Below are 56,114 nucleotides of genomic sequence, written 5' to 3'. Positions count from 1 at the left end.
GCGGTGCCGAGTGCGGCGGTCACCACGCAGAGCACCGCCGCCCACTGGGCCCAGGAGAGCCGCTCGCCGAGGAGGGCGAGTCCCACCAGGGCGGCGATGACCGGCTCCACCGTGGACAGCACGGCGAAGACCCGGGGCGTCATGCGCCGCAGGGCGACGAACTCCAGCGAGAACGGCACCACGGTCGTCAGCACCGCCACCGCGAGGGCCACCCCGAGCACGCCGGGTGCCAGCAGGTCGCCCAGGGAGGGCAGGCCGAGCGCAGGGGCGGTGGGCAGTGCGAGGACGGCGGCGACGGCGAGGCCGAGCGCGAGGCCGGAGCCGCCGGGCACGGCCCGGCCGACCCGGGCGCCGAGCAGGATGTAGCCGGTCAGGGCGGCGCCGGTGAGCAGGGCGGCGGCGAGGCCGACCGGATCGTCCATGCCCCGGGTGCCGCCGAGCACGAGCAGGCCGATGCCCGCGAGCCCCACCCAGAGCCGGTCCGACGCACGCCGCGAGGTGAGCGCCGCGAGCAGCAGCGGCCCGCTGAACTCCAGCGTGACGACGACGCCCAGCGGCAGCCGGGAGGTCGCCTCGTAGAAGGAGAACTGCATGACGGCGAAGACGGCTCCGTAGGGGAGGAGCAGCCGCCAGTGGGTGCGCAGCAGCCTCGGCGCCGGCCGCGAGAGGAGGACCAGCAGGGTGGCGGCGATGAGCAGCCGGAGCAGGGTCGCACCGGCCGGTCCGGTCTGTTCGAAGAGCCGCTTCGCGAAGGCGGACCCGAACTGCAGGCTGACCATGCCGGCCAGCAGGAGCAGCGGCGCGGGTGTGGCCGCCCCCAGGGCGTACGGACGCATGACGGTTCCCCCTCCCGGAAGTGACAGGCCGCCGGACACGTTCCGCCGACTCTATACCCCTAGGGGGTATATGGCGACGGTGGTCCGACGCGAACCGGACGGGAACCGGACACGAACGGCGCGGAAGAGGTGTCGTGAGTGTGACGTCCGTCAAAGCGGGCGTGACGCGCATTACTTAGCGGTCACATGGGGGCTCACGCCCGCTAATCTCCGCCGGAGAGCCAGAAGTGAACAGGTGTTGAGGGGTGGAAGACGTGGCCAGGAAGCTCGCCGTCATCGGAGCCGGACTCATGGGGTCCGGAATCGCGCAGGTCTCGGCCCAGGCGGGCTGGGAGGTCGTCCTGCGTGACGTCACCGACGCCGCCCTCACCCGCGGCACCGACGGCATCAAGGCGTCGTACGACCGCTTCGTCGCCAAGGGCAAGCTGGACGCCGCCGACGCCGAGGCCGCCCTCGGGCGGATCACCGCCACCACCGAACTCGACGCCGTCGCCGACGCCGACATCGTCGTCGAGGCCGTCTTCGAGAAGCTGGAGGTGAAGCACGAGATCTTCCGCTCCCTCGACAAGGTCGCCAAGGACGGGGCCGTGCTCGCCTCCAACACCTCCGCCATCCCGATCACCAAGATCGCCGCGGTGACGGAGCGCCCGGAGGCCGTCGTCGGCACCCACTTCTTCTCGCCGGTCCCGATGATGCAGCTCTGCGAGCTGGTCCGCGGCTACAAGACCAGTGACGAAACCCTCGCCACCGCGCGGGAGTTCGCCGAGTCGGTCGGCAAGACCTGCATTGTCGTCAACCGCGACGTGGCAGGCTTCGTCACCACCCGCCTCATCTCCGCCCTGGTCGTCGAGGCTGCCAAGCTCCACGAGTCCGGCGTGGCGACCGCCGAGGACATCGACATCGCCTGCAAGCTTGGGTTCGGCCACGCCATGGGCCCGCTCGCCACCGCCGACCTCACCGGGATCGACATCCTGGTGAACGCCACCGGCAACATCTACACCGAGACGCAGGACGAGAAGTTCGCGCCGCCGGAGCTGATGCGCCGGATGGTTGACGCCGGTGACATCGGCCGCAAGAGCGGGCAGGGCTTCTACAAGTACTGAGGCCCTGCGGCCGTTCGCCATCACCCCACAGGGTGAATTCGGTATCAGTTCGCTTACAAGGCGCAACGCTTCTGCGCCGACGGCAGTCAGTTGTTGCAAAGACGGAGCACTCCCGGGGAGCGCATATGCACATCAGGGGCGACCACGTCGAGCTGGTCGTCGGGGGCCGCCTCGACGTTCGCAGCGCGGCGGACGCCCGCACGGTCCTGCACTCGGCCGTCGACGACGGAGTCGGCGACCTCGTACTGGACCTGACCGGTCTCGACTCCTGGGACGCCACCGGTCTCGGGGTCATCATGGGCGCACACCGCCGGGCCGGCCGCTGCGGCCGCCGGCTGGTGCTGCGCGGGGTGCCGCCCCAGATGCAGCGCCTCCTCGTGGCGACCCGGCTGCACCGCATCCTCGCCATCGAGGGCGGCCTCGCGGCGGAGTCGCTGCCCCGCGTGTGAAGCTGCTGTGCGAACCCGGCGTCACGCCCCAATCCTCACGAGACCGTGACGTCTGGGGCGGGGCGGCACCCCGGCTGTTCCAGGATTCCCGAAGAAGGTCTAGGGTTCGGTCGCCTGCCCATTGACGGACCCACCCGGCGGGCACCGGACCAGAAGCGACAGCGAACGTGCAGATCGGCCGGAGGGATTTCGGCACGCACCGCTTTTGGGGGGCTTGGACCATGGACCCGATGAACCGGGGGCCGGAAGAGTACGGCCACGACCACGAGGGCGACGACGCCCGCGAGGGACGCGGTGCGTCCGCGCCCGAGCGCGGACCCGCGACGCCCACCCGCGTGCGCACCGCCCGCGTCGTCGCGGGCGATCTGCTGCTCACCGTCAACCCCGTCGACGGCAGCGAGATCGAGGCCTGCCCGCCCGGAGCGCAGCCCGCGCCGCCGCGCCGCCGCACCGCCCAGGAGCGGGCCGAGGCGGCCCGCGCGGCCACCCCGCCCGTACCGCCCGGCCCCGCGAGCCCCCGCCTGCCGCTGGTCGAACGCCAGGAGGAGCACGAGCGGCTCGTCCAGCTCCTCGCCCGCGGCCGCTCCGTCCGCGTCACCGGCCCCGCCGGCTCCGGCCGCACCGCCCTGCTCGACGCCGTCGCCGCCGACTGCGCGGACATCGCCCCCGACGGCGTCGTCCGCCTCTCCGGCCACCACCGCACGCCCACCGAGCTGCTGTACGAACTCTTCGCCACCGTCCAGCACGCCCCGGACCACCGTCCCGACCGCCCGGCACTCCTGGAGCTGGTCCGCGACATCGGCGCGGTCGTCGTCGTCGACGACCTGGAGATCGGCGGCGCCACCCTCGACGAGCTGCTCACCGCCGCCCCCGAGTGCGCCTTCCTGCTCGCCGCCGGCCCCGACGTCCCGGCCCCCTCGCCCGACGCCCACATCGAGGAGATCGCCCTCGCCGGCCTCGGCCGGGCCGCCACCCTCGAACTCCTGGCGAACGCCGTCGACCGGCCGCTCACCGAGGACGAGGCCAACTGGGCCGGTGACCTCTGGTTCGAGTCCGAGGGCCTGCCGCTGCGCTTCGTCCAGGCCGGCGCCCTGCTCCGCCAGCGCGACCGGCTCCGGGCCACCCCCGCCGAGTTCGACGCCTTCGGCGCCCAGGAGGACGCCACTCCCGCCGAGCTCGCCGCGTCCGCCGAGTTCGACGCCTTCGGCGCCCTCGACGACGCCTTCGGTCCCGCCCCGACCCCCGCGACCGGGGCAGCGCCCGACCCGGCCGACGTCGACCTGCGCGAGGTCCCGCTGCCGAGCCTCGGTGAGGGCGCGGCGCCCGCCGCCCTGCTCGCCTCCCGGCTCAGCCGCTCCGCGCAGGAGACCCTGCGCTTCGCGGTCGCCCTCGGCGGCGAGGTGCCGCACCAGGCCCACCTGCCCGCCCTCGTCGGCGACACCCACGCGGACGCCGCCGTCGGCGAACTCATGGCCTGCGGACTGCTCACCCCCGTCGGCACGCGCTACCGCCTCGCCGTCGGCGTCCTCACCCAGCTCCTCGCCCACGGCTACGGCGAGGACGCGGCGGACCGGGCCCACACCGTCGCCCAGCACTACACCTGGTGGGCCGGACACCCCTCCGTCACCCCCGCCCGCGCCGTCGCCGAGTCCGACGCCGTGCTCGCCACGCTGACCGCGCTCCTGCCCGGACCGGACGCCGAGCACCCCGGCACCGCCGTCCTCCTCGCCCGCAGCGCGGCGCCCGCGTTCGCCGCCGGACTGCACTGGGGCGCCTGGGAGCGCACCCTGCGCGCCGGACAGGAGGCCGCCCGCCTCGCCGGAGAGGTGGCCGAAGAGGCCTATTTCCAGCACGAGTTGGGCATTCTCGCGCTCTGCTCCGGAAACCTGGAGCGGGCCCGCGCCGCACTGGAGGCGTCCATCGGCATGCGTGGCGCGCTCGCCGACAAGCGCGGCACCGTCGCCGGCCGCCGCGCCCTCGCCCTGGTCGCCGACCGCACCGGAGGCGCCCTGCCCGGCGACCCGACGCCCGGTCGGGGCACGCCCGCCCTCCTCCGCAAGGAGGAGCCCCTCTCCCCTCCGCGTGGCACCCCGGCCGCGCTCATGCCTCCGGCCGCCGCCTCGGCGTCGCCGGTCACCGCTCGCTCCCCGTTCCCGGACTTCGCCGACGACGGTCCGACGCTCATCTCCCGGCCCGACACCTCCGGGGTCGGCAACGGAAGCGGAAGCGGAAGCGGCGGTACGACGTGGGGCGGCCGCCTCGGCGTCGTCGCAGGGGCCCGGCGCAACCTCGTCGCGGTCGGCACCGGCGTGCTCCTGGCCGCCGTCCTCGGCACCGTCGTGACCATCGGGGCCACCTCCGGCAGCGCGGAGGACCCGGCGAACAACCGGGTGACCTCCGACCGCACGGCGAGCGAGGACGCCGGCGACGACGGCTTCGACGCCGAAGAGCCGGCCGCGGACGAGTCGCCCCGTCCCTCGGACTCCGGCTCCCCGAGCAGTCCCGGCCCCTCCGGCTCGGCGAGGACTCCGGGCACCGGCGCGACGAACGCCCCGGGCGGCTCCCAGTCCCCGGACGCCACCCCCACCGGCACTCCGACGACCGGGGGACCGGCGCCGTCGACGGGGGCGCCGCGCCCGACGACGAGCCCGACGACGAAGCCGAAGCCGACGCCGTCGTCGCCCAAGCCGTCCACGACGTCTCCGACGCCCTCCGATCCGCCGTCGTCGTCACCGCCGCCGTCCCCCACCGAGTCGACGGCCCCGCCGAGCTCCGCCTCCGCCACCCTCAGCAGCGGTCCCACCTCGGGCGACCCCACCACCGGCACCTCCGCCTGACAGCACGGCGACGGCCCCGGGCGCGTTCACCGCACCCGGGGCCGTTGCCGTACCCGTACTCGTACTCGTAAAGCCGTGCCCGCCCGCTAGAACAGCCGCAGCTTGTCGTCCTCGATACCGCGCATCGCGTCGTAGTCCAGCACCACGCACTCGATCCCGCGGTCCGTCGCGAGGACCCGGGCCTGCGGCTTGATCTCCTGTGCGGCGAAGACGCCCTTCACCGGTGCGAGGTGCGGATCGCGGTTCAGCAGCTCCAGGTACCGGGTGAGCTGCTCCACGCCGTCGATCTCGCCGCGCCGCTTGATCTCCACGGCGACCGTCGCCCCGTCCGCGTTCCGGCACAGGATGTCCACCGGACCGATCGCCGTCGGGTACTCGCGGCGGATCAGCGTGTGGCCCTCGCCGAGTGTCTCGATGCGGTCGGCGAGCAGCTCCTGGAGGTGTGCTTCCACGCCGTCCTTGATGAGACCGGGGTCCACACCCAGCTCGTGCGAGGAGTCGTGGAGGATCTCCTCCATCGTGATGATCAGTTTCTCGCCCGCTTTGTTGACCACGGTCCAGACGCCCGCCTCGCCGTCGGCACCCTCCTTGAGGGTGCACGGCGGGGACATCCAGTTGAGCGGTTTGTACGCCCGGTCGTCGGCGTGGATGGAGACGCTGCCGTCTGCCTTGACCAGGATCAGACGGGGAGCGGAGGGCAGGTGGGCGGTGAGCCGGCCGGCGTAGTCCACGGAGCAGCGGGCGATGACGAGACGCATGGTCGGCAACGCTACAAGACACACGCTCTTCCGCGCGATTCGGCTCTTAACGCCCGCCCAACACCCGTCGGTTATTGGCCGGTTGTGGTCCCAATCTCCTGGTGCGCTCCGGACGGCGCGCTTACCGTGGAAGCAGGAGGTCGCCGTCCGTGCACGCTGCGTGTCGCACGGGGGGTCTCCATCCCTGCCCGTAAGACCCCGCCCGTCGGGGTCGCGAGAGGAGAACCCATGTCGCTCGACGTCTCACCGGCGCTGTTGGAACAGGCCGAGCGAGGCGAGGTCGACGAAGCCGACTTCGTCGACTGCGTCCGGACCTCCCTGCCCTACGCATGGGAGATGATCAGTTCTCTGGTGGCTCAGCTGAAGGTCGACGGCGGAGAGTTCGCCGACAACCAGACGCCGCCGCCGAACGAGCAGGCACGTGGTCAGCTGTTGCGTGCACTCGCGAGTGATGCGATCCGTGGTGCGCTGCAGCGGCACTTCGGTGTGCGTCTGGCCTTCCAGAATTGCCACCGCGTGGCGGTGTTCCCGCTGGACCCGGCGGTCGACGAGCGGCTCGCCCGCTTCACGTCCGTACGGGGTCAGCTGCTCAATCAGTCGCCGGAACTGCGCGACTGCTGAGGCATGGTGCTGCCGCTCCGCATCGTGCGAGACGCGAACGATGCGAGAGGTGTCGGAGCGGCGGCATCCCGCACTCATCCTCGACGAACGATGAGCCACGACACCTCACACCAGGCACCCCGGGCACACGAGGCGGACCAGGCACCTCGGGCACCCCGGGCACAGCGGTCACACCAGCAGCGGCAGAACCTCCGCGCCCAGCCGCCGTACGTTCTCCTCGGTGGCCGCGAGATCGCCCGTGCCCTCGGCGAGCAGCGCGAAGCGCGTGATGCCCGTACGCTCCGAGGTCGCCGCCAGCCGGTCCGCCGCGAGCCGTGGCGTGCCCACCGGATGCAGAGCGCAGAGCAGCTCCGTGTACGCGACGGGGTCCCGCATCGAGCGGTGCCGGCCGTCCACGGTCACATGGGCGTCAAGACCCTGCTTCAGCCAGCCGGGCATCGCCTTCACCAGTGCCTCGGCCGCGTCCGCCCGCCGGTCCGCGAGCTGGGCGACACCCGCCGAGACATGGCCGGCGCTGATCCGGGCGATCTCGTCCGGGGTGTGCCCTGCCTCCCGCGCGAAGCGTCGCCAGGCCGCCACCATCTCGGCCTTGTCCTCGTCGCCGCAGTGCATCCCGAGCAGCATCGGCAGCCCCCGCTCGGCGGCCAGCCGGACGCTGTTCGGCGAGGTGCAGGCGACGACCACCTCGGGCGACGGGGCGCCGCCGATCAGCTCACCGGGCCGGGGCACGACCGCCACCTCGCGGAAGGCGAATCGTTCTCCCTCGGCCGCGACGCGGGGCTCGCTCAGCCAGCGCAGCAGCAGGTCCAGCGATTCGGGGAAGCCTTTCTCGTACGCCTCAAGACCCGCGCCGAACACCTCCAGGTCCACCCACGGCCCGCCCCTGCCCACCCCGAGGGTGAACCGGCCTCCGGAGGTCAGGTGCAGCAGCGCGGCCTGCTCGCCCAGCGCGACCGGGTGGACCGTGGGGAGCACGCTCACCGCCGTGCCGACCCGGAGCCGCCGCGTGCGGCCGAGCAGCAGCGCCGCCAGGGTCACGGCGGACGGACAGACGCCGTACGGAACGAAGTGGTGCTCGGCGAGCCAGACGGAGTCGAGCCCCGACTCCTCGGCGACTTCGGCGGTCCGCACCGCTCGGTGCAGCGCCTCCCCCTGACCTTGGCCCGGGAACTGGGCGGCCAGAACAAATGTGCCTACGCGCATCGCCTTCTGCCTCCTTGCGGCCGACGCGTTCTCTCCCCCTCGTACCGGCAACAACGTCTGACACGTGCCAAAGGCAACGGCCCATCCCGAAGATCTTGCGATTGTCCGCTAACTCGGCCTGGAGGGTGGGGCGGGCCACCATGTCGCGGCCCGTAGGCTTGTCGGCACCATTCGTGTTCCCGGCCCCCGTGAGGTGAATCGTGTCCCCGCGTCGCAACCGCCCCCCGGGCGGCGAGAGGCCCGATCCCCAGGCCGCGTCGGGCGACCGGTACGGCGGATCGCAGCGCACCGAGTTCTGGCAGGGCGAGGAGTGGCTCGTCCGGCACGTGGCCGGCGCCAGCGCCCCCGGCAAGCGCTACCGCTGCCCCGGCTGCGACCAGGAGATCCTCGGGGGCGCCCCGCACGTCGTGGCCTGGCCGGAGTACGGCGGGGTGGACGACCGGCGGCACTGGCACAAGGCGTGCTGGAACGCGAAGGACCGCCGCACCTCCAGGGTGCAGCGGTCCCGTAACGCGCCGAGATACTGAGCCCCGGCCCCGGTACGACAGAGAGGCTCCGGCCTTCCTCAGACGTCCCGGCTGTTCAGCAGGGCGTACGCGCCCGCGCCCGCCGCGGCCGTGATAACCAGCAGGATCCACACCGGGTCCCAGCCCGAGGGCCCCGACTGCCCCATGGCCGACCTGCCCGCGTACAGCGCGATGAGCTGGCTCGGGATCGCGTAGTCCAGGAGCCACTCCTGCACCTTGGCCAGCGACTCCGAGAACATGAACATGGCCGCCACCAGCGGCAGCAGCAGCACGCCGATCATGATGGTGATGGCGCCCGCCGAGTGCCGGACGACCGCGCCGACGGCGAGCGCGAGCAGCCCCAGCTCGGCCATGAAGAGACCGACGCCGACCGTGGCCCGCAGCCACTCCCCGGAGGTCGGCTCCACGGCGCTGTCCACCATCGACACCTGCGCCAGGGCGACCAGGGTCGCCGTGACCGTGGTGATCGTGAACACGAGCAGGAAGAAGACGATCGCCTTCGCCGTCAGGACCCGCGCCCGGCTCGGGCAGGCGGTCAGCGTGGTGCGGATCATGCCCGTGCCGTACTCGGAGGCGATGGTGAGCACCCCGAGCGTGATCACACAGATGGAGCCGAGCAGCACACCGAAGAAGCCCAGCCCCAGCGGCGACTCGTTCTCGGTCGACGCGTTCGACGAGGACACCACCGCGGCCACGGCCAGCCCGATGCCCAGCATCAGGAGCACCATCACGCCCAGCGTCCACATCGTGGAGCGCAGGGAACGGATCTTCGTCCACTCCGACGCGAGCGCGTCACCGAGGTGGGCCTTGCGGACCGGAATGGGGGAGACGTACGAGTAGGGGGTGGGGGTGGTCATCGGGGATCCTCGGGCTTCTGGACGGGCTCGCTCTGCGCTTGCGCGGCGTACGGGTTCTGTCCGGGCGGCGGCGGGGCGTACCAGCCCTGCTGCGGCACGTCGGGGACCACCGGCTGCGGCGGCGGCGTTCCGTACCCCGCCTGGTGCGGCTGCGGCTGCTGGAGATGGGCCAGCTGGTCCTCGGTGGAGCGGTAGTCCACGGCGCCCTGCGTCATCCGCATGTACGCCTCCTCCAGCGACGCCTGGTGCGGCGACAGCTCCCAGAGCCGTACGTCCGCGTCGTGCGCCAGATCGCTGATCCGGGGGAGCGGCAGGCCGGTCACCCGCAGCGCCCCGTCCGGCTCGGACATCACCCGGCCGCCGGCCTCGGTGAGGACGGCCGTCAGCTTCTCCCGCTGCTGCGGCTCCGTCTGCGGGGTCCGCACCCGCGCGAAGTCCGCGGAGTTCGCCGAGATGAAGTCGGTGACGCTCATGTCGGCGAGCAGCTGGCCGCGGCCGATCACGATCAGATGGTCGGCGGTCAGCGCCATCTCGCTCATGAGGTGGCTGGAGACGAAGACGGTCCGGCCCTCGGCCGCGAGCTTCTTCATCAGGTTCCGGACCCAGAGGATGCCCTCGGGGTCGAGGCCGTTGACCGGCTCGTCGAAGAGCAGCACCTGCGGGTCGCCGAGCAGCGCCGCCGCGATGCCCAGGCGCTGCCCCATGCCGAGCGAGAAGCCCTTGGAGCGGCGCTTGGCGACGTCCTGGAGGCCGACGACCCCGAGGACCTCGTCGACCCGCTGCGCCGGGATGCCGGCGAGCTGGGCGAGCGACAGCAGATGGCTGCGGGCGCTGCGGCCGCCGTGCACCGCCTTGGCGTCGAGCAGCGCACCGACCTGGCGGGGCGCGTTCGGCAGCTGCCGGAAGGGGTGGCCGCCGATCGTGACATGTCCGGAGGTCGGCCGGTCGAGACCGAGGATCATGCGCATGGTCGTCGACTTGCCGGAGCCGTTGGGCCCGAGGAAACCGGTGACGGTCCCGGGCCGCACGTGGAAGGAAAGGTTGTACACGGCCGTCTTGGCGCCGTAGCGCTTCGTCAGGCCGACTGCCTCGATCATTCTCCAGAGCCCCATCGACAGGTCAGGTCGTCGTCGGGGCCGAGGCCGAGCCGGCCGGAGCCCCCCGTATGAGCTAGGAGCTTATCGAGCCGTTGACGGTTCCCGCGAAGCATGAAAGATGAACGACACCCGCCAGGGCCGCCCGGCTACGCGTCCCGCCGCTTCAGGACCAGGTACCCGCCGAGGAGCGAGGCCGCCACCCAGATCAGCATGATCCCGAGCCCGCCCCACGGGCCGTACGGAGCCCGCTCGGAGTTCAGCGCGTCGGGAACGACCTGCATGATCTTGGACCCGGCCTGGTCGGGGAAGTACCGGGCCACCTCCTTGGCCTTCGGGACCGCCGCCAGGATCTGCGAGACCAGGAAGAAGAACGGCACCAAGATGCCGAGGGAGAGCATCGAGGAGCGCAGCATCGCCGCCACGCCCATGGAGAAGATCGCGATCAGACCCATGTAGAGCCCGCCGCCGACCACCGCCCGCAGGACGTTGTCCGCGCCGAGCGAGGTGCGGTGCTCGCCGAGCAGCGCCTGCCCCAGGAAGAACGACAGGAAGCTCGTCGCGAGACCCACCACGAGGGCGAGCACCCCGGCCACCGCGATCTTGGAGAAGAGGAAGGTGGCGCGCTGCGGAACGGCCGCGAGCGAGGTACGGATCATGCCGGAGGAGTACTCGGTGCCGACCACGAGGACCCCGAAGACCACCATCGCCAGCTGGCCGAGCACCATTCCGGAGAAGCTGACGAAGGTCGGGTCGAACGTCGCCCGCTCCACCTCGCTGAGATCGTCGAACGTGGAACTCAGCAGCGCGCACAGCGCCGCGCCCATCGCCACCGTCACGAGCAGCGCGCTCGCCAGGGTCCAGATCGTCGAGGAGACCGTCCGGATCTTGGTCCACTCCGACTGGAGAACCGCGGATACCGCTGCCATCGTTCAGGCTCCCTTGGTCGTGTCGCCCCACCGGGGGCCGGCTGCGGACGCCGCGTGGACGTCCGTGCCGTGCGCGTGGTACTCCACCGCGCCGGCCGTCATCCGCATGAACGCCTCCTCCAAGGAGGCGCGCTGCGCACTCAGTTCGTGCAGCACCAAGCCGTTCTCCGCGGCCAGTTCACCGAGCTTCTCGGTGGTCGCCCCGTCCACCTCCAGCGTGCCGCCGCCCACCTCGACGGGGGTGAAACCATTGGCGTGGAGGACGTCGAGAAGCTGCTCCCGCTGGGGCGAGCGGAGCCGTACGTAACTCCGCGAATTCTGCTGGATGAAATCCGCCATGGACGTGTCCGCCAGCAGCTTTCCCTGGCCGATCACGATGAGGTGATCAGCCGTCAGGGCCATTTCACTCATCAGATGACTGGAAACGAAGATCGTCCGGCCCTCGGCCGCGAGCGCCTTCATCAGATTGCGGATCCAGTGAATTCCCTCGGGGTCCAGACCATTGACGGGTTCGTCGAACATCAGGATCTCGGGATCACCGAGGAGCGCCGAAGCGATTCCCAGGCGTTGCCCCATGCCCAGGGAGAAGCCCTTCGACTTCTTCCGCGCGACCGCCGTCAGGCCGACCAGATCGAGGACCTCGCCGACCCGGCTCGCCGGAATGCGGTTGGACTGGGCGAGGCAGAGCAGGTTGTTGTACGCGGAGCGGCCGCCGTGCATCGCCTTGGCGTCGAGCAGCGCCCCGATGTACTTCAGCGGCTCCCGCAGCTCGCGGTAGTGCCTGCCGTCGATCCGGACCGTGCCGCTCGTCGGGTTGTCCAGGTCGAGCATCATGCGCATGGTCGTCGACTTCCCGGCCCCGTTGGGCCCGAGGAAGCCGGTGACCACGCCCGGCCGGACCTGGAAGGAGAGATGGTCGACCGCCGTCTTCGTACCGAAGCGCTTGGTGAGGCCCTCGAGCTCGATCATGCGTACCAACCTACGGGCGCGAAAAACCCCCCGCCACCGGAATGACGGAGGGCCTTTGGCCGAACTTCTTACCGCGTCTGCTGGGCCGGGACGCCGCGGGGGGCCGGCTCGTCGTCGATCGGGGAGCCGGCCGCCGCGACCGCGGCACCGGTCAGCGTGGCCAGCATCTCGCGGACGTTGGTCAGCTGGGCGTTGATCGAGTCGCGACGGTTCGTCAGCGCCGCCAGCTCGCGCTCCGATTCCGAGCGGATCCGGTCGGCCTTGGCGTTCGCGTCGGCCACGATGTCCTCGGCCTGGCGCTGCGCCGTCTCCACGGTCTGGCGCGCCCGGCGCTCCGCGTCCGTACGCAGCTTCTCGGCCTCCAGGCGGAGCTGCTCCGCGCGGTGCTCGATCTCCGCGAGGCGCTTCTCGGCCTTGGCCTGACGCGAGGCCAGGTCGCGCTCCGACTGCTCGCGGCGCTTGGCCAGGTTGGTCTCGAAGTCCGCGGCGGCCTGGGCGGCCTTCGCGCGGGTCTCCTCGAAGAGGGCGTCCGCCTCCTCACGCTTGGACTGCGCGTCCTTCTGCGCCTCGGCGCGCAGCGAGTTGGCCTCGCCCTGCGCCTTCTCGACGATCCGGACGCCCTCGTCCTCGGCCTTCGCCTTGCGCTCCGCCGCGAACGACTCGGCGTCGTTGCGCACCTGCTGGGCGGCCGACTCGGCCAGCTCACGGTGCTGCTCGGCGGCGCGACGGGCCTCCTCGCGCAGGTCCTTCGCCTCCTCCTCGGCGAGGCGGAGGATCTTCTCGACGCGCGCGCCGAGACCGGCGTACGACGGCTCGGCGTCGCTGACCTGGGCCTGGGCGTTCTGCGTCTCGAGGTGGAGCTCCTCGATGCGCTTTTCCAGAGAGGTGATTCGGGCCAGAGCACTGTCACGGTCGGCGACGAGCTTGGTAATGCGGTCGTCCACCTGACCGCGGTCGTAACCACGCCGCACGAGCTCGAAGCCGAAGGGGGAGGAAGTGTCGCTCATGGGGTTCCTGTCGAATGAGACCGGTGAGGTGTTAGGGGGAATCCTAGGGGCCGAAGCGGCGTGTCATCGAGCGGATGTCCGTTTGATCTGGAGAATGTCCAGCCTTTTGAGTGGCTAGCCATCGGAAGACTTGCCACTCGAACGTGTAGTCCCCGCCGAAGCGCCCGCCTTCACCCCGTCCTTCGTACCCGCGGACGGAGCCTCGAAAGACTCCAACGCTTCGAGAACGTCCTGGACACGGGAGATCTCGGCATTGATGTCCTCCCGACGGCGTACCAGCACATCCAGTTCCCGCTTGCCCTCGGAGATCATCTTCTCGGACTCGCGCTCGGCCTCCGCCTTGATCTTCTCGGCCTCGGCGATGAGGGACGCCTTCTTCTGCTCGGCCTCCTTCAGGAGCGCCTCGGCCTTCTTCACCGCGGCGATCCGGACCTTGCTCGCCTCCGAACTCGCCTCCGAGAGCATCTCCTTGGCCTTCTCCTCGGCCTCCGCACGCTGCTCGGTCGCGGCCTTGACCAGCTTGTCGACGCGCTCCCCCGCCGTCTTCATCTGCTCGGCCGTCTCACGCCGCGCCCGCTCGTGCAGCTCCTCGATCTCGCCCTCGATCCGGGCGCGGAGCTCCTCGGCCCGCTCCCTTATGGCCGTCGCGTCGCTGCGCGCGCCCACCAGGAGCTCGTCCGCGTCGGTACGCGCCTTCTCCACCAGCGAATTGCCCTCGACGGTCGCCTCGGCGACGATCCGCTCGGCCTCCTGACGGGCCGCGCCCACCATCGTGTCCGCCTGCGACTCCGCCTCGGTGGTGGCGCGCAGCGCCTCCTCCTGGGCCTTCGCCATCAGCTGGTCCGCCTGCTCGGCCGCGTCCGAGCGGCGCTTGGCACCGGCCTCGCGCGCCTCGTCGAGCGTACGGTCGGCCTCGGCACGCGCCTCGGCGCGCATCTGCTCCGCCGCCGCCTCCGCGTCCGCCCGTACCCGCTCCGACTCGGCCCGGATCCGCTCCGCGGCCTGCTGGGCCGCGCCGACCGTCTCCGCCGCCTCCGCGCGCAGCCGCTCCGCCTCGTCCGAGGCCCGCCCGACCGTCCGCTCCGCCTGCTGCGTCGCCTCGCTCGTCAACGACTCGGCCAGCTCCGCCGCCTCGGCGGTGATCCGCTCGGCCTCCCGCGTCGCCTCGCCGATGAGCTGGTCCGCCTGCTCGGCCGCGTCCGAGCGACGCTTGTCCGCCGCCTTGCGGGCCTCGTCCAGGACCTGCTCGCTGTCGGCCAGCGCCGCGTTGCGCAGCGCCTCGGCGTGCGCCTCGCCGTCCCGCTTGACCTGCTCGGCCTCGGTCCGCAGCCGCAGCGCGTCCTGCTCCGTCGTCTCAAGCAGCTCCGCCGCCTCGGCGGTGATCCGCTCCGCCTCGCTCGTCGCCTCGCCGATGAGCTGGTCCGCCTGCTCGGCCGCGTCCGAACGGCGCTTGTCCGCCGCCTTGCGGGCCTCGTCCAGGACCTGCTCGCCGTCGGCGCGGGCGGCCGCCCGCAGCGCCTCGGCCTCGGCGACACCCTCCGCCTTGACCTGCTCCGCCTCGGTGAGCAGCCGCTCCACCTCGGCCGTGATCCGCTCCGCCTCCGCGCGCGCCTCGCCCACCAGCGCGTCCGCCTGGGCCGCGGCCTCGGAACGGATCCGGTTGGCGTCCTCACGGGCGTCGGCACGGGTGCGGGCCGCGTCCTGCTCGGCCGCGGCGAGCGAGTCCGTCGCCTCCGTCCGCAGCCGCTGGGCGTACTCGGCGGTGTCCGTGCGCAGTTTCTCCGACTCGGAGATCGCGTCCGCGACCGTCCGCTCGGCCAGCGCCTTCGCCGCCTCCGACTCCTCCTGGGCGCGCTGCCGTGTGCGGCCCGCGTCCTCGGCCGCCCGCTCCCGCTCCTCGTACGCGTCGGCGCGGACCCGGTCCGCCTCCTCCTGCGCCTCGGTCCTGGTGCGCTCCGCCGCGTGCTCGGCGGCGCTGCGCAGCCCCGCGATCTCCTCGTCGGCCTGCTCGCGCAGCCCGGCGACCGAGTCCCGTACCTCCTGCGCGGTCTGTTCGGCGGCGGACACCATCTCCGTGGCCCGCCGGTCCGCCTCCTCGACCAGGCGCTGGGCCTCGGCCTGCGCCTCCTCCACCCGCTTGCGGGCGGAGGCGAGCAGCTCCTCGGACTGCTCGCGGGCGTGCTCGCGCTCCCGGCCGGCCTCGGAGCGGGCCGACTGAAGCGTCTCCTCGGCCTCCCGGCGCCGCCGGTTGGCCTCCTCCTGCGCGGCGGCCAGCGCCTCCGCCGCCTCCGCGGCGACCCGCTCGGCGGCGGCCGCGGCCTCGGCACGGACCCGGTCGGCGCTGTCCTGCGCCTCCGACTTCAGCCGCTCGGCCTCCGTCGCCGCCTCCGTGCGCAGCCGTACGGCCGCGGCCTCGGCCTCGGCCCGCGCGGTGGACGCGTCCGACGCGGCCTCCGTGCGCAGCCGCTCGGCCTCCTGCTCGGCCTGCGTCTGGAGCGTACGGATCCGCTCGGCGGCCTCCGTGCGCAGCCGCTCCGTCTCCTCGGCGGCCTCGCGCCGGATGCGCTCGCTCTCGGTGCGGGCCTCGGCCAGCTCCCGGCCGGCGCTCTCCACCCGCGACTCGGCCTCGGTGTGCAGCCGGGTCAGCTCCTCGGCCGCCTCCGCGGACCGCGCGGCCGCCGCCCGCTCGGCGTCCTCGCGCAGCTCGGCCGCGGCCTTCCGGGCGGCCTCCTTGACGGACTCGGCCTGCTCCTCGGCCTCGGCCCGCATCCGCTCCGCCTCGGCGCGGGTGCGCTCCAGCGTCTCCTCGGCCTGGGTGCGCAGCGTCTGTGCCCGCTCCATCGCCTCGGCACGGACCCGCTCGCTCTCGGCGCCCGCGCCCGCGCGCAGCTCGTCGGCGTCGGTACGGGCCTTGGTCAGCAGCTCCTCGGCGGTACGGGCCGCCTCCTCGATCTGCTGGACGGCCTCGCGCCGGGCCTCGCCGCGGATCTTCTCGCCCTCGGCGATCGCCTCGGCCCGCAGCTGCTCGGCCTCGCCGCGCAGCCGGCGCGCCTCCTCCTGCAGCTCGACCGTCTTGGCGCGGTACTCCTTGGTGTCGTCCTTCGCCGAGCCGAGCAGCTCGTCGGCCTGCTCCTCGGCACGGTTGCGCAGCCGGTCGGCCTCGGCCTCCGCCTCGCGGCGGATCCGCTCGGCCTCCTCGGAGGCCTTGCGGGTGGTCGCCTGCGCGTCCTCGGACGCCTTGGTGAGGATCTCCTCGGCGGTACGGGCCGCCTTCGCGAGGGCGGCGGCGGAGTCCTCCGCGGCGACGGTACGGGCCTTCTCGGCCGCCTCCGAGACCAGCTTCTCGGCCTCGGCGCTCGCCTCGCGCAGCTTCTCCTCGGCCTCCGCCTTGAGGGCCTCGGCCTCCTTGGTCGCCTCACCGACGAGCCGGGCGATCTCCGCCTTCGCCGTCCGCGTGCGCTGCTCGTTGACCGACTCCGCCGACGACAGCTGCCTGGCCGCCGCCTCCTTCGCCTCGGCGAGCGCCTTCTCGGCCTCCGCCCGCGCCTCGCGCAGCCGGACCTCGGCCTCCTGCATCCGCTGCTCGGCGGCGCGGGACAGCTCGGTGGCCTGCCGGCGGGCCTGGTCGGTCTCGGCGGTGGTCGCCGTACGGAGCTGCTCGGCGTGGCTGGTGGCCTCCTGCGCCTGCGTGGACGCGGCGTTCAGGAGCCGTTCGGCGTCCCTGCGGGCGCGCAGCAGAATCGCTTCGGCCTCGGCACGGGCGGCTTCCGCCTCCGAGCCGACGCGCTGCCGCGTCTCCTCGGCCAGCCGGGTGGCCTCGGCGCGCGCGGCGGCCAGCGCCTGCTCGGCCTCGGCGCGGGACTCCTCCATCAGGCGGCGGGCCTGGGACTCCGTACGGGCGCGCAACTGCTCCGCCCAGGCGACGTTCTCGTTGACGTGCGCCTCGACGGTCTGACGGCGCTCGGCCAGCTCCTGGTCCAGGCGCTGACGGCGCTGGACCGCCTCCGCGTGCAGCTCCGCCTGGAGCCGCGCCTGGTGCTCGGCATGCTCCTGCAGGATCCGCTGGGTCTGGGCGCGGGCCTCGCGCAGCTCGCGCTCGGCGTCCTGGCGCAGCTGGTCGGCCTGGATCTGGGCGTTCCGCAGCAGCTGTTCGGCCTGGTAGCCGATGTCCGCGCTGTCGTACGCCGGCCGGGATGCGATCGTGCGGCGCGCCTCGTGGAGCTTGGCGCGCAAGACCTCGACCTGGTAACCGAGGTCCTCGGCGTGCTGGACGGCCTTCTCCCGCTCGGTCTTCAGCCGGTCCATCTCGGCTTCGAACCGCGAAAGATGGTCGTCTTCAGCTCGGTGGCTCTCCTGGCGTTCGTAGCCCCGCACTGCGCGGTCCCATCCGTCCCCTGGTCGCAACACTCCAATGAGATCCGTTCCCCGGCGAACGGGCCCCCCGGGGAATGGTGGCAGATCGGATACCCCGACTTCGACGCCGCATGGCATGCGGCACCGACCGGCCCCGGCCCGGAGCCGCCCACTCTACCGGGCCGGGAATCCGGAGGTCAGTGCTCCGCCCGGGAGCGGACGGCTCAGTGGTCCCCCGACGGCTCGGCGGAGGTGACGAGTTCGGTCAGGACGCCGTGGCAGTCCTTGGGGTGGAGGAAGGTGATACGGGAGCCCATCGAGCCGATCCGCGGCTCGTCGTACAGGACCCGTACGCCCTTGGAACGGATGTCCGCGGCGTCGCCGTCGACATCGGCGGTCCCGAAGGCGATGTGGTGCACGCCCTCGCCGTTCTTGGCCAGCCACTTGCCCACCGCGGAGTCCTCGCGGGTGGGCTCGAGCAGCTGGAGGTAGGAGGCGCCGCCGTCCGAGGTGTCGTTGATCTTGAGCATGGCCTCGCGGACGCCCTGCTCCTCGTTCACCTCGGAGTGGAACACCTCGAAACCGTAGGTCGCACGGTAGAACTCGACAGTCTTGTCGAGGTCGAAACAGGCGATCCCGATGTGGTCGATTCGCGTCAGCATGGTCCCAGTGCAGCGCCAGGGAGGTGGTTACGCAACGTGCGCGCCGTCACACCGGCTGCCCGGTGACCCCGCGCGGTACCGCTCAGTACATTGAACGTAAACCCTCGTTCACTCCTCATCTCAAGGGGCTGTGCCTCATGTCTGGAACGACCGGTACCACTTCAGTGATCGTCGCGGGCGCCCGCACGCCCATGGGACGGCTGCTCGGCTCCCTCAAGTCCTTCTCCGGTGCCGACCTCGGCGGCTTCGCCATCAAGGCCGCGCTCGACCGGGCCGGCATCGGCGGCGACCAGGTGCAGTACGTGATCATGGGGCAGGTGCTCCAGGCGGGCGCCGGCCAGATCCCGGCCCGCCAGGCCGCCGTCAAGGCCGGCATCCCGATGAACGTCCCGGCCCTCACCATCAACAAGGTGTGCCTCTCCGGCCTCGACGCCATCGCACTGGCCGACCAGCTGATCCGCGCCGGCGAGTTCGACATCGTCGTCGCCGGCGGCCAGGAGTCGATGACCAACGCCCCGCACCTGCTGCCGAAGTCCCGCGAGGGCTACAAGTACGGCGCCATCGAGATGCTCGACGCGATGGCGTACGACGGCCTGACCGACGCCTTCGAGAACATCGCCATGGGCGAGTCCACCGAGAAGCACAACACCCGCCTCGGCATCCAGCGCCCCGAGCAGGACGAGTTCGCCGCCCTGTCGCACCAGCGCGCCGCCGCCGCCCAGAAGAACGGCGTCTTCGAGGCCGAGATCACCCCGGTCGAGATCCCGCAGCGCAAGGGCGACCCGGTCGTCTTCGCCAAGGACGAGGGCATCCGCGGAGAGACCACCGTCGAGTCCCTCGGCAAGCTGCGCGCCGCCTTCGCCAAGGACGGCACCATCACCGCCGGCACCTCCTCGCAGATCTCCGACGGCGCCGCCGCCGTGGTCGTGATGAGCAAGGCGAAGGCCGAGGAGCTCGGCCTGGAGTGGATCGCCGAGATCGGCGCCCACGGCAACGTGGCGGGACCGGACAACTCGCTGCAGTCGCAGCCGTCCAACGCGATCGCCCACGCCCTCAAGAAGGAGGGCCTGAGCGTCGAGGACCTCGACCTCATCGAGATCAACGAGGCCTTCGCGGCGGTCGCCGTGCAGTCAATGAAGGACCTGGGCGTTACCCCGGAAAAGGTGAACGTCAACGGTGGCGCGATCGCGCTCGGCCACCCCATCGGCATGTCGGGCGCCCGTGTGGTGCTGCACCTCGCCCTCGAGCTCAAGCGGCGCGGCGGCGGTGTCGGCGCGGCGGCGCTGTGCGGCGGTGGCGGCCAGGGTGACGCCCTGATCGTTCGCGTCCCCGGCAACGGCAAGTAGTTCCGTCCTTAAGGAGCATCGTCAATGGTGGACGTCCCCGATCTGGTCGCCCAGGCACGGGAGGGCCGGCCGCGCGCCGTGGCCCGGCTGATCTCACTGGTGGAGGGGGCGTCCCCACAGCTGCGCGAGGTGATGGCGGTGCTCGCGCCGCTGACCGGCGGGGCGTACGTGGTGGGCCTGACGGGCTCGCCGGGCGTGGGCAAGTCCACGTCGACGTCCGCGCTCGTCGCCGCGTACCGCCGGGCGGGCAAGCGGGTCGGCGTCCTCGCCGTCGACCCCTCGTCCCCGTTCAGCGGCGGAGCGCTGCTCGGCGACCGGGTCCGGATGTCGGAGCACGCCTCCGACCCGGGCGTCTACATCCGCTCGATGGCGACCCGCGGCCACCTGGGCGGCCTCGCCTGGGCGGCCCCGCAGGCGATCCGCGTCCTGGACGCGGCCGGCTGCGACGTGATCCTCGTCGAGACGGTCGGCGTCGGCCAGTCGGAGGTGGAGATCGCGTCCCAGGCGGACACGTCGGTCGTCCTGCTCGCCCCGGGCATGGGCGACGGTATCCAGGCCGCGAAGGCGGGCATCCTGGAGATCGGCGACGTGTACGTGGTCAACAAGGCGGACCGGGACGGCGCGGACGCGACGGCCCGCGAGCTGAACCACATGCTGGGGCTCGGCGAGGCACGCGGCCCGGGCGACTGGCGGCCGCCGATCGTCAAGACGGTCGCGGCGCGGGGCGAGGGCATCGACGAGGTCGTCGAGGCGCTGGAGAAGCACCGCGCCTGGATGGAGGAGCACGGGGTCCTCGCGGAGCGCCGCCGCTCGCGCTCGGCCCGCGAGGTCGAGACGATCGCGGTCACGGCCCTGCGCGAGCGCATCGGCGACCTCCACGGCGACCGCCGCCTGGACGCGCTGGCGGAGCGCATCGTGGCGGGCGAGCTGGACCCGTACGCGGCTTCGGACGAACTGATCGCGAGCCTGACGGGCAACTGACGGAACGGCGGACGGGGCCCGGTGCGCTGCACGCGCACCGGGCCCTCGGCGCGTCAGTCGTCGGCGCTGTCGCCGCTGTCGTTGTCGTTGTCGCTGTCGGCGGCGGCGTCGTCCTTCTTGTCCTGGGCCTTGTCCTGGGCGTCGTCCTTGTCGGTCTCGGTGCCGAGGACCTTGCCCGTGGTCGCGTCCACGTGGACGGTGTACGACGTGGTGCCCTGGCCCAGGATGTCGACCTCCCAGCCGCGGTCGTCGCGGTCGCGGTCGCGGTCGTCGTCGGTGTCGTCCATGTCGAGGTCCGCGGAGACGACCGTGCCGGGCTGGGCCTTCAGCGCCGCGTCGATCGCCTGAGTCGCGGTCACCTTCGCCTGCCGTACCTGTGCCTGGGCGTCCCGATCGTCACGGCCGCCGTCGGCGTCCGCGAAGGCGGCCGCTGTCCCGCCGCAGACCACGGCGGCCGCCGCGACGGTGGCGATGACGATGTTGCGCTTGCGCTTCATGAGGGTCCTCCAACCGGTGGTTCGTTCGACGCGGACCACTGTGCGGAACGGAAGCTGAAGCCACGCTGAAGCAACCTGAAGCCGTCTTCAGGTGGGATTTGCGAACCTGGGGCCCATGCGGTTGTTGATCGTGGAGGACGAGAAGCGGCTCGCCCTGTCCCTGGCCAAGGGCCTGACGGCGGAGGGCTACGTCGTGGACGTCGTCCACGACGGCCTCGAGGGCCTGCACCGGGCGAGCGAGACGGCGTACGACCTGGTCGTGCTCGACATCATGCTGCCCGGCATGAACGGCTACCGGGTCTGCGCCGCGCTGCGCGCCGCCGGCGACGAGGTGCCGATCCTGATGTTGACCGCCAAGGACGGCGAGTACGACGAGGCCGAGGGCCTGGACACGGGCGCCGACGACTACCTCACCAAGCCGTTCTCGTACGTGGTCCTGGTGGCCCGGATCAAGGCGCTGCTGCGGCGCCGGCGCTCCGGCGCCGGGGTGGCGCCCGTGCTGGTCCTCGGCGAGCTGCGGGTGGACACCGGGGCCCGCCGGGTGCACCGCGGCGAGGAGGAGATCCCCCTCACCGCCAAGGAGTTCGCGGTCCTGGAGCAGTTGGCGGTGCGCCCCGGCACGGTGGTGTCCAAGGCCGAGATCCTGGAGCACGTCTGGGACTTCGCCTACGACGGCGACCCGAACATCGTCGAGGTGTACGTCAGCACGCTCCGCCGCAAGCTCGGCGCCGCGCTGATCAGGACCGTGCGCGGCGCCGGGTACCGGCTGGAGGCACGATGAGCCGCCGCCGGCCGTTCGCCTCGGTCCGGGCGAGGGCCACCCTCGGTGCGACCCTGGTGGTCGCCCTGGCCCTGATCGCCGCCGGGATCGCCGTACTGCTGTCGCTCCGCGGCAACCTCGCCGGCCGGGCGGACGCGGAGGCGGATGGTGTCGCCCGGCAGGTCGCGTCGCAGGTCGCGGCGGGCACGCCGTACACCGCCCTGGACCTGCCGGACGGGGAGGACCATCCGGTCCAGGTCGTCGACGGGGAGGGCCGGGTGCTGGCGGTGAGCGAGGGGCTGACGGCGATCAGCGGCACCGGCGTGCCCGGTGTCACCCCGGTCGCGAGTCCCGGGGCCGGCCGGGACGACGCTGACGACGACGATGATCGGGGGGCTGGAGATTCCGGTGTCGTCACCTGGCATGGCGAAGGCCGGGCGACGGTGGACGGGAAGAGCGCCGCGTACCGGTTCGCCGAGGTGGAGGTCACCAACCCCCAGGACGACGAGACGGTCCGGGTGTACGCGGGCACGTCGCTGGCGGCGCAGCAGGACGCGGTGCGCACCGCGTCCGTGTCCATGCTGGTCGGGCTGCCCGTACTGCTGGCCGTGGTGGGCGGCGTGACCTGGCTGGTGACCCGGCGCGCCCTGCGGCCCGTCGAGGCCATCCGCCGTGAGATGGCCGCCATCACGGCCTCCGAGGACCTGAGCCGTCGCGTACCCGAACCCCCGACGGGTGACGAGGTCGCGCGGCTCGCCCGGACCACGAACGAGACGCTGTCCGCCCTGGAGGCGTCCGTGGAGCGGCAGCGGCGGTTCGTCGCGGACGCCTCGCACGAGCTGCGCAGCCCCATCGCCAGCCTCCGTACGCAGCTGGAGGTGGGCGCCGCGCATCCGGAGCTCCTGGATGTCTCCGGCGCGGTCGAGGACACGGTGCGGCTCCAGCAGCTCGCCGCCGATCTCCTGCTGCTCGCCCGCCTGGACGCGGGGGAGCGGCCGGGGCGGGCGCGGCTGGATCTCGGGGAGCTGGTGCGCGCCGAGGTGGCGGGGCGTACGGGGGACAGGATCGGCGTCCGGGTGGAGGCCGAGGAGGGTGTCGAGGCGCCGGGCTCGCGGGGGCAGCTGGCCAGGGTGCTCGCCAACCTCCTGGACAACGCCCAGCGCCACGCCCGTAGCCGGATCACGGTGACGGTGCGCGCGGAAGGCGCGTGGGCGGTGCTGGCGGTCACGGACGACGGCGAGGGCGTTCCCGCCGCCGAACGCGAGCGCGTCTTCGAACGGTTCGTCCGCCTCGACGACGCCCGCACGCGCGACGAGGGCGGTGCGGGCCTCGGTCTGGCGATCGCCCGGGACGTGGCCCGCCGCCACGGCGGGGACCTGACCGTGACCGACGCGCCGTCAGGGGGCGCGCGCTTCGTCCTGCGGTTGCCGCTGGACGGGTGACCCGCGGGCGCCGCGGAGTGACCCGCGGGCGCCGCGGGTGGCTGCCCCTACGGCTTGCCCCGTCGGCCTCTGAGCTGGTCGGCGACCGGCCTCAGGGAGGTGTGGAGGTCGCCGAGCGCCTCGGGGCTCAACTGGTCGATGAAGTGCTTGCGCACCGACTCCACATGATGCGGAGCCACCTTGCGCATGGTGTCCATGCCGTGGTCCGTCAGGACGGCGTACAGCCCCCGACGGTCGGACTCGCAGTTCTCACGGCGCACCAGGCCCGCGTTCTCCATGCGGGTGATCTGGTGCGAGAGCCGGCTCTTCGACTGCAGCGTCGCCGCCGCCAGATCGCTCATGCGCAGCCGCCGCTCGGCCGACTCCGAGAGGTTCACCAGGATCTCGTAGTCGTTGATGGTCAGGCCGAAGGGCTGGAGGTCCTTCTCCAGCTGGTACGTCAGCATCCTGTTGACATCCAGGTATGTGCGCCACGCACACTGCTCGGCGTCGGTGAGCCAGGGGGTGGCCGTCTCGGTCTCCATATATGGATTCTACCTAAGAAGTTGAATACTGGACGAACTAAGGGAAGTGTGACACCTGGCACCCGGGGCCCCGACGTACGGGTGCAGACGTTCGAGGAATCACACTCCGCAGACTACCGCTCACAGACCGAAGCGACGCTGCAGGTCCCCCAGCTGTCCGGGAAGGCGCGGTACGGAGCCCTGTTGGCCATGGCCGGAACTCGACGGTCCATGGGTGCCCGGGACGCCCGCCTGGGGCGGCGGGCCGCCGATCGCGCGGTCCTGCATCAGCAGTTCCGTCGACTGGAGCAGGACCGTGCCGGCGCCCACGAACTCGAACTGGTGCTCCTCGCCCGAGGTGCCGCCGATCCCCGTCAGGGCCCGCACGCCGCCCATGACGCCCGTCATGTAGCCGTGGTCGTAGTGGTGGCACGGGGAGGGACAGTCCGCCCAGCCCACCAGCGCCTGCGGGTCCACCCGCAGCGGCGGCTCCATGAAGACCACCGGGCCGTTCGAGGCCGCCACGAACTTGCCCGTGCCGAGCAGCGTCACGAAGCCCGGCACGATCGACTGCTTCAGGGCCAGCGTCGGCTGGTAGGCCAGCAGGTTGCCCGAACGGATCGTCAGATTGCCCTCGTCCAGGTCGAACGAGTTCACGTCGAAGGCCCGGTCCGCCAGCAGCATCTTGCCGCTGCCCTCCGCCACCACCCAGTCGCTCGCGTGCAGCGGTGAGTGGAAGGACGTACGGACCAGCCGGTCCAGCCGGCCGTGGCCGATGCCGTTGAAGTCGATCCGCCCGTAGTAGGCGATCATCTTCCCCTTCTGCAGGAACCACTGGGAGCCCTTCAGCTCCACACAGAAGGTGTACGGATTGACGTTGTCGTCCGACGGCAGCGTCATCGGGTCATGAATCACCGGGGCGCTCACAGCTTCTCCTCCGACGCCTGGACGTACACCGCACCGCTGCCGCTCAGCTCCAGCTGGAACGCCTCGCCCGAGCCGCGCCCCACCATGTCGCGCCAGCCCAGCGCCGTGGAGAGCTTGTTCCGTACGTCCCCGTGATGGGCGACGTACGCCTGCGGGTCCACATGGACCGCGCGCCCGGGAGTGATCGGCAGCTCGATCACCCCGCCGTGTGCCATGACCGCGACCGCGCCGTGGCCCTTGAGCGTGGTGGTGAAGAGCCCCTGGCCCGTCACCTGGCCGCGCACCATGCCCATGACGCCGCCCTGGGAGCCCATGAACATCGTGCCCTGCTCCAGGGTGCCGTCGAAGGCGAGCAGCCGGTCGGCCTCGACGTAGAGGGTGTCGCCGGTCAGCTGGATCACCTGGATGTGGTGGCCGCCGTGCCCGAACATCACCGTGCCGTTGCCCTCGACCGTCATCAGCGGCGTCGCCTCGCCCGCCACCCGGCGGCCGATCATCGACATCACACCGCCCTGGCCGCCGGCCATGTTCGGCGTGAAAGTGACGTCGCCGCGGTACGCGAGCATCGCGCCCCGCTGGCTGAACATGCGCTGCCCGGGGACGACCGCGGCCTCGACCATCTTCGAGTTGATCTCACGGAACGGCATCAGACATCGCCCCCGATCGTGTTCCGCTCGCTCGGCTGCACGTACACGAGCCCGTCGCCCTCGAAGCGGATCTGGAAGGCCTCGCCGCCGCCCTCGCCCAGGAAGGTGCGGAAGGTCACACCGGACTGGAAGGACTGCTGGAGGTTGCCCTGGTGGGCGATGTACGCGCCGGGGTCGACGGAGAGCGGGTACTGCGGGGTCACGCGCAGCACCACCGCCGGGCCGTCGGACATGAGCGCCGCCTGGCCGGTGCCCTCGAGGGTCGTCGTGAAGAGGCCGTTGCCGGTCGCTCCGCCGCGCAGGCCCGTGAAGGTGGTCCCGGTGCGCAGCCCCGCGTCGGCGCAGAGCAGGTTGCTCGCCTCGACGTAGAGCTTGTCGCCGTGCAGGGAGACGAGGTTGATCTCGGAGGCGCGGTCGGCGAACCAGCAGGTCCCCTGCCCCCTCACCTCCATCATCTCCATCTGCTCGCCGGTGAGCCGGCGGGTGACCATCCCGCGCAGGCCCTCGCCGCCACCGGACATCTTCTTGAAGGCCATCTGGCCGTCATAGGCGACCATGGAGCCGTTTTTCGCCTTGACCCAGTCGCCTGTCATGTCGACGGCGAGCACTTTGCTGCCTTGGAGTCGGAACGTAGCCACGGAGCGAGGTTACGGGGCCCCCGGATAAAGGGACTGCAAAGTCGGGTGCCACAATGGGGCCGACGCTTGTGCATCCATTCACAAGATCACCGGCCCCTCCCACCGAAGGTGACCCCGTGGACATCAAGACCGCCTCCTCCCTCCACCGGCTCCGGCTCGTCTCCGCGCCGGAGGCCGTCTCGTTCCTTCTGCTGCTGGTCTGCTCGGTGCTCAAGCGCACCACTGACTTCAACGCGGTACCGGTGATGGGCGCGATCCACGGCATCCTCTTCATCCTCTACGTGCTCTTCTGGCTGGACGCCTGGAACCGCACCAAGTGGAACTTCAAGACGGCGGCGCTCTACTTCGTGCTCTCCGTGCTGCCCCTCGGCGGCTTCTTCGCCGAGCGCAAGCTCAAGCGCGAGGCCCAGGACGCCGTCGTCGCCTCCCGCGCCCGCCGCGAGGGCGCGGTGAACGCGTGATCGTCGCCTTCTCGGTCACCCCGCTCGGCGTCGGCGAGGACGTCGGTGAGTACGTCGCCGACGCGGTCCGGGTCGTACGCGAGTCCGGGCTGCCGAACCGTACGGACGCGATGTTCACCTCCGTCGAGGGGGAGTGGGACGAGGTGATGGACGTGGTCAAGCGCGCCGTCGCCGCCGTGGAGGCACGGGCCCCGCGCGTCTCGCTCGTCCTCAAGGCCGACATCCGGCCCGGGGTGACCGACGGACTGACCTCGAAGGTCGAGACCGTGGAGCGCCACCTCTCCGCCTAGCGCCCTGGCGTCGTACGTACGTCTGTGTGAGCCCCCGGCCCGATCGGCCGGGGGTTTCGTCGTGCCCGCCCGCCCCGCCCCGGCCCGCCCGTGTCACCGGAACGGCCGTACGCCGGAAAACCGCCCGATCGGCCGATTCCAGTCGCCATGCCCAGGGATCTCCACTTCTGTGTGGGTAGCGACCTGTTCGACGACAGCTGGAGGCACTGTGCGGCCAGAAGGCTACGACTACGACACCTACAGCCGACTCGCCGGTCCCCTCACGGAGCCGGACAGGCCGTCCTATCAGGTCAAGTACCGCAGCCTGCTCGCGAAGGAGCCGCACCGCGTCCGAGCCGTCCTCCTCATGGGCCTGGCGCCGGTCCTCTCCGCGGTGCTGCTCGCGTACCTCGTCTGGCCCAGCCACCGGACGGTCCGCGAGGGCGGCGACGTGTGGCTCGTCAGGTTCGACACCGTCATGCTCGTGTCGATCGGCCTCATCTGTCTCTTCATGCTCGTGAACGTCGCCTCCATCGCCCACGCCACGATGGTCGCGCGCGACCCCATACCCGTGTACGCCGAAGAGGGCACCCGCGTCGCCTTCCTCACCACCTACGTCCCGGGCAAGGAACCCCTCTCCATGGTCCGGTCCACCCTGGAGGGCGCGATACGGTGCCGCCACTTCGGGACGCTGGACGTCTGGCTCCTGGACGAGGGCGACGACGAGCAGGCCAAGGCGCTCTGCGCGGAGCTCGGCGTCCGGCACTTCACCCGCGCCGGCGTCCCCGAGTGGAACCGCGCGAAGGGCGCCCACAAGGCACGCAGCAAGCACGGCAACTACAACGCCTGGATCGCGATGCACGGGGACGCCTACGACTTCTTCGCCTCCGTCGACACCGACCACGTACCGCTGCCCAACTTCCTGGAGCGGATGCTCGGCTACTTCCGCGACCCGGACGTCGCCTTCGTCGTCGGCCCGCAGGTCTACGGCAACTACGACTCACCGGTCACCAAGGCCGCCGAATCCCAGCAGTTCCTCTTCCACGCGCTCATACAGCGGGCCGGCAACCGCTACCACGCGCCCATGTTCGTCGGCACCAACAACGCCGTACGCATCTCCGCGGTCAAGCAGGTCGGCGGCCTCTACGACTCCATCACCGAGGACATGGCCACCGGCTTCGAGCTGCACCGCCGGAAGAACCCCGACACCGGGCGCTTCTGGCGCTCCGTCTACACCCCCGACGTCCTCGCCGTCGGCGAGGGGCCGGCGTCCTGGACGGACTTCTTCACCCAGCAGCTGCGCTGGTCCCGGGGGACGTACGAGACGCTGATCAGGCAGTACTGGAAGGCGCCCTTCCGTATTCCGCCGGGCCGCTTCCTCAACTACACGCTGATGCTCGTCTACTACCCGATGACGGCGATCAACTGGTTCCTCGGCATCCTCAGCTGCGTGCTCTTCCTCTGCCTCGGGGCGTCCGGCACCCAGGTCTCCTCCGCCGTCTGGCTGATGATCTACAGCGACGCGGTGGCCCTCCAGATCGGTCTGTACCTCTGGAACCGGCGGCACAACGTCTCGCCGCACGAACCCGAGGGCTCCGGCGGCCTGGCCGGCATGGCGATGTCCGCGCTCTCCGCCCCGATCTACCTCCGGTCGCTCTGCTCGGCCGTCCTGCGCACCGGCGGCCGCTTCGTCGTCACCCCCAAGGGCGGTGCGGCCAGCCCCGACCGGGTCTCCACCTTCCGTATCCACCTCTACTGGGCCGCGGTCCTCATCGTCTCCCTCCTCGCCTCGGTCCTCTTCGGGCACACCCACGCGGCCATGCGCACCTGGGCCGTCCTCGCCCTCGTCATCTCCCTCTCGCCGGTCGCCGTATGGAGCTGGACGTCGCTGCGGGACCGGCGCCACGCGCGCCACGCGCCCGCCGCTCTGGTCACCAAGACGACGACGGCCGCGCCCAGCGGCCCCGCGCCGACCGCCGCACCCGCGCCCACGACGACCGGAGGGAACTGAGCCATGGCCCCACCGCCGTCGAAAAAACTCAGGAAGACCCTCCTCGGCAGCGGCGCCGTCCTGGTCCTCGTCGCGCTCAACGCCCCCGCCGCCATCTCCTTCGTCGAGGAGAAGTACCACGCCTACAAGATCGCCCAGCCCGGCTACCAGCGGAAGTTCGGCTCCTGGGCGCAGGTCGACGTCCCCGAGGGGTACGACGTCAACGCCATCCACGCCGCCCTGCTGCACACCGGCAAGGTGCTGCTCATCGCCGGCTCCGGCAACGACCAGAAGAAGTTCGACTCCGGCACCTTCGACACCGTCCTGTGGGACCCGGAGAAGAACACGTTCAAGAAGATCCCCACCCCCGAGGACTTCTTCTGCGCCGGCCACACCCAGCTCCCCGACGGCCGTCTCCTCGTCGCCGGCGGCACCGCCCGCTACGAGATCCTCGACGGCGAGGTCAAGAAGGCCGGCGGCGGGATGCGGGTCAAGAACGAGAACCCCGACAAGGCCGTCACCCTCAAGAAGGGCACCGTCTTCCGCTCGCCCTCGGGCGTCGAGTACGTCAGCAAGTTCGACGTCACGGTCCCCAGAGCCACGCGCGAGTTCGAGATCTCGTACGCCAAGAGCGGCCAGATGAAGCCCTGGCAGACCAAGGTCACCGCCGCCGAGGCACGGGTCTTCGTCGAGGCGAAGGAGGAGGGCGCGCGGGCGCTGACCACCGAGGCCGCGCAGTTCGAGGTCCTCGGCCTCAAGGGCGAGGACGTCGACAACGTCTACGGCCTCGCGCAGCGGCTCACCACCGAGAAACAGGACTTCCAGGGCATCAAGGCCGCGTACGAGTTCGACCCCAAGGCCGAGAGGTACGTGCCGGTGGCCCCGATGAAGGACGCCCGCTGGTACCCGACCCTCGTCACCCTCGACGACGGCAAGGTCCTCGCCGTCTCGGGGCTCAACGACGTCGGCGACGTCGTCCCCGGCGACAACGAGATCTACGACCCGGAGACGAAGACGTGGTCCGAGGGGCCCTTCCGCTACTTCCCCACCTACCCGGCGCTCTTCCTCACCCAGGGCGGCAAGCTCCTCTACACCGGCTCCAACGCGGGCTACGGACCGGCGGAGAAGGGCCGCGAGCCGGGCCTGTGGGACCTGGAGACGAACTCCTTCACCAAGCTCCGCGGCCTCACCGACCCCGACCAGCTGGAGACCTCCGCCTCCCTCATGCTCCCGCCGGTCCAGAACCAGAAGGTCATGGTCCTCGGCGGCGGCGGGGTGGGGGAGTCCCCGAAGTCCACCCCCCGTACGTCGATCATCGACCTCTCCAAGGAGACCCCCGTCTTCCAGGACGGGCCCGCGCTCCCGCAGGGCACGCGCTACCTCAGCAGCGTGCTCCTGCCCGACGACACGGTCTTCACCACCGGCGGTTCGCGGGAGTACCGCGGCCGCGGCGGCAGCGACATCCTCAAGGCCCAGTTCTACGATCCAAAGTCCAACGCCTTCACCGCCGCCGCCGCCCCGACGGTCGGCCGCAACTACCACTCCGAGGCGCTGCTCCTCCCCGACGGGCGGGTCGCCACCTTCGGCTCCGACCCCCTCTTCGCCGACAAGGACAACACCAAGCTCGGCACGTTCGAGCAGCGGATCGAGGTCTTCACCCCGCCCTACCTCCACAAGGCCGGCGCCAACCGCCCCACCCTGGGCGCCGGCCCCCAGCACACCGACCAGAACGGCCGCGCCACCTTCCGCACCGAACACGCCGCCCGCATCACCAAGGCCCGCCTGATGCGCCCGAGCGCCGTCACCCACACGACGGACGTCGAACAGCGCTCGGTGGAACTGTCCCTGACGAAGAGCCCCGACTCGATCACGGTGCAGGTCCCCCAGGACAGAACCCTGGTCCCCCCGGGCTGGTACATGCTCTTCGTGACGGACGGGAACGGCACCCCGTCCAAGGCGACGTGGGTCCAGGTCAGATGACCGGTGGCCGTCCGAGCCGGGTCAGCCGCCACACCGTCCGCCACCGCATCGGCCGCCGTTCACCGCATGGCGTGCGCAGGCCCTCGGCGAAGCCACCCGCCCAGGCTCGCAGTCCGCCCAGGGATCGGGTCCGTACGAGAGTGATCGCCGTCCAGATGCCGAGGTGCACCGGGATCAGGGCTGCGGGCAGGCGACGCCTGGCCAGCCAGACGCGGTTGCGGGCGGTGAAGCGGTAGTAGACGGCGTGGCGGGCGGGCGAGGTCCGGGGGTGCTGGAGGAGCAGCGACGGCTCGTACAACACCTTCCAACCGGCGTCGATGGCCCGCCAGGCCAGGTCGGTCTCCTCGTGGGTGAAGAAGAAGTCGCTCGGCCAGTCCCCGATCTCGTCCAGCATCCGCAGGGAGAACGCGTGCCCGCCGCCCAGGAACCCGGTCACCAGCCCTCGCCGTGCCGGATCGGCGCCGCCGAGTCGGGGGACGTGCCGCTGGGCCGTGCCGCCGTCCTCGTCCACGATCCGGAAACCGACGATGCCCAAGCGCGGGTCCGCGGCGTACAGCTCCTGGATCCTGCGCAGGACGTCGTCCTGGACGAGCATCCCGTCGTCGTCCAGCTCCACGACGACATCGACGTCTCCGAACTCACGCAACCGCTGGATCGCGATGTTCCGCCCGCCCGGACATCCGAGGTTCTCCTCGGTCTCGATGACCGTGACCGCACCTGGCATCCCTTCGCCATACGGCGGCAGTGACGTTCCATTCCCCACGATCACTGTGCGCACCGGCGCGACGTCCTGCTTCGCCACGGACGCGAGCAGCGCCTCCACCTCTCTCGGCCGCGTTCCCATGGTCACGACCGATACCGCGATGCGCGGTGTGACAACGGGCGACAACGCCATGAGGAAACCTCCGGACCGGTGCGGCAAGACCGCCGATCGTATCCCCGTCCACCCACCATTTCCCCGCACTCCATGCTTCGTTCAGTCGCGACCCAGGAGTACCGTCATCGGCGACGACGTGATCATCGGCCCCTACGCGAAGGTCTGGGAGTTCTCGACGGTCCGCGCCGGGAGTTATGTCGGCCGGCGCGTCTCCATCGGATTCAACTGCGAAGTCACCCACTCCTACCTCTCGGCCGGAGCGGTGCTCGGTCACCGCATCGGCCTCAACCGTGCCATCGTCGGGGCCGACGTACATCTCTCCGCGAACGTCACGGCCGCCGCCATCCACCTCACCACTGACATGCGCAGGCCCGACCGCGAGGTCATCCTTCGGGTGGAATCGGGCCTCTACCGCTGTGGCACGGACCGGTTCAGTGCCGTGATCGGTGACGGTGTTCAGACGGGCACCGGCATCACTCTCGCGCCCGGCACCGCTGTCGGCCCCCGGACCCACATCGGTTCAGGCGTCACGCTTCCCCCGGCCCGGGTTTTCCCCGCCTACTCGCTCGTCTCGGCGTCCACGGCCACGGACATCAGCGTCACCTGTCCCCGACGTCGTCGGCCGTGAGGCACCCGCCTCTGCGGCCGGCCCTCACGCCTTCGCCCGGCGGGCGAGGCCGAGGGCGTAGTCGGGCCACCAGGTGCCGGCGGAGGGGCCGCCGCGGCAGGGGCCGTCGGAGTCGCCGGGGCGTTTGATCCAGAGGTAGGCGTCGATCAGTTCGTCGCCGGTGCGGTCCGTCGGGGGGACGCCGAGGGCGCGGCCCGGGGGGTTGCACCAGGCCTGCTCGCGGTCGCCCGGGAGGGGGCCGTCGCCGTTGCGGCTGGTGTCGATCGTGAAGTGGGCGCCGCCGAGCAGGCCGGAGAGCCGGGCGCCGAAGGCCTTCACCGTGTCGTCGGTCTGGAAGTTGGAGACGTTGAGCGAGAAGCCGTCGGCCCGGGCGATGCCCGCCCGTCGCAGGGGTTCCACCAGCTTGGCCGGGTCCTCGATCCAGGCCGGGTTGCCCGCGTCCAGATAGACGCGGGTGTTCGGCCGGCGCTTCAGCCGGTCGATCGCCTCGGAGAGCAGCTGGTAGCGCTCGTCGTGGTACTGACCCGGGGTGCAGCCGTCCACGACGTGCGGCACCGCGTCCGGCTCCAGGACGACGATCGCGGGCGCGTCCCCGATGGCGGAGGCGAAGGAGTCCATCCACTCCCGGTAGGCGCGCGCGTCGCGCGCGCCGCCCGCCGAGTACATCCCGCAGTCGCGGTGCGGAATGTTGTACGCGACGAGGACCACGGTCCGCTTGTCGGCCGCGGCCCCCCGTACCGCCCTGGTGATCTCCGGTACGGGATCGTCGCCCGCGGGCCACTCGGCGACCGGCCGCTCCGCGATCCGCTTGAGGAGCTTCGCGTCCTCCGTGCGGCCCTGTGCCTCGTACTGCCGGACCTGGCGGGCCGCGTCGCTGTCCGGGTCGACCCAGAAGGGGGAGCCGTTGGTCGGGGAGGCGGCGGCGGCCTCGCCGCGGGCGGAGGGCGGGCCGGCCGGGGTGGGCCCGGCCGGCTCCCCGCCCCCGCATCCGGTGAGGAGGAGGGCGCAGGTCAGGGCCAGCGCGGCGGAGAGGGTGCGGCGGGACATCCAGCCCCCAGGGTCGGGTACGGGACGGACCGGGTCATCGTCACATGACGGTCGGTCCGTCGTCGGGTGCGACACCGCGTCCTGGCGCTGTCGGCCGAGATGCCCGCGGGTGCGCGTGAAACGGACCGAACTACGAGACGGGGCTGACCACCATGTGACCAGTGGGTAAGGTCGACGCGTGCCGAAGCCGCTCAGTCTCCCGTTCGACCCCATCGCCCGCGCCGACGAGCTCTGGCAGAACCGCTGGGGCCCCGTCCCCTCGATGGCCGCGATCACCTCGATCATGCGGGCGCACCAGATCCTCCTCGCCGAGGTCGACGCCGTGGTCAAGCCGTACGGACTGACCTTCGCCCGCTACGAGGCGCTGGTGCTGCTGACCTTCTCGAAGGCCGGCGAGCTGCCGATGTCCAAGATCGGCGAGCGGCTCATGGTCCACCCCACGTCCGTCACGAACACGGTGGACCGGCTGGTGAAGTCCGGCCTCGTCGCCAAGCGGCCCAACCCCAACGACGGCCGCGGCACCCTCGCCTCCATCACGGAGAAGGGCCGCGAGGTGGTCGAGGCGGCCACCCGGGACCTGATGGCGATGGACTTCGGGCTCGGGGTGTACGACGCCGAGGAGTGCGCCGAGATCTTCGCGATGCTGCGGCCGCTGCGGGTCGCCGCCGGGGATTTCGAGGAGAAGTAGCGGCGGCCCGTCCGCGGGGGAGGGGCCGCGCGAAGATCGCCCGGAACGTGCCGTTACGCTCGACGGCATGAAATCCAGCGTGCTGACCCGTTACCGCGTCATGGCGTACATCACCGCCGTCATGCTGCTCGTGCTGTGCACCTGCATGGTCTTCAAGTACGGGTTCGACACCGGCGAGGACGTGACCTTCGCGGTCTCCCAGACGCACGGTGTGCTCTACATCATCTACCTGATCTTCGCCTTCGACCTGGGCTCCAAGGCGAAGTGGCCCTTCGGCCGGCTGCTCTGGGTGCTGCTCTCCGGGACGATCCCCTTCGCCGCCTTCTTCGTCGAGCGCAAGGTCGTCCGCGACACGCTCCCGCTGATCGAGGGCGCCGAGCCGGCCGCCGCCAAGGCGTAACGGGCACCACGCACCGCACCGCCGCGCGCCACGCACCGCCGTACGGATGGGTACGGCGGTCTGCCGCGGTCTGCCGTCGACAGATACTAGGACGTCCTAGTAAATTCGATGGTATGGACGCTGACGCCATCGAAGAAGGCCGCCGACGCTGGCAGGCCCGCTACGACAAGGCCCGCAAGCGGGAGGCGGACTTCACCACGCTCTCCGGTGATCCGGTCGAGCCGGTCTACGGGCCCCGGCCCGGGGACACCTACGAGGGCTTCGAGCGCATCGGCTGGCCCGGCGAGTACCCCTTCACCCGGGGGCTCCACGCGACCGGCTACCGCGGCCGTACGTGGACCATCCGCCAGTTCGCCGGGTTCGGCAACGCCGAGCAGACCAACGAGCGGTACAAGACGATCCTCGCCAACGGCGGCGGCGGGCTCTCGGTCGCCTTCGACATGCCCACCCTCATGGGCCGCGACTCCGACGACCCCCGCTCGCTCGGCGAGGTCGGCCACTGCGGCGTCGCCGTCGACTCCGCCGCCGACATGGAGGTCCTCTTCAAGGACATCCCGCTCGGCGACGTGACGACGTCGATGACGATCTCCGGCCCGGCCGTCCCGGTCTTCTGCATGTACCTGGTCGCCGCCGAGCGCCAGGGCGTCGACCCGGCCCTGCTCAACGGCACGCTCCAGACCGACATCTTCAAGGAGTACATCGCGCAGAAGGAGTGGCTCTTCCAGCCCGAGCCGCACCTGCGCCTGATCGGCGACCTGATGGAGCACTGCGCGCGCGGCATCCCCGCGTACAAGCCGCTCTCCGTCTCCGGCTACCACATCCGCGAGGCCGGGGCGACGGCCGCGCAGGAGCTCGCGTACACCCTCGCCGACGGCTTCGGCTACGTGGAGCTCGGCCTCTCCCGCGGCCTGGACGTCGACGTCTTCGCCCCCGGTCTCTCCTTCTTCTTCGACGCGCACCTCGACTTCTTCGAGGAGATCGCCAAGTTCCGCGCCGCCCGCCGGATCTGGGCCCGCTGGATGAAGGAGGTCTACGGAGCCAGGACCGACAAGGCCCAGTGGCTCCGCTTCCACACCCAGACCGCCGGTGTCTCCCTCACCGCCCAGCAGCCGTACAACAACGTCGTACGGACCGCCGTGGAGGCCCTCTCCGCCGTCCTCGGCGGCACCAACTCGCTGCACACCAACGCCCTCGACGAGACCCTCGCCCTCCCCAGCGAGCAGGCCGCCGAGATCGCGCTGCGCACCCAGCAGGTGCTCATGGAGGAGACCGGCGTCGCCAACGTGGCCGACCCGCTGGGCGGTTCGTGGTACGTCGAGCAGCTCACCGACCGGATCGAGGCGGACGCCGAGAAGATCTTCGACCGGATCAAGGAGCGCGGCTGGCTCGCCCACCCGGAGGGCCGGCACCCGATCGGGCCGATGACCTCGGGCATCCTGCGCGGCATCGAGGACGGCTGGTTCACCGGCGAGATCGCCGAATCGGCCTTCCGGTACCAGCAGTCCCTGGAGAAGGGCGCCAAGCGGGTCGTCGGCGTCAACTGCCACCACGGCTCCGTCACCGGCGACCTGGAGATCCTGCGGGTCAGCCACGAGGTCGAGTGGGAGCAGGTCCGGATCCTCGGCGAGCGCAGGGCCCGCCGCGACGACGCCCGGGTGCGCGCCTCGCTCGACGCGATGCTGGCCGCCGCGCGGGACGGGTCGAACATGATCGGACCGATGCTGGACGCGGTACGGGCGGAGGCCACGCTCGGCGAGATCTGCGGCGCGCTCCGCGAGGAGTGGGGCGTCTACACGGAGCCCCCGGGCTTCTAGGGTTCGCCCGACCCCGGCCCCGGCCCCGACCCCGACCCCGACCCCGACCCCGACCCCGACCCCGACCCCGACCCCGACCCCGACCCCTGCTCCTGGGCCGCCGCCGCGCCCAGGCCGCCGAGCAGCAGGGCGGTGAAGCGCTGGACCCAGAGCTGGTCGACCGGTTCGGCGCTGACCAGGGCGCGGTGGACGACCGCGCCGGCTATCACGTCGAAGATCAGGTCGTCGGTGCCGTCGATCGCCTCGGGGTCCCGGTCGGCGGGGAGTTCGCCCCGTTCCTGGGCGCGCTGGCGGCCCTCCAGGACCAGCCGTTTCTGGCGGTCCACGATGGAGGCGCGGATCCGTTCGCGCAGCGGCTCGTCGCGGGTGGACTCGGCGACCACGGCCATCAGCGCGGTCTTGGTCTCGGGCCGCTGGAGCAGCGCGGCGAACTGCAGCACCACGTGCTCGATGTCCGCCCCCAGGCTTCCCAGGTCCGGGAGTTCGAGTTCGTCGAAGAGGACGGCGACGGCGTCGACGACGAGTTCGTTCTTGTTGGCCCAGCGTCGGTAGAGCGTGGTCTTGGCGACGCCCGCCCGGGTGGCGACGTCCCCCATCGTCAGCTTGGACCAGCCCAGTTCGACCAGGGCGGCGCGGGTCGCCTCCAGGATCGCGGTGTCGGCCTCGGCGGAACGGGGCCGGCCGGGGCGTCCCGTGGCGCGGGGGCGGGGGCTGGTACGGCTGCACATGGGGATCGACCATACCCGCCGGTAGGTATCGCGCCAGAGGCGCGTGATGTGAGGCAGTTCACCGGGGAGTCCTTCCCCCGGCGCACCCGGTCCAGTTACGCTACGACCTGTAGCGAAAGGCTTTGAGCGGCCCGAGCGACAACCACGCGCGCCGGGTGGGGACCCGGTGCATCGAAACAATGAACCGTGTACGTCCGTACGCCTCGCACAACCGGCGGGAGGCCTGCGGACGGCACGGTTCAGCCATGGCTTACCGGTTACGCGCGCGGAAGGGGGAGGATGTACCCATGCAGCCCAGAAACATGTCCATGAGCGGCGTCGTCGACCTCGCCGCGGTGAAGGCGGCCGGAGAGGCCAAGGCCAAGGCGGAGCAGGCGCGTGCCGAGGCCGCCCGGCAGGGTGGCGCCGCGGCCGTCGCCCCTTCTGCCCTGGTGATCGATGTCGACGAGGCCGGCTTCGAGCGCGATGTCCTGCAGCGCTCCGCCGAGGTTCCGGTCGTCATCGACTTCTGGGCCGAGTGGTGCGAGCCCTGCAAGCAGCTCGGCCCCCTCCTCGAGCGGCTCGCCGTGGAGTACAACGGCCGCTTCCTGCTGGCGAAGATCGACGTCGACGCCAACCAGATGCTGATGCAGCAGTTCGGCATCCAGGGAATTCCGGCCGTTTTCGCGGTGGTCGCCGGCCAGGCGCTGCCGCTCTTCCAGGGCGCGGCGCCCGAGGCGCAGATCCGGCAGACCCTCGACCAGCTGATCCAGGTGGGCGAGGAGCGCTTCGGTCTGACCGGTATCGCCGTGGACCCCTCGGCCGAGGGTGCGGCCCCCGCCGCGGCGCCCGTGCCGGCCGGACCGTACGACGCTCTCCTCGAAGCGGCGATGTCCGCGCTGGACGCCGGTGACCTGGCCGGTGCCGTCCAGGCGTACAAGAACGTGCTCGCCGACGACCCCGGTCACCCGGAGGCGAAGCTGGGGCTGGCCCAGGCCGAGCTGCTCGCGCGGGTGCAGGAGATGGATCCGCAGCAGGTGCGCAAGAACGCGGCCGACAACCCGGCCGACGTGGACGCGCAGATCGCCGCCGCCGACCTCGATCTGGTGGGCGGTCATGTCGAGGACGCCTTCGGGCGGCTTGTGGAGGTCGTGCGCCGCACGGCCGGTGAGCAGCGGGACGCGGCGCGGCTGCGACTCCTGGAGCTGTTCGAGGTCATCGGCCCCGACGACCCGCGGGTGACGGCGGGCCGTCAGGCCCTCGCCCGGGTGCTGTTCTGACCCGGTTACCACCCGCCCGGGACGTTGCCGATTTGGCGACACAGTGACACAACGCGGCCGCGCTTTACCAAAACTTGGTAATCGCGGCCGCTGTTACTTGCAGTAAATCGAACGCGGATTTCTGTCCGGGTATCCCCCTCCTCCTCCTTCTTCGTCCCCACCCTTGACGGCACCCTGTGTGGCCGGGCGACATCGCCCTGTCGTGGGGTGGTTATCCACCCGTTACTAGTCAGTAACGAACCCCCTTGTGCCTCGGCCCGGAATGGACCACGATCGGCGACGCTCGGTCCGATACCGCACCAGCCCGGCAGCCAACCGGGTCCGCGGCGAAGGTCCCCACCGAGCGGGCCGGCGGCAGTGGCGCCGGCCGTGGACAGGGGGGTTCCTGCTCTCACCGGCAGGGCCTGTCCAAGGAGGTTGCGCGCAAGGCGTGGCCAGTGGTTGTCGCTCGGGGGTGATCGCCGGTGAATCGGACGCGCCTCGCGCCCGGTGTCCCGGCGCTTCTTCCCGAGGACGTAGCACTTCTCCCATCCAGGAAGGGCCCTGGGCCCATCCGGAGATGTACGTCCGAGAAGGAGGATTCTCATGAAGTCCCAGGTACGTGGCGGGACCAGATGGAAGCGGTTCGCCGTCGTCATGGTGCCGAGCGTGGCCGCGACGGCCGCGATCGGCGTCGGCCTGGCTCAGGGCGCGCTTGCCGCGTCCTTCAGCATCTCCGGCCAGGAGTTCAAGGTGAAGGCCGACAGCCTCGTCGGCAAGGACTTCGTCCAGTACGGCAGTGTCGCGGCGGGCAAGGACCTGCACGGCAAGCCGTTCGCTGAGCCGGTCGGTGTCTCGGGCTTCTCCGAGGCGTGGATCAGCAACATGTGCCAGTCCGTCGTGACTCCGGACGTGCCGTTCATCGGCAACGTCTCTCTGGAGCTGCGGGCCGGCACCGACCCGAAGAAGCCGGTCTACGCGAAGGACATCTACCTCGATGTCTCCTCGCTGAAGGCGGACGCCGAGTTCGGCAACATCGACATCGGCGTGGCCGCGGGCTCTCTGAAGGACCCGGGCATCCAGCCCGGCACCCAGGCGAACCCGTACGGCTTCTCGCAGCGCGCCAAGACGGCGAAGCTGACCAACGTGGAGCAGAAGGCGTGGGCGACCACCGCCGGAACGTTCAAGCTCAGCAACCTGAGCCTGAAGCTGCACAAGGGCACCAAGGAGTGCTTCACCGAGTAGGACTCGGTGACCTTCCGGCAGTAGCTGCCCGGCGGGCGCGGGCCGCCGTACGTCCGTGCGGCCCCGCCCGTTCCCGGCCATCGCGCCACTTTCTCTACTTCTCAGCAACACCGCTTCCAGGGAGCTGTTTTCCATGAGCGCCGAGTCCACTGCTTCCCGCGGAGTCCCGAACGCGCGCCGCTTCCACGACTGGCGAGGCAGCCGGCCGTTCTGGGCCGGCCTGTTCACCATGATCGGCGGCCTCCCGATCGCCTACCTCCCGTACGCCGACATGCGACTCGGCAACATGACGATCGCCATGGCGACCACGGGTGGTGCCGGCGCGCTGATCATCGGGGTGCTCCTGGTGACGCTCGGCCTGACGATGTGGTTCCAGCCCATCGTGCGGGTGTTCGCGGGAGTCGCGGCGATCGTGCTGGCGCTCGTCTCCATCCCGGTCTCCAACCTCGGCGGCTTCTTCGTCGGATTCCTGCTGGCGCTGGTGGGTGGCGGGCTCTCCATCTCCTGGGCACCGGCCCCTGAGGTCGAGGAGAGCGCGGACTCCGCGGAGCGGGCCGAGACCGGGGCCGCCCTGGGCGGGCACAAGTACGACGGTCCGCCGTCGGGTCCGGAAGGCGATGAGGGCGTCGACGCCGCCCTGCCGCTGCCGGTCCCGGAGCAGCGCGCCGGTGAGGAGCCGGACCCGCTGACGGGTCCCGGTGCGCAGGCGACCGAAACGACGATCGACGCCAACGGCGGGAGGAACAGTGCGGGGTGACGAGACACAGCCGGCGCAGTCGGCGACGGCTGGGGACGGCGCCACTCTGGCCAGCAGGGGTCCGCGGCACGCGGCTCCGCGCAAGTCGCTGCTGAACAAGATCCAGGGACCCGCGGGCAAGGCCATGGCCCTGGCCGCCATGCCGACCGCCGTCCTCATGGGTATGGGCATGGCGCCCAAGCTCGCCCTCGCCGACGAGAAGGACATCCCCTTCGCGCCCGGTCCGTGCGTGACCCGCTCGGACGAGCCGGCGACCGAGGAGTCGACCAAGCCGGCCGAGACGCCCGAGCCCACGGCGAGCGCGACGGCGACCGCGACCCCGACCGGCGAGGCGACCGACGACGCGACCACGGCGCCGAAGCCGGACCCCACCGAGGAGCAGGAGAAGCCCGCACCGGGCGTCACTCCCTCGGCGGACGAGACCGCGAAGACCACCGAGCAGGGGGCCACCAACCCTCAGGCGCCTGCTCCCACGCCCACCCCCACCGCGACGAAGAGCGTCAACCCGCTCGACCCGCTGGGCGTGGGCGACAAGATCAAGGACCTCTTCGACGGTCCCGACGCCTCGCCGACGAGCGCGCCGGCCCCGACGGCCACCACCCCGGCCGGCAAGCCGACGACGGCCCCGACCACGGCTCCCACGACCGGTCCCACGACGGCCCCGGCCCCGGGTACGTCCGCCGGCAAGGCCGACACGCCGGTCGACCGGACCAAGGAGGCGATCAAGGACGCCGCCGAGAAGGTGGGGGCCAAGGTCGAGGAGCTGCCGGAGGACGCCAAGGGCCTCGACGCCAAGAAGGACGAGGACATACCCGAGGGCGCCAAGCCGCGCTTCCCGTGCCCGGAGCCCGACCCCGAGGCGCTCGCGGCGGCCGAACTGGAGCCGGGCATCCCGCTCCTGCCGGACGAGCCGTGGATCCTGAACAGCACCCGGCTCACGCTCAAGGGCCTCAAGTACCACGGCATCGTCGAGGTGAAGACGGGCAGCGGCAAGATCAAGAAGGTCCTGAAGTTCACCGCGAAGGACGGCGTGGACATCAAGGACCTGCACCAGCGCACGGTGCACTCGGACGGCTTCACCGGGCACGTCCGGTCCGACAAGGGCTCGACGTCGACCATGACCAACGGCACGGTGACCATGTACACGGAGAGGCTGAAGGGCAATCTCTTCGGCATCATCCCGGTCACCTTCAGCCCCGAGACCCCGCCGCCCCTCGACGTACCGTTCGCGATCTTCACCGACGTGGAGGTCATCCAGGCGGGCCAGTTCGGCGGCACGCTCACGGTCCCCGGCCTGCGCAACACGATCGAGGCCGGCTGACAAGGCCGACCGGCCTCGGCCGACCGGACTCGGCCGAGGCCGGCCGACCGCACGAACCCTTCCGGGAGCCGCACGAGGGCCCCCGTCCGATCCGGACGGGGGCCCTCGTCATGCCGCTGCCAGGGGTCAGCCCTTGGGGTGGGTGCCACCGAGGTGGTGCACGCGCACCATGTTCGTGGTGCCGGGGACGCCGGGGGGCGAGCCGGCGGTGATGACCATGGTGTCGCCCTCGTTGTAGCGCTGGAGCTTCAGCAGCTCCGCGTCGACCAGGTCGACCATCGCGTCGGTCGTCTCCACGAACGGCGCGAGGAAGGACTCGACACCCCAGCTCAGCGTGAGCTGGTTGCGGGTGGACTCGTCCGTCGTGAACGCCAGGATCGGCTGCGAGGCGCGGTAGCGCGAGAGGCGGCGGGCGGTGTCACCGGACTTGGTGAAGGCGATCAGCGCCTTGCCGCCGAGGAAGTCGGCGATCTCGGCGGCCGCGCGGGCCACCGAGCCGCCCTGCGTACGCGGCTTCTTGCCCGGCACGAGCGGCTGCAGGCCCTTGGAGAGCAGCTCCTCCTCGGCCGCGACGACGATCTTCGACATCGTCTTCACGGTCTCGATCGGGTAGGCGCCGACGGAGGACTCCGCCGACAGCATGACCGCGTCCGCGCCGTCCAGGATCGCGTTGGCCACGTCGGAGGCCTCGGCGCGCGTGGGGCGGGAGTTGGTGATCATCGACTCCATCATCTGGGTGGCGACGATGACCGGCTTGGCGTTGCGGCGGCACATCTCCACGAGGCGCTTCTGCACCATCGGGACCCGCTCCAGCGGGTACTCGACCGCCAGGTCGCCACGGGCCACCATGACCGCGTCGAAGGCGGCGACGACGCCCTCCATGTTCTCCACGGCCTGCGGCTTCTCGACCTTGGCGATGACGGGGACCCGGCGGCCCTCCTCGTCCATCACCTTGTGGACGTCCTTGACGTCGTCGGCGTTGCGGACGAAGGAGAGCGCGACCATGTCGCAGCCCATCCGGAGCGCGAAGCGGAGGTCCTCGACGTCCTTCTCGGAGAGGGCCGGGACGTTGACCGCCGCACCGGGCAGGTTGATGCCCTTGTGGTCGGAGATGACACCGCCCTCGACGACGATCGTCTTGACCCGCTGCCCGTCGACCTCGACGACCCGCAGCTCGACGTTGCCGTCGTTGATCAGGATCTGGTCGCCCTTGGAGACGTCCCCGGGCAGACCCTTGTACGTGGTGCCGCAGATGGACTTGTCACCCGGGACGTCCTCGGTGGTGATGGTGAACTCGTCACCGCGCACCAGCTCGACCGGACCCTCCGCGAAGGTCTCCAGACGGATCTTGGGGCCCTGGAGGTCGGCGAGCACGCCCACGGCGCGGCCGGTGTCCGCCACCGCCCTGCGGAGACGGTCGTACCGCTCCTGGTGCTCGGCCTGGGTCCCGTGGCTCATGTTGAATCGGGCCACGTTCATGCCGGCCTCGATGAGAGCCTTCAGCTGCTCATACGAGTCGACGGCGGGGCCCAGCGTGCAGACGATTTTGGAACGGCGCATGAGGCGGATCCTATCGGTTTGTTTCACTGCGGAATATTCCGTCTGGCGGAAAGTACAAATGGGCGGGGGCCCGCTCAGGCGTTCACTCCTCGACTCCTCGCACGAGTGCGTAGCTCTGCCTGGCGATCTCCAGCTCCTCGTCCGTCGGCACCACGGCGACCGCCACCCGCGCGTACTCCGGCGAGATCAGGCGCGGCTCGTCGGATCGTACGGAGTTCAGGTCGGCGTCCACCGCGAGGCCCAGCTCCTCCAGACCGGCGATCGCAGCTTCCCGCACCGGAGCCGCGTTCTCACCGACACCCGCCGTGAACACCACCGCGTCCACCCGCCCGAGCACCGCGTAGTACGCCCCGATGTACTTCTTCAGCCGGTGGATGTAGATGTCGAAGGCCAGCAGGGCCCGTTCGTCGCCCTCCTCGATCCGGCGCCGGATCTCCCGCATGTCGTTGTCGCCGCAGAGCCCGACCAGACCGGACCTCTTGTTGAGCAGGACGTCGATCTCGTCGGTCGACATCCCCGCCACGCGCTGGAGATGGAAGGTGACCGCCGGATCGATGTCGCCGGAGCGGGTGCCCATGACCAGGCCCTCAAGCGGCGTCAGACCCATCGAGGTGTCGACGCACCGGCCGCCCCGCACGGCCGAGGCGGACGCGCCGTTGCCCAGGTGCAGCACGATCACGTTCACCTCCTCGGGCGCCTTGCCGAGCAGCCTCGCCGTCTCGTGCGACACATAGGCGTGCGAGGTGCCGTGGAATCCGTACCGCCGGATGCGGTGCGCGTCGGCGGTCTCCACGTCGATCGCGTACCGGGCGGCGGACTCCGGCATCGTCGTGTGGAAGGCGGTGTCGAAGACCGCGACCTGCGGCAGGTCGGGGCGCAGATCCATGGCCGTACGGATACCGGTGAGGTTCGCCGGGTTGTGCAGCGGCGCCACCGGCACGAGCCGTTCGATCTCGGCGAGCACCGCGTCGTCGATCACGGTCGGGGCGGAGAACCGCAGCCCGCCGTGCACCACCCGGTGGCCGATGACGGCCAGTTCGGGGGAGTCGAGGCCGAGCCCGTCCGCCGCCAGCTCCTCGGCCACCGCCTTCAGCGCGGCCGCGTGGTCGGCGATCGGGCCGCCGCGCTCGCGCTTCTCCCCGCCGCCGCCCTGGAGCGGCGTGTGGACGAGACGCGAGGTCTGCTCGCCGATCCGCTCGACCAGGCCGACCGCGAGCCGGCTGCTGTCCCGCATGTCCAGGAGCTGGTACTTCACCGACGAGGAACCGGAGTTGAGGACGAGGACGCGGGAGGCGGTGTCGGTGGCGGTGTCGGCGGCGGTGGTGGTGGTGCCGGTCATGCGGGGAGCTCCTGACCCTGGGACTGGATCGCCGTGATGGCGACCGTGTTGACGATGTCGCTGACGAGCGCGCCCCTCGAGAGGTCGTTCACGGGCTTGCGCAGACCCTGCAGGACCGGTCCGACGGCCACGGCGCCGGCCGAACGCTGCACGGCCTTGTAGGTGTTGTTGCCGGTGTTGAGGTCCGGGAAGATCAGCACGGTCGCCTGCCCGGCCACCTCCGAGTCCGGCAGCTTGGTCGCCGCGACGGACGGCTCGACCGCCGCGTCGTACTGGATCGGGCCCTCGATCCGCAGTCCCGGCGCGGACTCCCGTACCAGCTTGGTCGCCTCGCGCACCTTGTCGACGTCCGCGCCGGAGCCCGAGGTGCCGGTGGAGTACGAGAGCATCGCGATCCGCGGCTCGACGCCGAAGCGGGCCGCCGTGGCCGCCGACTGGACGGCGATGTCGGCGAGCTGCTCGGCGTTCGGGTCCGGGTTGACCGCGCAGTCGCCGTACACGAGCACCTTGTCCGCCAGGCACATGAAGAAGACGGAGGAGACGATCCGCGCGTCCGGCTTCGTCTTGATGATCTCGAAGGCGGGCCGGATGGTGGCGGCGGTGGAGTGCACCGAGCCGGAGACCATGCCGTCGGCAAGACCCTCCTGCACCATCAGCGTGCCGAAGTAGTTCACGTCGGAGACGACGTCGTACGCCAGTTCCACGGTGACGCCCTTGTGGGCGCGCAGCTCGGCGTACTTGGCGGCGAAGGCGTCGCGCAGCTCCGAGGTCTGCGGATCGATCAGCTGGGTGGACGGCGAGGACAGGTCGATGCCGAGGTCGGCGGCCTTCTTACGGATCACCTCGACGTCGCCGAGCAGCGTCAGGTCGCAGACGTCCCGGCGCAGCAGCACGTCGGCGGCGCGCAGCACCCGCTCCTCCGTGCCCTCCGGCAGGACCACCCGGCGCCGGTCGGCGCGGGCCTGCTCCAGAAGCTCGTGCTCGAACATCATCGGCGTGACCCGGCCGCTGCGCGCCACCGAGATCCGCTTGAGCAGATCGGCGGTGTCCACGTGCCGCTCGAAGAGGCCGAGCGCGGTCTCCGCCTTGCGGGGTGTGGCCGCGTTCAACTTCCCCTCCAGGGAGAAGAGTTCGGCGGCCGTGGGGAAGCTGTTGCCGGCGACGGAGATGACCGGGGTGCCGGGCGCGAGGCGGGCGGCCAGGGTCAGGATCTCCTCACTGGGCCGCTCGTTCAGCGTGAGCAGCACGCCGGCGATGGGCGGCGTCCCGGCCGAGTGGGCCGCGAGCGCGCCCACGACGAGGTCGGCGCGGTCCCCGGGCGTGACCACGAGACAGCCGGGGGTCAGCGCGTTGAGGAAGTTCGGCAGCATCGCGCCGCCGAAGACGAAGTCCAGGGCGTCCCGGGCCAGGCCCGCCTCGTCGCCGAGCACCACCGAGGCGCCGAGCGCGTGGGTGATCTGGGCGACGGTGGGCGCGGCGAGGGCCGGCTCGTCGGGCAGGACGTAACAGGGCACCGGCAGCCGGGCCGCCAGCCGCTCGGCGATGGCCGCGCGGTCCTCGGCCGCCACCCGGTTGACGACCATCGCGAGGACGTCGCAGCCGAGCCCGTCGTACGCCCGGAAGGCGTTGCGGGCCTCGGCCCGTACGGATTCGGCGGGCTGGCCCTTGCCGCCGACCACGGGTATCACGGAGGCACCGAACTCGTTGGCGAGGCGGGCGTTGATCGCCAGCTCGTCGGGGAGCTGGGTGGCCGCGAAGTCCGTGCCGAGGACGAGGACGACCTCGTAGTCGCGGGCGACGGCGTGGAAGCGGTCGACGAGCCGGGAGACCAGCTCGTCGGTGCCGCGCTCCGCCTGGAGCGCGGACGCCTCGTGGTAGTCCATGCCGTAGACGGTCGACGCGTCCTGGGAGAGCCGGTAGCGGGCCCGCAGTAGATCGAACAGACGATCGGGGCCGTCGTGCACCAGGGGCCGGAACACCCCCACCCGGTCCACCTGGCGGGTCAGGAGCTCCATGACTCCCAGCTCGACGACCTGCCGGCCGTCCCCGCGGTCGATCCCGGTCACGTACACGCTGCGCGTCACGCCGTGGTCTCCTGTCCAGTCCTGTCAACTGAGTGTGTTCAAAAACCACCGATCGGGTGGCAATACCCTCTTGACAATACCTCTGGGGATGGATAGGACGCCCGCCGGAGGGAAGGCCTGGAAGAGAGGACCACAGGCCTCCGGCGACCGGGCGCGGACCGGGTGACGGTCGGGCGCGGGACCGGGCGTGGACCGGGGCGCGGGACCGGCCTGGGCCGGACGCGCGGAGCGGTCGCGAACGGCTCGGCGGCCCCGGGCGTGGGAGAATCGACAAAGCTCACATGTACGACTACCCGAGCAGGAGACACAGCACGATGCGCATCGGAGTTCTCACCGCAGGCGGCGACTGTCCCGGCCTGAACGCAGTGATCCGGTCGGTCGTGCACCGGGCGATGACCGGCCACCACGACGAAGTCATCGGCTTCGAGGACGGGTTCAAGGGTCTCCTCGACGGGCACTACCGCCCCCTCGACCTCAACGCGGTCAGCGGCATCCTCGCCCGCGGCGGCACCATCCTCGGCTCCGCCCGCCTGGAGCGCAACCGGCTGGCCGAAGCCGCCGCGTCGGCGCCGGAGTTGGCGAAGAAGTACGGCATCGACGTCCTCATCCCGATCGGCGGCGAGGGCACGCTGACCGCCGCCCGGCTGCTCGCCGACGCCGGCATGCCCGTCGTCGGCGTCCCCAAGACGATCGACAACGACATCTCCTCCACCGACCGCACCTTCGGCTTCGACACCGCCGTGGGCGTGGCGACGGAGGCCATAGACCGTCTGAAGACCACCGCCGAGTCGCACCAGCGGGTGATGGTCGTCGAGGTGATGGGCCGCCACGCCGGCTGGATCGCCCTGGAGTCCGGCATGGCCGGCGGCGCCCACGGCATCTGCCTGCCCGAACGCCCCTTCCAGGTCGACGATCTCGTCAAGATGGTCGAGGAACGCTTCGCGCGCGGCAAGAAGTTCGCCGTCATCTGCGTCGCCGAGGGCGCGCACCCGGCCGAGGGCTCCATGGACTACAAGAAGGGCGAGATCGACCAGTACGGCCACGAGCGCTTCCAGGGCATCGGCAACCGGCTCGCGGTGGAGCTGGAGCGCCGCCTCGGCAAGGAGGCACGGCCCGTCATCCTCGGGCACGTGCAGCGCGGCGGCACGCCGACGGCGTACGACCGGGTGCTCGCGACCCGCTTCGGCTGGCACGCGGTGGAGGCGGCGCACCGCGGCGAGTTCGGGAAGATGACGGCGCTGCGGGGCACGGACATCGTGATGTCGCCGCTGGCGGACGCCGTGACGCGGCTGAAGACCGTGCCGGAGAGCCGGATGTCCGAGGCCGAGTCCGTCTTCTGACCGGTCTGACAGTCGCCCGGCAGTCGCCCGGCCGACCCGCGAGCGGCCCCGATCGTCCCCCCGTGGACGATCGGGGCCGTTCGTTTCCCCCGCTTCCCCCGGTTCCCCCCGTGGCACTTCCGGCCCCGACCGGAATTGCTGATTTCACTCTTGAGCCGAACCCCGCGATCAACAAGGCTTACGCCTGTCCCGGACATGTCCCAACTCCGTCCGGGCGGGTTCACCGGGCAGGTCACGGGAGGGGCGGGAACACGCATGACCGAGGGAGACACCGGCGGGCGGAGCGCGCCGGACCCGCGGGAGGCCACCGACGCCGCCGCGTTCATCGCCCGGCTGCAGGCGCTCAAGGACTGGTCCGGCCTGACCTACCGCGAGCTGACCGCCCGCGCCGAGGCGGTCGGTGACGTCCTGCCCCGCTCGACGGTGGCGAACATGCTGGCGCGCTCGACCGTCCCCCGCGAGGAACTCCTCACCGCCTTCGTCCGCGCCTGCGGGGTGGATCCCGGAGAGCTGGAGTCCTGGCAGGTGGTCCGCAAGGAGCTGGCGGTACGGGGCGTCCACACGCCGCCCGCCGAAGCGAAGGACGGGACGGACGTGGAGGCGGAGGAGCGCTGGCTCGACGGACCGCACCCCGGCGCGCCGGAGACCGAGCCGGAGGACGGATCGGAACCGGAGCGCCCGCGCCCGGACCCCGGCCGGCGCATACGCCGGACGCTCGTCGCGCTCGTCGCCGTCGCCGGGCTCGTCCTCGCCGCGATCAGCCTGGTCGCCGCCCTCGTCCACGAGGGCGAGGAGCCGGGCCCGAAGCGGCTGACGGCGCCGGCCGCCGGGGACGTACGGATCCGGGTGATCGGCTCGGACCTCTGCCTCAACGAGCGGCGCGGGTCCCGGAACGGCCAGATCTACCAGGTCGAGTGCGCGGGCGCCGACGTCCCCCGCTACGCGCTCAAGGACCTCGGCTCCGGCCACTGGCGGATCGTCTCCGACCACCCGGACTACGGCCCCGGCTGCTCGGGCATCCCGTCCGGCGGCCGCCCCTCCGACGCCCCGATGGAGGACTCGGAGTGCGGCGACCCGACCCGCGTCGAGCGGTTCGCCCTGGAGCCCTTCGGCACACCGGTCACGGGCTACCGGATCGTCCCGGTCGGCTCGGCGACCCGCGGCGTCTGCGTCACGGTCCTCGGCGACCGCACCGCCCCCTGGTCCCGCCTGGCCCAGGCCCCCTGCCGCCCCGACGCCCAGGGCCAGCTCTTCAGCTTCGACCGCCGGACCGAGGCTGGTCAGTGAGCGGGCTCCACCAGTCGTACCCGCAGCGCCTCGATCAGCGACGGGTCGAGGCCGACGTGGCCGGTGGCGTACGCGTGCAGCGAGCCGTAGGTGCGGCGCAGATCCGCAAGGAAGAGGCGCATGATCTCCGCGGGCGCCCGCCCGTATCCCGGCCAGCGGAGCTCACGGCCGGGATGGGCCGCGCGCCAGTCGGCGATCAGACGCTCCGTGGCCAGCTCGGTCAGGGCGAAGTCGTCGAGGATCTGCTCGTCGGAGACGTCGAGGAGGCCGAGCAGGAGGCCCGCGAGCAGCCCGGTGCGGTCCTTGCCGGAGGCGCAGTGGAAGACGAGGGGGCCGTCCGCCGCCGCGATCACCTCCAGGGCCTCGCGCAGTTCGGCCGCCCCGTCGGCGGCGACCTCGGCGAACCGGTCGGCGAGGTAGCGCCACGGGTCCAGGTCGGGATCGATCTCCGCCTGGTCGTAGGGGCGGTGCTCGATGCTCAGGTTGCGCCAGACGATGCCGTCGGTCTCGGGCAGCCGGCCCTTGGCGGCGATCTCCCACGGGTAGCGCAGGTCGATCACCGTCTCCACGCCCAGCGCGTGGAAGTTCTCCCGGTCCGTGTCGCTCGCGTCGGCCAGCTTGGCGAGCGAGTCGGAGCGGTAGAGGAGGTTCCATCGGACCGTACCGCCGTCGGCGGTCCGATAGCCGCCCAGATCACGGAAGTTGTGCAGGCGCTCGAAAGGTATGTGTCGTCTCACGCCGACACCCTAGAGGCGCGGGGGCGAGGAGGCGCGGGGACTCAGAGGCGCGGGGGCGAGGGGGCGCGGGGACTCAGAGGCGCGGGGGCGCAGGGGTGCCAGGGCCTAGGCGCCCGTGGCCGCCCAGAAGTGGGACACGATCTCGTCGAGGTAGGCGCGGCCCGAGTCGCCGCTGTCGCCGGAGGCGCCCCAGCTGCTCGTGGCGGCCATCTTCGCGTGGTACTCCGTGTGCAGCCGCTGCAGCGCGAACTCCACGGTCCGCTTGGGCAGCGGCAGCATCTTCACGGCGGGGCGGACGTACGCCTGCCAGCGCGTGGTGGCCGCGTCCCGCAGCAGCGCCGCCAGGTCCTCGTCGCGGCCGGTCGCCGTGACGAGCGCCCGGGCGCCGAGGCCGAGGGTCTCGGCGAGGGCGGCGGTCTGGCGTTCGTTGCCGCGCCAGCGGCCGGATTCCTCCATCTTCAGATAGCTGTTCGCGTCCAGGCCGATCCGGCGTGCCAGGTCGTCCGGCGCGAGGCCGCGGGCCATCCGGTGCTCACGCAGGGTGGTGGCGGACGCCAGCAGTTCGGCGGGGGCGCACCACAGCACGCCGGCGAGCGCGGTGAGCTCCTGGGGGCTGGGGCCGAGGCGGCCGCGTTCCCAGGCGACCACGGTGTCGGGGCTGACGTCGAGGCCGTACTGGGCGCGGAGGCCGTAGGCGACATGGCCCGGGGCCATGCCGAGGCCTTCACGCAGTCTGCGCGCGGCGAGGGCGTTGAAGGGAGGGGAGGGAGGGGAGGGTTGCACCCTCCACACGGTAGATGCGGAACGTGACAGCTGGCTACAGTGCGTTCACCCAAGGCCATAACTCGTAGAAACGTCGGAACCGGTCGGTAGCATTGCGTAATGATCTCCGTCGCGTTCGGTGACCGGTCACCCGTGTCCGCTCTGCGGTCTCGGTCTCGGTCTCCGGCCGCCGCTCGCCGTCGCCCCGCCTCGGATCCGGTCAGCGGCCCATCGTCGTGATCCACCGGTACTGCAGCTCCGGCCGGCCGATCTGTCCGTACTGCGGCGCCCGCGCCGCCCGCCCGTCCGTGACCAGGTGTTCCAGATAGCGGCGGGCGGTGATCCGCGAGATCCCCACGGCGACCCCCGCCTCGGCCGCGGTGAGACCGGACGGCGCGTCCCGCAGGGTCCGGGTGACGGCCTCCAGGGTGGGCGCGCTCAGCCCCTTGGGCAGCGAGGCCGGCTGCGGGGTCCGCAGGGTGGCCAGCGCCCGGTCCACCTCGTCCTGGCCCGAGGCCTCACCCGCGGTGGCCCGGAACTCGGCGTAGCGGGTGAGCCGGTCCCGCAGGGTCGCGAAGGTGAACGGCTTCAGCACGTACTGGACCACCCCGAGGGACACCCCCTCGCGCACGATCGCGAGATCACGGGCGGACGTCACGGCGATCACGTCGGCGGAGTGCCCGGCGGCGCGGAGCGACCGGAGCAGCTGGAGGCCGTGGCCGTCGGGCAGGTACAGGTCGAGGAGGATCAGATCGACCGGCGTGCGGTCGAGGAGCCGCCCGGCGGCGGCCCGGGAGTGGGCGACCCCGGTGACGACGAAGCCCGGCACTCGCCCCGCGTAGAGCGCGTGCGCGTCCGCCGCGACGGGATCGTCCTCGACGACCAGCACCCGGATGGCATCGCCGGTGTCGCTCATACGGCCACCTCCGCTCCGGTCCCGGCGGTCGCCGAAGCCGCCACGCCGGGGGAGGGCGCGGACGGGGAAGGCGACGTCAGCGGCAGCCGTACGGTGAACTCCGCGCCGCCCTCCGGGGAGCGGGCCAGCGTCACCGTGCCCGACGCCCGGCTCGCCGCCTGGCGGACCAGGGCGAGACCGAGACCGCGGCCCGGCCCGTGCGTGGACCAGCCGCGCTCGAAGACCGCTTCCGCGTCGTCCTCGTCCACCCCGGGCCCCGAGTCGCCGACGCGGATCAGCAGCTCGCCGTCCCGCGCCAGGGCGGTGACCGTGACCCTCGGGTGACGCGTGCCGCTCGCCGCCTCGACCGCGTTGTCGATCAGGTTGCCGAGGATCGTGACCAGGTCCCGGGACGGGATCGCCGGCGGCAGCAGGCCGTCGTCGATGCGGCTGTCCTCGGTCAGGACCAGCTCCACGCCGCGCTCGTTGGCCTGCGCCGCCTTGCCGAGGAGCAGCGCCGCCAGGACCGGCTCGCCGACCGCGTCGACGACCCGGTCGGTGAGCGCCTGGGCCAGCTCCAGCTCCGCCGTCGCGAAGCCGACCGCCTCCTCCACCCGCCCCAGCTCGATCAGCGAGACGACCGTGTGGAGCCGGTTCGCCGCCTCGTGGGCCTGGGAGCGCAGCGCCTGCGTGAATCCTCGCTCCGACGTCAACTCGCCGGAGAGCGCCTGGAGTTCCGTACGGTCCCGGAGCGTGACGACCGTACCTCTGCGTTCCCCGCCGACCACGGGCCTGGTGTTGACCACGAGCACCCGGTCGACCGTCAGATGCAGCTCGTCCACCCGCGGCTCCGAGGAGAGCAGCGCACCGGTGAGCGAGGTCGGCAGCCCCAGCTCGGCCGCCGGCCTGCCCACCACCGTCGCGTCGAGGCCGAGCAGCTCCCGCGCCCCGTCGTTGATGAGCGCGATCCGCCGCTGCCCGTCCAGCATCACGAGCCCTTCGCTCACCGCGTGCAGCGCCGCCTCGTGGTAGTCGTGCATCCGGCTCAGCTCGGCCGCGTTCATGCCGTGCGTGTGCCGCCGCAGCCGGGCGTTGATGACGTACGTACCGACGCCGCCGAGCGCCAGCGCGGCCCCGGCCATCCCCAGCAGGGCCGTGACCTGCTCCCGTACCTGCGCGCTGATCCTCTCGATCGTGATGCCCGCGCTGACCAGGGCGATCACCCGGCCGTCGGCGACCACCGGCGCGACCGTGCGGACCGAGGGGCCGAGGACGCCCAGATGCGTCTCGGAGAAGGTCCGCCCCTGGAGCGCGGGCTCGATGTGACCGAGGTACGTACGCCCGATCTCCGCCGGCTCCGGATGCGTCCAGCGCGTCCCGTCCGGCGCCATGATCACGACGAAGGTGACACCGGAGTGGTGCCGCAGCGACTCGGCGTACGGCTGGAGCAGCGCCGTCGGGTCCGCCGAGCGGGCCGCCTCCACCACCGCGGGGGACTCGGCGACGGCCGTCGCGGTCGCGGTGGACTGGCGGCGCGCGGTCTCCTCGGCCTGGGCGCGGTCGGTGACGTACGCGAAGACGGCGCACCCGGCCACGATCGCGGCCACCAGCACGACCTGCATCGCGAAGAGCTGGCCGGCGAGGCTGCGGGGCCGGGGGAACGGAATGCGCATGCCGGTAAGTGTGCCTGCCGGAATTCGCACCGAGGAATGCCGTTCCCGAATCGTGCCCGATCGTTCCCGGATTTCCTCGGCCGCGGGCCTTTTCCCACTCCGCTTCCCGCTCCGTTTCCCGGTCCGTGTGTGAACGAAAGGAACGCAACGGTGACCCGGTTCACAGGCTGATGGATAGTCGCGGGGATCCACCGGGACGTGGACACCCATCAGCACGAGGAGGACCCCGTGGCCGCACAACGGGACCGTACCCATTACCTGTATCTCGCAGTCATCGGCGCGGTGGTGCTCGGCATCACGGTCGGTTTCGTGGCGCCGGGCGTCGCCGTCGAGCTGAAGCCGCTGGGCACCGGCTTCGTGAACCTGATCAAGATGATGATCTCGCCGATCATCTTCTGCACGATCGTCCTCGGCGTCGGCTCGGTCCGGAAGGCCGCCAAGGTCGGCGCCGTCGGCGGACTCGCGCTCGGGTACTTCCTCGTGATGTCGACCGTCGCCCTCGCCATCGGCCTGGTCGTCGGCAACCTGCTGGAGCCCGGCTCCAGCCTCCACCTGACCAAGGAGGTCGCCGAGGCCGGCGCCAAGCAGGCCGACGGGGCCAGTGAGTCCACCGTGGACTTCCTGCTCGGGATCATCCCCAAGACCCTCGTCTCCGCGTTCACCGAGGGCGAGGTCCTCCAGACCCTCCTCGTCGCCCTCCTCGCCGGCTTCGCGCTCCAGGCGATGGGCAAGGCCGGTGAGCCCGTCCTGCGGGGCATCGGGCACATCCAGCGGCTGGTCTTCCGCATCCTCGGCATGATCATGTGGGCGGCGCCGGTCGGCGCGTTCGGCGCCATCGCGGCCGTCGTCGGCGCGACCGGCGTCGACGCCCTGAAGTCGCTCGCCGTCATCATGATCGGTTTCTACGTCACCTGCGCCCTCTTCGTCTTCGTGGTGCTCGGCGCGCTCCTGCGGCTGGTCGCCGGGGTCAGCATCCTGGCGCTCCTGAAGTACCTGGGCCGCGAGTTCCTGCTGATCCTCTCCACCTCGTCCTCGGAGTCGGCGCTGCCGCGGCTGATCGCGAAGATGGAGCACCTGGGCGTCAGCAAGCCGGTCGTCGGCATCACCGTGCCCACCGGCTACTCCTTCAACCTGGACGGCACGGCGATCTATCTGACGATGGCCTCGCTCTTCGTCGCCGAGGCGATGGGCAACCCGCTCTCGCTGAGCGAGCAGATCGGCCTCCTCGTCTTCATGATCATCGCCTCGAAGGGCGCGGCGGGCGTGACCGGCGCGGGTCTGGCGACCCTCGCCGGCGGCCTCCAGTCCCACCGGCCGGAGCTGGTCGACGGCGTCGGCCTGATCGTCGGCATCGACCGCTTCATGAGCGAGGCCCGCGCCCTGACCAACTTCGCGGGCAACGCGGTCGCCACCGTCCTGGTCGGCACCTGGACCAAGGAGATCGACAAGGCCCGCGTCTCCGAGGTCCTGGCCGGCAAGGTCCCCTTCGACGAGAAGACCCTGGTCGACGACCACGGTCCGGCGTCGGCGGAGGAGGAGTCGCCCCTCCCGGACCAGCGGGCCGAGGACGACGAGGCGAAGGCCCGCGCGGGCGTCTGACACGGCCTCGCTCCCCGGGCCGAGCGCCTCGCGGCCTCGCGCCCCGGGCTGAGCGCCTCGCGGCCTCGCGCCCCGGGCTGAGCGCCTCGCGGCCTCGCGCCCCGGGCCGAGCGCCTCGCGGCCTCGCGCCCCGGGCCGAGCGCCCCGCGCCCTCGCGGCCTCTTCAGCCTCGCCGCCCCGCGCCACCCAGACCGCCCCGAGTCCCGGGCCTTGAGCCGGATCCGGGCCTCGGGGAACGGAGACGACCCCGGCCGCTCTCGCGGCCGGGGTCGTCGCTCGTCACGACGGGGCGGTCAGGAGAAGGGGATCCGGACCACCGACCGGTCGCCGACGCCGAGTGTGCTCGGCCCGTTCCCGATCGCGTTCCACACCTCGATCCGCACCCGGCCGTTCATCAGGTCCCCATGGCTCCCGGTGGCGGACTTCAGGCCTCTCGCCTGGGTGTAGTGCTCGTAGCCCGGTACGGGATCGGTCGCGAAGTACTGGTACGTCTCCACCCGCTCCCAGCTGCCGTCGCCGGTGCGGTCGTAACTGACCCGCACCTGCTGGCCGTTGGCCACGACCGAGCCGGCGTCGACGGACAGGTCGAACTGGGTCGAGCCGCCGTTGTACGTCCGCGTGATCGGTCCCGAGGTGAAGACCTGCGGATTGACGGGCGTGCCGTCGTGGTTGGCGCCACCGGCCGAGGCCAGGGACACCGTCGCCGCGGCGGCCGCGTCCCCGGCGCCGCCGCCCGTCCGCAGATACAGCTGCGAGGAACCCGAGGGCGGAGGAGTCGTCGGCGGGGGAGTGGTCGTCGGCGGCGGGGTGGTCGTCGAACCGCCGCCCCTCGTCCACACCGCCACGTAGTCGACCAGCATGGGCCGGCCCGGGACGGTCGCGGCCGTCGGCGTCTTCCCGGCCAGCGCGTCCGGGAAGGCCCCGCCCATCGCCACGTTGAGCAGGATGAAGTAGCCCGCGTGGCTCGTCATGTCGGCCCAGGCCTGGGCGCCCACCCGGGTCTCGTTCACGCTGTGGAAGAGCTGGTCGTCCACGTACCAGCGCAGCTCGTTGGGGGAGACCGAGCGGTCCCACTCGAAGCGGTACGTGTGGAAGGCGGACTGGCAGCTCGCGCCGGGGCACGTACGGCTGGCGCCGATGCCGGTGGTCTCGCCGCAGGGGCCGCCCGGGTTCACCCCGCAGTGCAGCACGCCCCAGACGGAGTTGACGCCGTTGACGTTCTCCATGATGTCGAACTCGCCGATGGCCGGCCAGTTCCAGTAGTTGCCCCGGTAGGGCGCGCCGAGCGCCCAGAAGGCGGGCCAGTAGCCGAGGGCGGCGTCACCGGTGACGTTCGGCATCTGGATCCGGCCCTCGATGCGCAGGGTCCCGCCCGCCGGGGCCTTGAAGTCGGCCCGCTTCGTCTCGATGCGGGCCGAGGTCCAGTTCCCCGCACCGTCCTTCAGCGGG

General features: G+C 71.6%; 50 protein-coding genes (2 of these 50 only partly in view). 24 read left to right on the top strand and 26 right to left on the bottom strand.

The window, feature by feature from the left end; all coding sequences use genetic code 11:
- Positions 1-836: the 5' portion of a DMT family transporter gene (locus ACF06X_RS20810; RefSeq protein WP_392288739.1), read on the bottom strand. The gene continues 64 nt to the left of window position 1, outside the view; only the first 836 of its 900 coding nucleotides appear in the window; its start codon is at positions 834-836; its stop codon lies beyond the left edge, outside the window.
- A gap of 254 nt (positions 837-1,090) precedes the next feature.
- On the opposite strand from ACF06X_RS20810, the gene ACF06X_RS20805 reads away from it, so the two are divergent.
- From ACF06X_RS20805 to ACF06X_RS20795, 3 genes are all read left to right on the top strand, one after another.
- On the top strand, positions 1,091-1,939 hold the full coding sequence (locus tag ACF06X_RS20805; protein ID WP_392288738.1) for a 3-hydroxyacyl-CoA dehydrogenase family protein: 849 nt from the start codon (positions 1,091-1,093) through the stop codon (positions 1,937-1,939).
- 125 nt (positions 1,940-2,064) lie between these two features.
- Positions 2,065-2,388 carry an STAS domain-containing protein gene (locus ACF06X_RS20800; protein ID WP_024761898.1) on the top strand — a complete coding sequence of 108 codons (324 nt, stop codon included), beginning with the start codon at positions 2,065-2,067 and terminating at the stop codon, positions 2,386-2,388.
- Between the two features lie 221 nt (positions 2,389-2,609).
- Complete coding sequence (locus ACF06X_RS20795; protein ID WP_392288737.1) at positions 2,610-5,225, top strand: ATP-binding protein; 2,616 nt, start codon at positions 2,610-2,612, stop codon at positions 5,223-5,225.
- 86 nt (positions 5,226-5,311) lie between these two features.
- Here ACF06X_RS20795 and nucS read toward each other — a convergent pair whose 3' ends face one another.
- On the bottom strand, positions 5,312-5,983 hold the full coding sequence (gene nucS / locus ACF06X_RS20790; protein ID WP_392288736.1) for an endonuclease NucS: 672 nt from the start codon (positions 5,981-5,983) through the stop codon (positions 5,312-5,314).
- Between the two features lie 228 nt (positions 5,984-6,211).
- On the opposite strand from nucS, the gene ACF06X_RS20785 reads away from it, so the two are divergent.
- Complete coding sequence (locus ACF06X_RS20785) at positions 6,212-6,604, top strand: SCO5389 family protein (RefSeq protein ID WP_017236120.1); 393 nt, start codon at positions 6,212-6,214, stop codon at positions 6,602-6,604.
- Between the two features lie 168 nt (positions 6,605-6,772).
- Here ACF06X_RS20785 and ACF06X_RS20780 read toward each other — a convergent pair whose 3' ends face one another.
- Positions 6,773-7,807 (bottom strand): LLM class flavin-dependent oxidoreductase, encoded by a 1,035-nt coding sequence (locus ACF06X_RS20780; protein WP_392288735.1) that lies wholly within the window; start codon positions 7,805-7,807, stop codon positions 6,773-6,775.
- A 200-nt stretch (positions 7,808-8,007) separates the two neighbouring features.
- Here ACF06X_RS20780 and ACF06X_RS20775 point away from each other — a divergent pair, with 200 nt between their 5' ends.
- On the top strand, positions 8,008-8,334 hold the full coding sequence (locus ACF06X_RS20775) for an ATP/GTP-binding protein (protein WP_392288734.1): 327 nt from the start codon (positions 8,008-8,010) through the stop codon (positions 8,332-8,334).
- A gap of 38 nt (positions 8,335-8,372) precedes the next feature.
- Here the strand turns inward: ACF06X_RS20775 and ACF06X_RS20770 are convergent, their stop codons facing one another.
- From ACF06X_RS20770 to mce, 7 genes are all read right to left on the bottom strand, one after another.
- The gene (locus tag ACF06X_RS20770) at positions 8,373-9,191 is read right to left on the bottom strand and encodes an ABC transporter permease subunit (protein ID WP_392288733.1); all 819 of its coding nucleotides are present in this window, start codon (positions 9,189-9,191) and stop codon (positions 8,373-8,375) included.
- A complete protein-coding gene (locus ACF06X_RS20765) occupies positions 9,188-10,288 on the bottom strand; it encodes an ABC transporter ATP-binding protein (protein ID WP_392288732.1) in 1,101 nt (366 codons plus the stop codon). Before ACF06X_RS20765 ends, ACF06X_RS20770 begins: the two co-directional genes overlap by 4 nt.
- A 146-nt stretch (positions 10,289-10,434) precedes the next feature.
- Positions 10,435-11,214 (bottom strand): ABC transporter permease, encoded by a 780-nt coding sequence (locus ACF06X_RS20760; RefSeq protein WP_392288731.1) that lies wholly within the window; start codon positions 11,212-11,214, stop codon positions 10,435-10,437.
- A gap of 3 nt (positions 11,215-11,217) precedes the next feature.
- The gene (locus ACF06X_RS20755; protein WP_392288730.1) at positions 11,218-12,183 is read right to left on the bottom strand and encodes an ABC transporter ATP-binding protein; all 966 of its coding nucleotides are present in this window, start codon (positions 12,181-12,183) and stop codon (positions 11,218-11,220) included.
- A gap of 68 nt (positions 12,184-12,251) precedes the next feature.
- Complete coding sequence (locus ACF06X_RS20750) at positions 12,252-13,190, bottom strand: cellulose-binding protein (protein WP_392288729.1); 939 nt, start codon at positions 13,188-13,190, stop codon at positions 12,252-12,254.
- A 114-nt stretch (positions 13,191-13,304) separates the two neighbouring features.
- On the bottom strand, positions 13,305-17,564 hold the full coding sequence (gene scy, locus ACF06X_RS20745; protein ID WP_392288728.1) for a polarized growth protein Scy: 4,260 nt from the start codon (positions 17,562-17,564) through the stop codon (positions 13,305-13,307).
- 203 nt (positions 17,565-17,767) lie between these two features.
- Positions 17,768-18,205: a methylmalonyl-CoA epimerase gene (gene mce / locus ACF06X_RS20740; RefSeq protein WP_392288727.1), complete on the bottom strand. Its 438-nt coding sequence runs from the start codon at positions 18,203-18,205 to the stop codon at positions 17,768-17,770.
- Positions 18,206-18,342: 137 nt separating this feature from the next.
- Here mce and ACF06X_RS20735 point away from each other — a divergent pair, with 137 nt between their 5' ends.
- Positions 18,343-19,551: an acetyl-CoA C-acetyltransferase gene (locus ACF06X_RS20735; RefSeq protein ID WP_392288726.1), complete on the top strand. Its 1,209-nt coding sequence runs from the start codon at positions 18,343-18,345 to the stop codon at positions 19,549-19,551.
- A 24-nt stretch (positions 19,552-19,575) separates the two neighbouring features.
- On the top strand, positions 19,576-20,532 hold the full coding sequence (gene meaB / locus ACF06X_RS20730) for a methylmalonyl Co-A mutase-associated GTPase MeaB (protein ID WP_392288725.1): 957 nt from the start codon (positions 19,576-19,578) through the stop codon (positions 20,530-20,532).
- A 53-nt stretch (positions 20,533-20,585) separates the two neighbouring features.
- On the opposite strand, the gene ACF06X_RS20725 is transcribed toward meaB, so the two are convergent.
- Entirely contained in the window at positions 20,586-21,029 is a 444-nt protein-coding gene (locus ACF06X_RS20725; protein ID WP_392288724.1) for a PepSY domain-containing protein, read from the bottom strand.
- Positions 21,030-21,144: 115 nt separating this feature from the next.
- On the opposite strand from ACF06X_RS20725, the gene ACF06X_RS20720 reads away from it, so the two are divergent.
- On the top strand, positions 21,145-21,810 hold the full coding sequence (locus tag ACF06X_RS20720; protein WP_392288723.1) for a response regulator transcription factor: 666 nt from the start codon (positions 21,145-21,147) through the stop codon (positions 21,808-21,810).
- Positions 21,807-23,231: a sensor histidine kinase gene (locus tag ACF06X_RS20715; RefSeq protein WP_392288722.1), complete on the top strand. Its 1,425-nt coding sequence runs from the start codon at positions 21,807-21,809 to the stop codon at positions 23,229-23,231. Before ACF06X_RS20720 ends, ACF06X_RS20715 begins: the two co-directional genes overlap by 4 nt.
- Positions 23,232-23,278: 47 nt before the next feature.
- On the opposite strand, the gene ACF06X_RS20710 is transcribed toward ACF06X_RS20715, so the two are convergent.
- The 4 genes from ACF06X_RS20710 to ACF06X_RS20695 form a co-directional block, all read right to left on the bottom strand.
- Positions 23,279-23,755 carry a MarR family winged helix-turn-helix transcriptional regulator gene (locus tag ACF06X_RS20710; RefSeq protein ID WP_392288721.1) on the bottom strand — a complete coding sequence of 159 codons (477 nt, stop codon included), beginning with the start codon at positions 23,753-23,755 and terminating at the stop codon, positions 23,279-23,281.
- Positions 23,756-23,875: 120 nt separating this feature from the next.
- On the bottom strand, positions 23,876-24,661 hold the full coding sequence (locus ACF06X_RS20705; RefSeq protein WP_392288720.1) for an AIM24 family protein: 786 nt from the start codon (positions 24,659-24,661) through the stop codon (positions 23,876-23,878).
- Positions 24,658-25,308 carry an AIM24 family protein gene (locus tag ACF06X_RS20700; protein WP_392288719.1) on the bottom strand — a complete coding sequence of 217 codons (651 nt, stop codon included), beginning with the start codon at positions 25,306-25,308 and terminating at the stop codon, positions 24,658-24,660. Before ACF06X_RS20700 ends, ACF06X_RS20705 begins: the two co-directional genes overlap by 4 nt.
- Positions 25,308-25,946, bottom strand: coding sequence for an AIM24 family protein (locus ACF06X_RS20695; protein WP_392288718.1), 639 nt, complete (start codon positions 25,944-25,946; stop codon positions 25,308-25,310). The genes ACF06X_RS20700 and ACF06X_RS20695 overlap by 1 nt, the downstream gene beginning before the upstream one ends.
- Positions 25,947-26,062: 116 nt before the next feature.
- Between ACF06X_RS20695 and ACF06X_RS20690 the strand changes: the two genes are divergently transcribed.
- The 4 genes from ACF06X_RS20690 (at position 26,063) to ACF06X_RS20675 (ending at position 30,646) form a co-directional block, all read left to right on the top strand.
- The gene (locus tag ACF06X_RS20690; RefSeq protein ID WP_392288717.1) at positions 26,063-26,407 is read left to right on the top strand and encodes a DUF3817 domain-containing protein; all 345 of its coding nucleotides are present in this window, start codon (positions 26,063-26,065) and stop codon (positions 26,405-26,407) included.
- Positions 26,404-26,697, top strand: coding sequence for an MTH1187 family thiamine-binding protein (locus tag ACF06X_RS20685; protein WP_351223179.1), 294 nt, complete (start codon positions 26,404-26,406; stop codon positions 26,695-26,697). The genes ACF06X_RS20690 and ACF06X_RS20685 overlap by 4 nt, the downstream gene beginning before the upstream one ends.
- Positions 26,698-26,905: 208 nt before the next feature.
- Complete coding sequence (locus tag ACF06X_RS20680) at positions 26,906-28,687, top strand: glycosyltransferase family 2 protein (RefSeq protein ID WP_392288716.1); 1,782 nt, start codon at positions 26,906-26,908, stop codon at positions 28,685-28,687.
- Positions 28,688-28,690: 3 nt separating this feature from the next.
- Positions 28,691-30,646, top strand: coding sequence for a galactose oxidase-like domain-containing protein (locus ACF06X_RS20675; protein WP_392288715.1), 1,956 nt, complete (start codon positions 28,691-28,693; stop codon positions 30,644-30,646).
- Here the strand turns inward: ACF06X_RS20675 and ACF06X_RS20670 are convergent.
- Positions 30,639-31,541 carry a glycosyltransferase family 2 protein gene (locus tag ACF06X_RS20670; protein WP_392288714.1) on the bottom strand — a complete coding sequence of 301 codons (903 nt, stop codon included), beginning with the start codon at positions 31,539-31,541 and terminating at the stop codon, positions 30,639-30,641. The two genes, ACF06X_RS20675 and ACF06X_RS20670, sit on opposite strands and share 8 nt — an antisense overlap.
- A 118-nt stretch (positions 31,542-31,659) precedes the next feature.
- Between ACF06X_RS20670 and ACF06X_RS20665 the strand changes: the two genes are divergently transcribed.
- A complete protein-coding gene (locus tag ACF06X_RS20665; RefSeq protein ID WP_392288713.1) occupies positions 31,660-32,151 on the top strand; it encodes a hypothetical protein in 492 nt (163 codons plus the stop codon).
- Between the two features lie 24 nt (positions 32,152-32,175).
- Here the strand turns inward: ACF06X_RS20665 and ACF06X_RS20660 are convergent, their stop codons facing one another.
- Entirely contained in the window at positions 32,176-33,198 is a 1,023-nt protein-coding gene (locus ACF06X_RS20660) for a glycoside hydrolase family 6 protein (protein ID WP_392288712.1), read from the bottom strand.
- A gap of 178 nt (positions 33,199-33,376) precedes the next feature.
- Here ACF06X_RS20660 and ACF06X_RS20655 point away from each other — a divergent pair, with 178 nt between their 5' ends.
- The 3 genes from ACF06X_RS20655 (at position 33,377) to ACF06X_RS20645 (ending at position 36,100) form a co-directional block, all read left to right on the top strand.
- Positions 33,377-33,886 (top strand): MarR family winged helix-turn-helix transcriptional regulator, encoded by a 510-nt coding sequence (locus ACF06X_RS20655; protein ID WP_392288711.1) that lies wholly within the window; start codon positions 33,377-33,379, stop codon positions 33,884-33,886.
- A gap of 67 nt (positions 33,887-33,953) precedes the next feature.
- Complete coding sequence (locus ACF06X_RS20650) at positions 33,954-34,286, top strand: DUF3817 domain-containing protein (RefSeq protein WP_392288710.1); 333 nt, start codon at positions 33,954-33,956, stop codon at positions 34,284-34,286.
- Positions 34,287-34,399: 113 nt separating this feature from the next.
- On the top strand, positions 34,400-36,100 hold the full coding sequence (locus ACF06X_RS20645; protein ID WP_392288709.1) for a methylmalonyl-CoA mutase: 1,701 nt from the start codon (positions 34,400-34,402) through the stop codon (positions 36,098-36,100).
- On the opposite strand, the gene ACF06X_RS20640 is transcribed toward ACF06X_RS20645, so the two are convergent.
- Positions 36,097-36,828 (bottom strand): TetR/AcrR family transcriptional regulator, encoded by a 732-nt coding sequence (locus ACF06X_RS20640; protein ID WP_392288708.1) that lies wholly within the window; start codon positions 36,826-36,828, stop codon positions 36,097-36,099. The two genes, ACF06X_RS20645 and ACF06X_RS20640, sit on opposite strands and share 4 nt — an antisense overlap.
- A gap of 287 nt (positions 36,829-37,115) precedes the next feature.
- On the opposite strand from ACF06X_RS20640, the gene ACF06X_RS20635 reads away from it, so the two are divergent.
- The 4 genes from ACF06X_RS20635 (at position 37,116) to ACF06X_RS20620 (ending at position 41,389) form a co-directional block, all read left to right on the top strand.
- Positions 37,116-38,087 (top strand): tetratricopeptide repeat protein, encoded by a 972-nt coding sequence (locus tag ACF06X_RS20635; RefSeq protein WP_392288707.1) that lies wholly within the window; start codon positions 37,116-37,118, stop codon positions 38,085-38,087.
- 585 nt (positions 38,088-38,672) lie between these two features.
- Positions 38,673-39,311 carry a DUF6230 family protein gene (locus ACF06X_RS20630; protein ID WP_392288706.1) on the top strand — a complete coding sequence of 213 codons (639 nt, stop codon included), beginning with the start codon at positions 38,673-38,675 and terminating at the stop codon, positions 39,309-39,311.
- Between the two features lie 133 nt (positions 39,312-39,444).
- Positions 39,445-40,068, top strand: coding sequence for a DUF6114 domain-containing protein (locus tag ACF06X_RS20625; RefSeq protein WP_392288705.1), 624 nt, complete (start codon positions 39,445-39,447; stop codon positions 40,066-40,068).
- Positions 40,058-41,389, top strand: coding sequence for a hypothetical protein (locus ACF06X_RS20620; RefSeq protein WP_392288704.1), 1,332 nt, complete (start codon positions 40,058-40,060; stop codon positions 41,387-41,389). The genes ACF06X_RS20625 and ACF06X_RS20620 overlap by 11 nt, the downstream gene beginning before the upstream one ends.
- 126 nt (positions 41,390-41,515) lie before the next feature.
- On the opposite strand, the gene pyk is transcribed toward ACF06X_RS20620, so the two are convergent.
- The 3 genes from pyk to pta form a co-directional block, all read right to left on the bottom strand.
- Entirely contained in the window at positions 41,516-42,949 is a 1,434-nt protein-coding gene (gene pyk, locus ACF06X_RS20615; protein ID WP_392288703.1) for a pyruvate kinase, read from the bottom strand.
- Between the two features lie 82 nt (positions 42,950-43,031).
- Positions 43,032-44,288, bottom strand: a complete 1,257-nt coding sequence (locus ACF06X_RS20610; RefSeq protein ID WP_392288702.1) for an acetate kinase — start codon at positions 44,286-44,288, stop codon at positions 43,032-43,034.
- Complete coding sequence (gene pta, locus ACF06X_RS20605) at positions 44,285-46,372, bottom strand: phosphate acetyltransferase (protein ID WP_392288701.1); 2,088 nt, start codon at positions 46,370-46,372, stop codon at positions 44,285-44,287. Before pta ends, ACF06X_RS20610 begins: the two co-directional genes overlap by 4 nt.
- Before the next feature lie 314 nt (positions 46,373-46,686).
- Between pta and ACF06X_RS20600 the strand changes: the two genes are divergently transcribed.
- Together ACF06X_RS20600 and ACF06X_RS20595 are read left to right on the top strand one after the other, a co-directional pair.
- Positions 46,687-47,712, top strand: coding sequence for an ATP-dependent 6-phosphofructokinase (locus ACF06X_RS20600; RefSeq protein WP_392288700.1), 1,026 nt, complete (start codon positions 46,687-46,689; stop codon positions 47,710-47,712).
- A 255-nt stretch (positions 47,713-47,967) separates the two neighbouring features.
- Positions 47,968-48,999, top strand: coding sequence for a helix-turn-helix domain-containing protein (locus ACF06X_RS20595; protein ID WP_392288699.1), 1,032 nt, complete (start codon positions 47,968-47,970; stop codon positions 48,997-48,999).
- On the opposite strand, the gene ACF06X_RS20590 is transcribed toward ACF06X_RS20595, so the two are convergent.
- The 4 genes from ACF06X_RS20590 to ACF06X_RS20575 all read right to left on the bottom strand — a co-directional run bounded on the left by ACF06X_RS20590 (position 48,993) and on the right by ACF06X_RS20575 (position 53,066).
- Complete coding sequence (locus tag ACF06X_RS20590) at positions 48,993-49,736, bottom strand: tyrosine-protein phosphatase (RefSeq protein ID WP_392288698.1); 744 nt, start codon at positions 49,734-49,736, stop codon at positions 48,993-48,995. The two genes, ACF06X_RS20595 and ACF06X_RS20590, sit on opposite strands and share 7 nt — an antisense overlap.
- A gap of 105 nt (positions 49,737-49,841) precedes the next feature.
- Positions 49,842-50,450, bottom strand: coding sequence for a helix-turn-helix domain-containing protein (locus ACF06X_RS20585; RefSeq protein ID WP_392289032.1), 609 nt, complete (start codon positions 50,448-50,450; stop codon positions 49,842-49,844).
- A 268-nt stretch (positions 50,451-50,718) separates the two neighbouring features.
- Positions 50,719-51,414, bottom strand: a complete 696-nt coding sequence (locus ACF06X_RS20580) for a response regulator (protein ID WP_392288697.1) — start codon at positions 51,412-51,414, stop codon at positions 50,719-50,721.
- Positions 51,411-53,066, bottom strand: coding sequence for an ATP-binding protein (locus tag ACF06X_RS20575; protein ID WP_392288696.1), 1,656 nt, complete (start codon positions 53,064-53,066; stop codon positions 51,411-51,413). Before ACF06X_RS20575 ends, ACF06X_RS20580 begins: the two co-directional genes overlap by 4 nt.
- A gap of 228 nt (positions 53,067-53,294) precedes the next feature.
- On the opposite strand from ACF06X_RS20575, the gene ACF06X_RS20570 reads away from it, so the two are divergent.
- Positions 53,295-54,665 carry a cation:dicarboxylate symporter family transporter gene (locus tag ACF06X_RS20570; RefSeq protein ID WP_392288695.1) on the top strand — a complete coding sequence of 457 codons (1,371 nt, stop codon included), beginning with the start codon at positions 53,295-53,297 and terminating at the stop codon, positions 54,663-54,665.
- 293 nt (positions 54,666-54,958) lie between these two features.
- On the opposite strand, the gene ACF06X_RS20565 is transcribed toward ACF06X_RS20570, so the two are convergent.
- Positions 54,959-56,114, bottom strand: partial view of a glycoside hydrolase family 16 protein gene (locus tag ACF06X_RS20565; protein ID WP_392288694.1) — the 3' portion only. It continues 311 nt past the right edge of the window; only the last 1,156 of its 1,467 coding nucleotides appear in the window; its start codon lies off the right edge, out of view; the stop codon is at positions 54,959-54,961.

The sequence above is a fragment of the Streptomyces sp. NPDC015346 genome (assembly GCF_043078785.1).
Taxonomy (GTDB): domain Bacteria; phylum Actinomycetota; class Actinomycetes; order Streptomycetales; family Streptomycetaceae; genus Streptomyces.
This window is presented reverse-complemented; position numbering and strand designations above follow the sequence as displayed.

What these genes read in the sequence shown, in the direction of transcription:
- ACF06X_RS20800 (WP_024761898.1), top strand. Translation starts at nt 2,065, where the DNA reads ATGCACATCAGGGGCGACCACGTCGAGCTGGTCGTCGGGGGCCGCCTC.
- ACF06X_RS20795 (WP_392288737.1), top strand. Translation starts at nt 2,610, where the DNA reads ATGGACCCGATGAACCGGGGGCCGGAAGAGTACGGCCACGACCACGAG.
- nucS (WP_392288736.1), bottom strand. Translation starts at nt 5,983, where the DNA reads ATGCGTCTCGTCATCGCCCGCTGCTCCGTGGACTACGCCGGCCGGCTC.
- ACF06X_RS20785 (WP_017236120.1), top strand. Translation starts at nt 6,212, where the DNA reads ATGTCGCTCGACGTCTCACCGGCGCTGTTGGAACAGGCCGAGCGAGGC.
- ACF06X_RS20780 (WP_392288735.1), bottom strand. Translation starts at nt 7,807, where the DNA reads ATGCGCGTAGGCACATTTGTTCTGGCCGCCCAGTTCCCGGGCCAAGGT.
- ACF06X_RS20770 (WP_392288733.1), bottom strand. Translation starts at nt 9,191, where the DNA reads ATGACCACCCCCACCCCCTACTCGTACGTCTCCCCCATTCCGGTCCGC.
- ACF06X_RS20765 (WP_392288732.1), bottom strand. Translation starts at nt 10,288, where the DNA reads ATGATCGAGGCAGTCGGCCTGACGAAGCGCTACGGCGCCAAGACGGCC.
- ACF06X_RS20760 (WP_392288731.1), bottom strand. Translation starts at nt 11,214, where the DNA reads ATGGCAGCGGTATCCGCGGTTCTCCAGTCGGAGTGGACCAAGATCCGG.
- ACF06X_RS20755 (WP_392288730.1), bottom strand. Translation starts at nt 12,183, where the DNA reads ATGATCGAGCTCGAGGGCCTCACCAAGCGCTTCGGTACGAAGACGGCG.
- ACF06X_RS20750 (WP_392288729.1), bottom strand. Translation starts at nt 13,190, where the DNA reads ATGAGCGACACTTCCTCCCCCTTCGGCTTCGAGCTCGTGCGGCGTGGT.
- mce (WP_392288727.1), bottom strand. Translation starts at nt 18,205, where the DNA reads ATGCTGACGCGAATCGACCACATCGGGATCGCCTGTTTCGACCTCGAC.
- ACF06X_RS20735 (WP_392288726.1), top strand. Translation starts at nt 18,343, where the DNA reads ATGTCTGGAACGACCGGTACCACTTCAGTGATCGTCGCGGGCGCCCGC.
- meaB (WP_392288725.1), top strand. Translation starts at nt 19,576, where the DNA reads ATGGTGGACGTCCCCGATCTGGTCGCCCAGGCACGGGAGGGCCGGCCG.
- ACF06X_RS20725 (WP_392288724.1), bottom strand. Translation starts at nt 21,029, where the DNA reads ATGAAGCGCAAGCGCAACATCGTCATCGCCACCGTCGCGGCGGCCGCC.
- ACF06X_RS20720 (WP_392288723.1), top strand. Translation starts at nt 21,145, where the DNA reads ATGCGGTTGTTGATCGTGGAGGACGAGAAGCGGCTCGCCCTGTCCCTG.
- ACF06X_RS20715 (WP_392288722.1), top strand. Translation starts at nt 21,807, where the DNA reads ATGAGCCGCCGCCGGCCGTTCGCCTCGGTCCGGGCGAGGGCCACCCTC.
- ACF06X_RS20710 (WP_392288721.1), bottom strand. Translation starts at nt 23,755, where the DNA reads ATGGAGACCGAGACGGCCACCCCCTGGCTCACCGACGCCGAGCAGTGT.
- ACF06X_RS20700 (WP_392288719.1), bottom strand. Translation starts at nt 25,308, where the DNA reads ATGCCGTTCCGTGAGATCAACTCGAAGATGGTCGAGGCCGCGGTCGTC.
- ACF06X_RS20675 (WP_392288715.1), top strand. Translation starts at nt 28,691, where the DNA reads ATGGCCCCACCGCCGTCGAAAAAACTCAGGAAGACCCTCCTCGGCAGC.
- ACF06X_RS20670 (WP_392288714.1), bottom strand. Translation starts at nt 31,541, where the DNA reads ATGGCGTTGTCGCCCGTTGTCACACCGCGCATCGCGGTATCGGTCGTG.
- ACF06X_RS20660 (WP_392288712.1), bottom strand. Translation starts at nt 33,198, where the DNA reads ATGTCCCGCCGCACCCTCTCCGCCGCGCTGGCCCTGACCTGCGCCCTC.
- ACF06X_RS20650 (WP_392288710.1), top strand. Translation starts at nt 33,954, where the DNA reads ATGAAATCCAGCGTGCTGACCCGTTACCGCGTCATGGCGTACATCACC.
- ACF06X_RS20645 (WP_392288709.1), top strand. Translation starts at nt 34,400, where the DNA reads ATGGACGCTGACGCCATCGAAGAAGGCCGCCGACGCTGGCAGGCCCGC.
- ACF06X_RS20640 (WP_392288708.1), bottom strand. Translation starts at nt 36,828, where the DNA reads ATGTGCAGCCGTACCAGCCCCCGCCCCCGCGCCACGGGACGCCCCGGC.
- ACF06X_RS20635 (WP_392288707.1), top strand. Translation starts at nt 37,116, where the DNA reads ATGCAGCCCAGAAACATGTCCATGAGCGGCGTCGTCGACCTCGCCGCG.
- ACF06X_RS20630 (WP_392288706.1), top strand. Translation starts at nt 38,673, where the DNA reads ATGAAGTCCCAGGTACGTGGCGGGACCAGATGGAAGCGGTTCGCCGTC.
- ACF06X_RS20625 (WP_392288705.1), top strand. Translation starts at nt 39,445, where the DNA reads ATGAGCGCCGAGTCCACTGCTTCCCGCGGAGTCCCGAACGCGCGCCGC.
- pyk (WP_392288703.1), bottom strand. Translation starts at nt 42,949, where the DNA reads ATGCGCCGTTCCAAAATCGTCTGCACGCTGGGCCCCGCCGTCGACTCG.
- ACF06X_RS20610 (WP_392288702.1), bottom strand. Translation starts at nt 44,288, where the DNA reads ATGACCGGCACCACCACCACCGCCGCCGACACCGCCACCGACACCGCC.
- ACF06X_RS20600 (WP_392288700.1), top strand. Translation starts at nt 46,687, where the DNA reads ATGCGCATCGGAGTTCTCACCGCAGGCGGCGACTGTCCCGGCCTGAAC.
- ACF06X_RS20595 (WP_392288699.1), top strand. Translation starts at nt 47,968, where the DNA reads ATGACCGAGGGAGACACCGGCGGGCGGAGCGCGCCGGACCCGCGGGAG.
- ACF06X_RS20585 (WP_392289032.1), bottom strand. Translation starts at nt 50,450, where the DNA reads ATGGCCCCGGGCCATGTCGCCTACGGCCTCCGCGCCCAGTACGGCCTC.
- ACF06X_RS20580 (WP_392288697.1), bottom strand. Translation starts at nt 51,414, where the DNA reads ATGAGCGACACCGGCGATGCCATCCGGGTGCTGGTCGTCGAGGACGAT.
- ACF06X_RS20575 (WP_392288696.1), bottom strand. Translation starts at nt 53,066, where the DNA reads ATGCGCATTCCGTTCCCCCGGCCCCGCAGCCTCGCCGGCCAGCTCTTC.